This is a genomic window from Actinoplanes sp. NPDC020271 (assembly GCF_044388125.1).
Classification (GTDB): domain Bacteria; phylum Actinomycetota; class Actinomycetes; order Mycobacteriales; family Micromonosporaceae; genus Actinoplanes.
The window spans coordinates 1-57671 of the sequence record NZ_JBIRWQ010000006.1; the positions used below are offsets into that span (position 1 = coordinate 1).

46 protein-coding genes (1 of these 46 running past the window's edge) are annotated in these 57671 nt (G+C 70.5%); 22 read left to right on the plus strand and 24 right to left on the minus strand.

Annotated features, from left to right (window positions below):
- Positions 1 to 482: 482 nt before the first annotated feature.
- Genes fahA through ACH442_RS15195 form a run of 3 tightly spaced genes read right to left on the minus strand, consistent with a single transcriptional unit; the run spans position 483 to position 3723 of the window.
- Positions 483 to 1688, minus strand: a complete 1206-nt coding sequence (gene fahA / locus ACH442_RS15185; protein WP_396338606.1) for a fumarylacetoacetase — start codon at positions 1686 to 1688, stop codon at positions 483 to 485.
- Positions 1685 to 2551, minus strand: a complete 867-nt coding sequence (locus ACH442_RS15190; protein ID WP_396338607.1) for a hypothetical protein — start codon at positions 2549 to 2551, stop codon at positions 1685 to 1687. Before ACH442_RS15190 ends, fahA begins: the two co-directional genes overlap by 4 nt.
- Positions 2548 to 3723, minus strand: coding sequence for a homogentisate 1,2-dioxygenase (locus ACH442_RS15195; protein WP_396338608.1), 1176 nt, complete (start codon positions 3721 to 3723; stop codon positions 2548 to 2550). Before ACH442_RS15195 ends, ACH442_RS15190 begins: the two co-directional genes overlap by 4 nt.
- 201 nt (positions 3724 to 3924) lie before the next feature.
- Between ACH442_RS15195 and ACH442_RS15200 the strand changes: the two genes are divergently transcribed.
- Entirely contained in the window at positions 3925 to 4512 is a 588-nt protein-coding gene (locus ACH442_RS15200) for a TetR/AcrR family transcriptional regulator (protein ID WP_396338609.1), read from the plus strand.
- A gap of 132 nt (positions 4513 to 4644) precedes the next feature.
- Here the strand turns inward: ACH442_RS15200 and ACH442_RS15205 are convergent, their stop codons facing one another.
- The gene (locus tag ACH442_RS15205) at positions 4645 to 5538 is read right to left on the minus strand and encodes a S41 family peptidase (protein WP_396338610.1); all 894 of its coding nucleotides are present in this window, start codon (positions 5536 to 5538) and stop codon (positions 4645 to 4647) included.
- 129 nt (positions 5539 to 5667) lie between these two features.
- On the opposite strand from ACH442_RS15205, the gene ACH442_RS15210 reads away from it, so the two are divergent.
- Both ACH442_RS15210 and ACH442_RS15215 read left to right on the plus strand, forming a co-directional pair.
- A complete protein-coding gene (locus tag ACH442_RS15210) occupies positions 5668 to 6795 on the plus strand; it encodes an AI-2E family transporter (protein ID WP_396338611.1) in 1128 nt (375 codons plus the stop codon).
- Positions 6792 to 7970, plus strand: coding sequence for an aminotransferase class I/II-fold pyridoxal phosphate-dependent enzyme (locus ACH442_RS15215; RefSeq protein WP_396338612.1), 1179 nt, complete (start codon positions 6792 to 6794; stop codon positions 7968 to 7970). The genes ACH442_RS15210 and ACH442_RS15215 overlap by 4 nt, the downstream gene beginning before the upstream one ends.
- On the opposite strand, the gene ACH442_RS15220 is transcribed toward ACH442_RS15215, so the two are convergent.
- Entirely contained in the window at positions 7967 to 8209 is a 243-nt protein-coding gene (locus ACH442_RS15220) for a hypothetical protein (RefSeq protein WP_396338613.1), read from the minus strand. The two genes, ACH442_RS15215 and ACH442_RS15220, sit on opposite strands and share 4 nt — an antisense overlap.
- 217 nt (positions 8210 to 8426) lie before the next feature.
- Here ACH442_RS15220 and ACH442_RS15225 point away from each other — a divergent pair, with 217 nt between their 5' ends.
- Together ACH442_RS15225 and ACH442_RS15230 are read left to right on the plus strand one after the other, a co-directional pair.
- Entirely contained in the window at positions 8427 to 9572 is a 1146-nt protein-coding gene (locus ACH442_RS15225; RefSeq protein WP_396338614.1) for an ATP-binding protein, read from the plus strand.
- Between the two features lie 77 nt (positions 9573 to 9649).
- Entirely contained in the window at positions 9650 to 11200 is a 1551-nt protein-coding gene (locus tag ACH442_RS15230; RefSeq protein ID WP_396338615.1) for a M1 family metallopeptidase, read from the plus strand.
- A 45-nt stretch (positions 11201 to 11245) separates the two neighbouring features.
- Here ACH442_RS15230 and ACH442_RS15235 read toward each other — a convergent pair whose 3' ends face one another.
- Positions 11246 to 13261 carry a methyl-accepting chemotaxis protein gene (locus ACH442_RS15235; RefSeq protein WP_396338616.1) on the minus strand — a complete coding sequence of 672 codons (2016 nt, stop codon included), beginning with the start codon at positions 13259 to 13261 and terminating at the stop codon, positions 11246 to 11248.
- A 197-nt stretch (positions 13262 to 13458) separates the two neighbouring features.
- On the opposite strand from ACH442_RS15235, the gene ACH442_RS15240 reads away from it, so the two are divergent.
- Positions 13459 to 14019 carry an SDR family NAD(P)-dependent oxidoreductase gene (locus tag ACH442_RS15240; RefSeq protein WP_396338617.1) on the plus strand — a complete coding sequence of 187 codons (561 nt, stop codon included), beginning with the start codon at positions 13459 to 13461 and terminating at the stop codon, positions 14017 to 14019.
- Between the two features lie 25 nt (positions 14020 to 14044).
- Here the strand turns inward: ACH442_RS15240 and ACH442_RS15245 are convergent, their stop codons facing one another.
- The gene (locus tag ACH442_RS15245; RefSeq protein ID WP_396338618.1) at positions 14045 to 14533 is read right to left on the minus strand and encodes a DUF1707 and DUF4190 domain-containing protein; all 489 of its coding nucleotides are present in this window, start codon (positions 14531 to 14533) and stop codon (positions 14045 to 14047) included.
- A 67-nt stretch (positions 14534 to 14600) separates the two neighbouring features.
- Positions 14601 to 15146 carry a GNAT family N-acetyltransferase gene (locus ACH442_RS15250; RefSeq protein ID WP_396338619.1) on the minus strand — a complete coding sequence of 182 codons (546 nt, stop codon included), beginning with the start codon at positions 15144 to 15146 and terminating at the stop codon, positions 14601 to 14603.
- 153 nt (positions 15147 to 15299) lie between these two features.
- On the opposite strand from ACH442_RS15250, the gene ACH442_RS15255 reads away from it, so the two are divergent.
- Positions 15300 to 16103: a polysaccharide deacetylase family protein gene (locus tag ACH442_RS15255; RefSeq protein WP_396338620.1), complete on the plus strand. Its 804-nt coding sequence runs from the start codon at positions 15300 to 15302 to the stop codon at positions 16101 to 16103.
- A gap of 181 nt (positions 16104 to 16284) precedes the next feature.
- Here ACH442_RS15255 and ACH442_RS15260 read toward each other — a convergent pair whose 3' ends face one another.
- The 3 genes from ACH442_RS15260 to ACH442_RS15270 all read right to left on the minus strand — a co-directional run bounded on the left by ACH442_RS15260 (position 16285) and on the right by ACH442_RS15270 (position 18953).
- Complete coding sequence (locus ACH442_RS15260) at positions 16285 to 16761, minus strand: NUDIX domain-containing protein (RefSeq protein ID WP_396338621.1); 477 nt, start codon at positions 16759 to 16761, stop codon at positions 16285 to 16287.
- Positions 16762 to 16836: 75 nt separating this feature from the next.
- Positions 16837 to 17730, minus strand: coding sequence for a Midasin (locus ACH442_RS15265; RefSeq protein ID WP_396338622.1), 894 nt, complete (start codon positions 17728 to 17730; stop codon positions 16837 to 16839).
- A 323-nt stretch (positions 17731 to 18053) separates the two neighbouring features.
- Positions 18054 to 18953 (minus strand): alpha/beta hydrolase fold domain-containing protein, encoded by a 900-nt coding sequence (locus ACH442_RS15270; protein ID WP_396338623.1) that lies wholly within the window; start codon positions 18951 to 18953, stop codon positions 18054 to 18056.
- Positions 18954 to 19071: 118 nt separating this feature from the next.
- Between ACH442_RS15270 and ACH442_RS15275 the strand changes: the two genes are divergently transcribed.
- The 5 genes from ACH442_RS15275 (at position 19072) to ACH442_RS15295 (ending at position 24475) form a co-directional block, all read left to right on the plus strand.
- Positions 19072 to 19662 carry a TetR/AcrR family transcriptional regulator gene (locus tag ACH442_RS15275; protein ID WP_396338624.1) on the plus strand — a complete coding sequence of 197 codons (591 nt, stop codon included), beginning with the start codon at positions 19072 to 19074 and terminating at the stop codon, positions 19660 to 19662.
- A 259-nt stretch (positions 19663 to 19921) separates the two neighbouring features.
- Positions 19922 to 20863, plus strand: coding sequence for a sulfotransferase (locus tag ACH442_RS15280; RefSeq protein WP_396338625.1), 942 nt, complete (start codon positions 19922 to 19924; stop codon positions 20861 to 20863).
- 142 nt (positions 20864 to 21005) lie between these two features.
- The gene (locus tag ACH442_RS15285; RefSeq protein ID WP_396338626.1) at positions 21006 to 22370 is read left to right on the plus strand and encodes a hypothetical protein; all 1365 of its coding nucleotides are present in this window, start codon (positions 21006 to 21008) and stop codon (positions 22368 to 22370) included.
- Between the two features lie 138 nt (positions 22371 to 22508).
- Positions 22509 to 23681 carry an MFS transporter gene (locus ACH442_RS15290; protein WP_396338627.1) on the plus strand — a complete coding sequence of 391 codons (1173 nt, stop codon included), beginning with the start codon at positions 22509 to 22511 and terminating at the stop codon, positions 23679 to 23681.
- Positions 23682 to 23713: 32 nt separating this feature from the next.
- Complete coding sequence (locus ACH442_RS15295) at positions 23714 to 24475, plus strand: SGNH/GDSL hydrolase family protein (protein WP_396338628.1); 762 nt, start codon at positions 23714 to 23716, stop codon at positions 24473 to 24475.
- A 161-nt stretch (positions 24476 to 24636) separates the two neighbouring features.
- Here the strand turns inward: ACH442_RS15295 and purU are convergent, their stop codons facing one another.
- The gene (purU, locus tag ACH442_RS15300) at positions 24637 to 25542 is read right to left on the minus strand and encodes a formyltetrahydrofolate deformylase (RefSeq protein WP_396338629.1); all 906 of its coding nucleotides are present in this window, start codon (positions 25540 to 25542) and stop codon (positions 24637 to 24639) included.
- 45 nt (positions 25543 to 25587) lie between these two features.
- On the minus strand, positions 25588 to 26661 hold the full coding sequence (locus ACH442_RS15305; RefSeq protein WP_396338630.1) for a TDT family transporter: 1074 nt from the start codon (positions 26659 to 26661) through the stop codon (positions 25588 to 25590).
- A gap of 93 nt (positions 26662 to 26754) precedes the next feature.
- On the opposite strand from ACH442_RS15305, the gene ACH442_RS15310 reads away from it, so the two are divergent.
- A complete protein-coding gene (locus ACH442_RS15310; RefSeq protein WP_396338631.1) occupies positions 26755 to 27717 on the plus strand; it encodes a LysR family transcriptional regulator in 963 nt (320 codons plus the stop codon).
- Here ACH442_RS15310 and ACH442_RS15315 read toward each other — a convergent pair.
- The 4 genes from ACH442_RS15315 to ACH442_RS15330 form a co-directional block, all read right to left on the minus strand.
- The gene (locus tag ACH442_RS15315; protein ID WP_396338632.1) at positions 27666 to 27986 is read right to left on the minus strand and encodes a DUF3349 domain-containing protein; all 321 of its coding nucleotides are present in this window, start codon (positions 27984 to 27986) and stop codon (positions 27666 to 27668) included. The two genes, ACH442_RS15310 and ACH442_RS15315, sit on opposite strands and share 52 nt — an antisense overlap.
- Positions 27987 to 27998: 12 nt before the next feature.
- A complete protein-coding gene (locus tag ACH442_RS15320; RefSeq protein ID WP_396338633.1) occupies positions 27999 to 28313 on the minus strand; it encodes a hypothetical protein in 315 nt (104 codons plus the stop codon).
- A 17-nt stretch (positions 28314 to 28330) separates the two neighbouring features.
- Entirely contained in the window at positions 28331 to 29551 is a 1221-nt protein-coding gene (locus ACH442_RS15325; protein ID WP_396338634.1) for an anion permease, read from the minus strand.
- A 76-nt stretch (positions 29552 to 29627) separates the two neighbouring features.
- Complete coding sequence (locus ACH442_RS15330; protein WP_396338635.1) at positions 29628 to 30428, minus strand: rhamnogalacturonan acetylesterase; 801 nt, start codon at positions 30426 to 30428, stop codon at positions 29628 to 29630.
- A gap of 121 nt (positions 30429 to 30549) precedes the next feature.
- Between ACH442_RS15330 and ACH442_RS15335 the strand changes: the two genes are divergently transcribed.
- From ACH442_RS15335 to ACH442_RS15365, 7 genes are all read left to right on the plus strand, one after another.
- The gene (locus tag ACH442_RS15335; RefSeq protein ID WP_396338636.1) at positions 30550 to 31761 is read left to right on the plus strand and encodes a low temperature requirement protein A; all 1212 of its coding nucleotides are present in this window, start codon (positions 30550 to 30552) and stop codon (positions 31759 to 31761) included.
- 107 nt (positions 31762 to 31868) lie between these two features.
- The gene (locus tag ACH442_RS15340; RefSeq protein WP_396338637.1) at positions 31869 to 32096 is read left to right on the plus strand and encodes a hypothetical protein; all 228 of its coding nucleotides are present in this window, start codon (positions 31869 to 31871) and stop codon (positions 32094 to 32096) included.
- A 193-nt stretch (positions 32097 to 32289) separates the two neighbouring features.
- Complete coding sequence (locus ACH442_RS15345; RefSeq protein ID WP_396338638.1) at positions 32290 to 32979, plus strand: DivIVA domain-containing protein; 690 nt, start codon at positions 32290 to 32292, stop codon at positions 32977 to 32979.
- Positions 32980 to 33127: 148 nt separating this feature from the next.
- Positions 33128 to 33487, plus strand: coding sequence for a YbaB/EbfC family nucleoid-associated protein (locus ACH442_RS15350; RefSeq protein WP_396338639.1), 360 nt, complete (start codon positions 33128 to 33130; stop codon positions 33485 to 33487).
- A complete protein-coding gene (locus tag ACH442_RS15355; RefSeq protein WP_396338640.1) occupies positions 33484 to 33915 on the plus strand; it encodes a hypothetical protein in 432 nt (143 codons plus the stop codon). Before ACH442_RS15350 ends, ACH442_RS15355 begins: the two co-directional genes overlap by 4 nt.
- 6 nt (positions 33916 to 33921) lie before the next feature.
- Positions 33922 to 34902, plus strand: a complete 981-nt coding sequence (locus ACH442_RS15360) for a hypothetical protein (protein WP_396338641.1) — start codon at positions 33922 to 33924, stop codon at positions 34900 to 34902.
- Between the two features lie 11 nt (positions 34903 to 34913).
- Positions 34914 to 35216, plus strand: coding sequence for a hypothetical protein (locus ACH442_RS15365; protein WP_396338642.1), 303 nt, complete (start codon positions 34914 to 34916; stop codon positions 35214 to 35216).
- Between the two features lie 42 nt (positions 35217 to 35258).
- On the opposite strand, the gene ACH442_RS15370 is transcribed toward ACH442_RS15365, so the two are convergent.
- From ACH442_RS15370 to ACH442_RS15400, 7 genes are all read right to left on the minus strand, one after another.
- Positions 35259 to 35864, minus strand: a complete 606-nt coding sequence (locus ACH442_RS15370; RefSeq protein ID WP_396338643.1) for a DUF3455 domain-containing protein — start codon at positions 35862 to 35864, stop codon at positions 35259 to 35261.
- Between the two features lie 461 nt (positions 35865 to 36325).
- The gene (locus tag ACH442_RS15375) at positions 36326 to 38314 is read right to left on the minus strand and encodes a purple acid phosphatase family protein (protein WP_396338644.1); all 1989 of its coding nucleotides are present in this window, start codon (positions 38312 to 38314) and stop codon (positions 36326 to 36328) included.
- 135 nt (positions 38315 to 38449) lie between these two features.
- Positions 38450 to 39421: a radical SAM protein gene (locus ACH442_RS15380; protein ID WP_396338645.1), complete on the minus strand. Its 972-nt coding sequence runs from the start codon at positions 39419 to 39421 to the stop codon at positions 38450 to 38452.
- 207 nt (positions 39422 to 39628) lie between these two features.
- Positions 39629 to 42592, minus strand: a complete 2964-nt coding sequence (locus ACH442_RS15385; protein WP_396338646.1) for an RICIN domain-containing protein — start codon at positions 42590 to 42592, stop codon at positions 39629 to 39631.
- Positions 42593 to 42659: 67 nt separating this feature from the next.
- On the minus strand, positions 42660 to 45389 hold the full coding sequence (locus tag ACH442_RS15390; RefSeq protein WP_396338647.1) for a hypothetical protein: 2730 nt from the start codon (positions 45387 to 45389) through the stop codon (positions 42660 to 42662).
- 777 nt (positions 45390 to 46166) lie between these two features.
- The gene (locus ACH442_RS15395; protein WP_396338648.1) at positions 46167 to 51053 is read right to left on the minus strand and encodes a family 43 glycosylhydrolase; all 4887 of its coding nucleotides are present in this window, start codon (positions 51051 to 51053) and stop codon (positions 46167 to 46169) included.
- A gap of 126 nt (positions 51054 to 51179) precedes the next feature.
- Complete coding sequence (locus ACH442_RS15400; RefSeq protein WP_396338649.1) at positions 51180 to 53138, minus strand: ATP-binding protein; 1959 nt, start codon at positions 53136 to 53138, stop codon at positions 51180 to 51182.
- 134 nt (positions 53139 to 53272) lie between these two features.
- Between ACH442_RS15400 and ACH442_RS15405 the strand changes: the two genes are divergently transcribed.
- Entirely contained in the window at positions 53273 to 55219 is a 1947-nt protein-coding gene (locus ACH442_RS15405) for an endo-1,4-beta-xylanase (RefSeq protein ID WP_396338650.1), read from the plus strand.
- Between the two features lie 152 nt (positions 55220 to 55371).
- Positions 55372 to 57671: the 5' portion of a glycosyl hydrolase 115 family protein gene (locus tag ACH442_RS15410; protein WP_396338651.1), read on the plus strand. It continues 649 nt past the right edge of the window; only the first 2300 of its 2949 coding nucleotides appear in the window; its start codon is at positions 55372 to 55374; its stop codon lies off the right edge, out of view.

Here is a 57671-nt window from a genome sequence, read left to right on the forward strand (position 1 = left end):
GTGATCTCATCCGCCGTCTTCGGCTCCACAGAGGCCGATCACGATGCGAATCCCCAGTTCAGAGCCCTGCCGTCCGACAACGCAATGGCCCTGCCCCCGCGACTTTGACGAGTTCCCCGAGTATCGACTCGGTTTGGTGAGATTTCTGGTCGAGGTTTTATCGGGACGATTGAGAGTAGAAGCTTTCGCCCTTGATTTCCCTGATGACTCACCCACGTTCGTGCCGGAGGACGACTGACGAGCGGTGGGCGAGTCTCAGTGGGATCGTCGGGACAGCCGCGGATGGAATATAGGTGATGCGGGCATTCCCGCATGCTGAGCCCATGGCGGATCGTGGGGAACTTGGGTTTTGTGGTGTCCGGCGACGGTGAAGTCACCGGGGGAGGCCGGAGACGGCTTACGAGCTCGTCCACGGTGAAACTCCGCGGCGGGCTCGATGAAGCCGGTGGATCCGGAGGCGAGGATGAGTCTCCAGGTTCGGGTCAGTCGCTGACAGGGGCACCCGGGGCGGGGTGAATGCGGCCGGTGACGTGGCCGAAGGACAGGGTGGAGCCGTCGGGGGCCGGGGCGGTGGCGGTGATGGTGACCTCGTCGCCGTCGTGGAGGAACGTGCGGGTTGAGCCGTCGGGGAGGGTCAACGGTTCGGCGCCGTTCCAGGACAGTTCGATGAGGGAGCCGCGTTCGTCGGGTGCTGGGCCGCTGACGGTGCCGGAGGCGTAGAGGTCGCCGGTTCGCAGGGACGCGCCGTTGACGGTCATGTGGGCGAGTTGCTGGGCTGCGGTCCAGTACATGCCGCGGAACGGTGGCCGGCTGACGATCGAGCCGTTCAGGCGGACTTCCATCGACAGGTCCAGGCCCCATGCGGCGTCGGTGTCGTCCAGGTAGGGGAGCAGGGGTTCGTCACGGGCGGGCGGCTTGACCACGGCGGCGGACAGGGCGGCGAGCGGGACCACCCACGGCGAGACCGAGGTCAGGAACGACTTGCCCAGGAACGGGCCGAGCGGCACGTACTCCCAGGCTTGCAGGTCGCGGGCGGACCAGTCGTTGACGAGGCAGACTCCGAAGACGTACGAGGGGAAGTCGTGCAACGGCACGGGCGTCCCGAGTTCGGAGGGTACGCCGACGACGAAACCGACCTCGGCTTCGATGTCGAGTCGGCGGGACGGGCCGAACGCAGGGGTGCCGTCGGTGAGGTACTGGCCCTGTGGGCGGGTGACCGGTGTGCCGGACAACTGGACCGTCCCGGCTCGGCCGTGGTAGCCGATCGGCAGGTGCTTCCAGTTCGGGGTGAGGGCCGGCGAGCCGGGGCGGAACATCCGGCCCAGGTTCTCCGCGTGGTCCCGGGAACTGTAGAAGTCGACGTAGTCCGCCACCTCGAACGGCATCCGCAGCGTCACCGAGTCGATCGGCAGCAGGTGCGGCGTGACCCGCTGCTGATGGGCCGGATCGGTCAGCCACTCGGTGATCATCGACCGCGTCGAGGCCCACGACTCCGGGCCTTCGGCCATGAAGGCGTTCAGGGACCCGGTCGCGTGGACCGGATCGCCGGTGACGCCGGCCAGGTCGAGCACGTGGTCGCCGATGGCCACGCCGGTGCGCGGGGTGCCGGAGGGTTCGGTGACGAAGATGCCGTACGGCAGGTTCGTGATCCCGAACCCCGTGGATTCGGGCAGGTCGAGCCAGGTCATGGGATGATTCTCTCCGGGAGCAGGCCGAGGTGGGCGAGATCGTGGACGGGCTCGGCCACGTCGCACGTGCCGAACGAGGTGAAGATCGAGCGGACGCGGGCGGCGTCCGACGGGGTCCAGGCGCGCAGTTCCGCGGCCATGGTGGCGGCGTCGGTGCGGTGCAGCTGAGCTTCGGCGTCGGCGGGATCAGCCGCGGCGAGCAGCACGTTGAGGAAGCCGTGGTGTTCGAAACCGGTCGCGGGGTCGGTGTGCCGGATCGCGTGGTGGAGGCCGGCCGTGCACTTGAAGGCGATGTCGCGTTCCGCGCACGCGCGGATCGTCGCGGCCAGTTCGTCGACCGTGGGGAACAGGTCGGCGCGGAGTCCACCGGTACGCAGTTTCGCGCGCACGCCCGTGCCGGCGAGCGCGTCGAGCACCTCGTCGCGCGCGGAGGTGCGGGGGAGCTCGATCGCGCGGGTTACCTCGGGGGCCAGGGTCGCGGCCATGGTCCGTACGGCAAATCGGGTTTGATCTTTGTCGGCCGCGACCGGGGTCTCGACCGCGACCACCCGCGGGCCCGGATTGTCCGGGAGCTCGTCCAGGGAAGCCGGCGCGATGATCAGCGCGATGTCCAGCGGTGGCCCGTCGAGCGAGGCCAGCCGCGCGGCCGGGATGACGAACGGCCCGAGCAGATCCCCGTGCGGCCCGGCCAGCGCACGCCGATGAGCGGGCACGGCGTCGGCCATCGGCGCGTTCCCGGGCGGGAACAGCGCGGCGTCGTCGAAGAACCGCGCGAACAAGGTGTCGAGAAGCGCGGCGTCCAGATCGAGCCGCGCCGCTGCCTCGGGTCGCGCCGGGGAGCCGGGCGGCGTGGATCCGGTCATGCGGACGGGCCGCGACCGGACCAGGACCAGGCATAACGCCCGTCGTCCGAGGCCAGCCCGGCCTCCCCGAGATCCAGCGGCCGGAAGGTATCCACCATCACCGCGGTCTCGTCGAAGAACTCCACCCCCAGCGACCGCTCGACGGCTCCCGGCTGCGGCCCGTGCGAATGCCCGCCCGGGTGCAGCGAGATCGACCCCTTGCCGATCCCGGAACCCTTCCGCGCCTCGTAGTCGCCATCGACGTAGAACATCACCTCGTCGGAGTCGACGTTGGAGTGGTAGTACGGCACCGGCACGGCGAGAGGGTGATAGTCGACCTTCCGCGGCACGAAGTTGCAGATCACGAAGTTCTGCCCGGCGAAGACCTGGTGCACCGGCGGGGGCTGGTGGACGCGGCCGGTGATCGGCTCGAAGTCGGCGATGTTGAACGCGTACGGGTAGAGGCAACCGTCCCATCCGACCACGTCGAACGGGTGCTCGGGCACGACGTGGATCGTCCCGCCGCCGCGGTGCTTGACGTAGATCTCGACGTCCGTCCCCTCGGCCAGCAGCGGCTCGGCCGGCGCGCGAAGGTCACGTTCGCAGTAGGGGGCGTGTTCGAGGAACTGGCCGTAGCGCGACAGGTACCGCGCCGGGGGAGCGATGTGCGAACTGGCCTCGATCGCATAGGTTCGCAGCGGCTCGGAGCCGGTCGGGATCCACCGGTGCGCGGTCATCCGCGGGATGATCACGTAGTCGCCCTGGCCGACGGTGAGCGCGCCGAACACCGTCTCCACGGTCGCGGCGCCCCGCTCGACGTAGACGCACTCGTCGCCGATCGCGTTCCGGTAGTACGGCGAGATCTCCGTCGACGCCGCGTAGGAGATCCGCACGTCCGCGTTCCCCAGGACCAGTCGCCGCCCGGTGACCGGGTCGGCCTCCTTGAAGTCGAGGTCGTGCAGGCGCAGGTGGCGCGGAACGAGCGGCGCGTTCGGGGTCAGGCTCTGGTCGGGCAGTTGCCACGGGCGCGCGTCCACGATCGCCGACGGGATGCCACGGTGGTAGAGCAACGACGAGTCCGAGGAGAAACCCTCCTCGCCGACCAGTTCCTCGGCGTAGAGCCCGCCGTCCGGGCGGCGGTGCTGGGTGTGCCGTTTCGGCGGGATGCTGCCCACCTGCCGGTAGAACGTCACGCGTCTGACCTCCCGGTCCGCTGCGGACCACTCCGGCGGATCGCGCCGCAGTGGTCCCTGGACAAGTAGCCGCCACCAGGGGTGGTGGTGACGACTCCGTGCGCTACGGAATTTACGAGGCGGTAACAGACCGCACAAGTGGTCCGCAGGTTCGCACCGTGAACAAATGCCGGTAGCCTCATCGAGCGGGAAGGGGATCACGTGCCGAAGATCGTCGATCACGACCAGCGACGTTCCGAGATCATCGAGGCGTACCTGAAGGTTGTCGCCCGCGACGGGCTGTCGGCCGCCACCAGCCGGGCCATCGCCGCCGAGCTCAAGATCGGCACCGGCGCGCTCTGGCACTACTTCGACGGGTTCGACGAGGTCGCCGCGGGCGCCTACGCGCGGATCACCGACCGCACCAACGCCCGCATCGCCGCCGCGACCGCCGGGCTGCGCGGGCTCGCCGCGTTCTACGCGATGATCGGCGAGATCCTCCCGCTCACCAAGGAGACCCTGGACGAGGCGTTCGTGGTCGTCGGCTTCTGGGGTCGCCTCGCCGCCAACTCCAAGATCGAGAAGACGCCCGACCTCGGCGAGTTCTGGGGCGGCCAGATGGCCGACCGCTTCCGCGAGGCCATCGCCGACGGTGAGCTCCTCCCGACGATCCCGATCACCGACGTCGTCGACGCGCTGCTCACCATCTGCCTCGGCGAGCAGGTCAACGCCGTGATGTCCGCCCCCATGGTCAACCCCACCCGTCAGCTCGCCCTGGTCGACCACTGCCTCGTCCCGTGGCGTCCCTGAAAACCCTGTTCAACCCCGCTTTCTCCGTACGCGCGTGAGCCGCCCGCCGGAGAGGGCGGGTCACGCGGCTGGGGTGAGTGGGCGGGCGGGACGGCGGGCGGGCGGCTCACGGGCGTACGCGCAAGAGGAGTGTCAGCCGAGAGCGGCGAGCAAGTGCTTGGTGGCCCGGGGCAGCGCATCGGTCGCGGGGGTGGGGATGTCGGGGCGGACGCCCACGCCCTCCCAGTTGGTGCCGCTGAGCGGGCTGACCGAGCGCGCGATCGGGATCGTGACCTCGAGGTGGGGGTGGACGGCGAAGGCTTCGCGCGGGTGGGCGCCGCCCCGGGTGGTCTCGCCGATGACGGTGGCCCGCCCGCGTTCCTGGAGCGTGAACGCCAGGTCTTCGCCGCCGGAGAAGGTGGTGGCGCTGGTCAGGACGGCGATCGGGCGGTCGGGGCCGAAGCGGGGACCGGCCAGGTGCGGCACGGTCCAGAACTGCCGGACGCGGTCCTCGGCGCGGAAGTAGAGGCCGCCGAGCTCCAGCGGCTGCGGGCCGAACAGGTAGCTGCAGAACAGGGCGACCGTCTCGGGAACACCGCCCCGGCAGCGGCGCACGTCCAGGATCAGCGCCGACGCGCCCGCGACCAGGGTCATCGCGGCGGCGATCGGGTCGCCGGCCGCGGTCGGCGGGAAGAACAGCGGGGTGATCTCGATGAGGGCGATGTTGTCGTCGAGGCGTTCGACCCGGCCGATGCCACCGCCGGTGCGCGCGGCCCACGCGGTCAGCTCGGCCAGGTCGGCCTCGTCGTCGCCGTGATCGTCGCGCAGCGGCTCCTCGCTGTGCAGCAGACGCAGGTGCTTGTCGCCGTTGATCGATTGGAGGTCCTCGGTGACGCGGGTGGCCAGCTCGGCGGCGTCGATGCCCTCCGGGTACCGGTCGGGCCGGAGGGCGGCGGCGATCCGGTCGCTGACCTCGGGGAAAACGTAGTGCTCGGTGACCCGGTCCGCGACCCGGGTCACCACCTGGGTGATCTCGTCCTCACGCATGCGGGGAGTCAATCATGTCGATCTCGGGTTTGTCCGGAGCGCTGAGCGGGGTACGCCGCCACGATTGCGCCGCGAATCGCCGTTCACCCTGGCTGAGCCGGGTCACCCCGGTTCCGTAGGGTGATCGTCATGGGGCCCCTTTTGAGCACGGCGAAGACCCGCTCGGCGATGCGTGACGCCGCCCGGGTCTCCGCGCAGACCCTGCTGATCCTGCTGCTCCTCTACGTGTTCCTGGAACTGCTGGGAATCGCCTGGTCGGTGCTCTGGCCCCTGGTCGTGGCGCTGCTGCTGACCACGCTGACCTGGCCGCCGGTCCGTTTCCTGCGCCGCCACGGCTGGCCGCCGGCACTGGCCGCCTCCCTGGTCACGGTCCTGTTCCTGGCCCTGATCGTGGGCATCGTCGTGCTGATCGCGGTGCCGGTCTCGGAGCAGGCCGGCGAGCTCGGCCAGGGCGTGGTGGACGGCATCCAGAAGGTCCGCGACTGGGCCTCCGGCCCGCCCCTGAACATCAGCGACGCCCAGGTCAACAACGGTCTGAACACCGCGATCGACAAGCTGCAGGCCAGCGTCGGCAGCATCGCCAACGCCACCCTGACCGGTGTCAGCACGATCGTCAACGGCGTGGTCACCACGATCCTGGCGCTGTTCCTGATGTTCTTCTTCCTCAAGGACGGGCCGCGCTTCCTGCCCTGGCTCAGCCGCCAACTGCCCGGCCGGCTCGCCACCGACCTGCCGGAGATCGCCGGCCGCAGCTGGAACACGCTCGGCTCGTTCGTCCGCTCGCAGGCGTTCGTCGGCCTGCTCGACGCGGTCTTCATCGGCCTCGGCCTGTGGATCACCGGCGTCAAGCTGGTGCTGCCGCTGGCCGTGCTGACGTTCGTCACCGCGTTCATCCCGATCGTCGGCGCGGTCTTCGCCGGCCTGGTCGCGGTGCTGATCGCGCTGGTCTTCAGCGGCTGGGTCAAGGCGCTGATCGTGCTCGGCATCATCCTGCTCGTCCAGCAGCTGGAGGGGAACGTCTTCCAGCCGATGATCCAGAGCCGGGGCCTGGGCCTGCACGCCGCCGTCGTGCTGCTCGCCGTCACCCTGGGCGGCAACCTCGCCGGCATCGTCGGCAGCCTGCTCGCCGTGCCGGTCGCCGCGCTGATCGCGGTCGTCTGGGGTTACCTGCGCGAGCAGCTCAGCAACCCGGTCCCGGCGCCGGAGGAGGAGGAACCGGCGACCGATCCGCTTCCGGCCGAGGGCGTCACCCCGTGAGACTGTCGCAGCGGGCCCAGGCGGTCGAGCCGTTCCACGCCATGGCGTTCGGGCGGCGCGCGGGGGAGCTGGAGGCCGCCGGGCACCACATCGTCCGGCTCGGGCTGGGCGAACCCGACTTCGGGGCGCCCCCCGCGGTCCGCGACGCGATGCGGGACGTGATGGACGGGCGGGCACTGCCGTACACCCCGGCCTTCGGGCTGCCCGCGCTGCGCGAGGCGATCGCGGGCTTCTACCGCGACCGGCACGGCGTCACCGTCGACCCGGCGCGGATCGCGGTCACACCCGGTGCCTCGGGTGCGTTGCTGCTGGTCACGGCGGCCACCACGGATCCCGGCGACGAGGTGATCGTCGCCGACCCGTCCTACCCGTGCAACCGGGCGCTGGTCGAGACGTTCGGCGGCACGGTCGTCACCGCGGCCACCACGCCGGCGTCCCGCTACCAGCTGGGCACCACGGCGGTCGAGCAGGTGTGGAGTGAACGGACCAGCGCGGTGATGATCGCGAGCCCGTCGAACCCGACAGGCACTTCCATCCCGTACGCCGAAATGGTCTCGGTCTGTGATCTCGCCCGTGCCCGGGGCGTCTGGCGGATCGTCGACGAGATCTACCTGGACCTGGCCGACCCTGCCGCCGACGGCACCCCGCCGCGCAGCATCCTCGCCGCGGACCCGGACGCCATCGTGATCAACAGCTTCTCCAAGTACTTCGGCATGACGGGGTGGCGTCTGGGCTGGTGCGTGCTGCCGCCCGCCCTGGTCGAGGCAGCCGAGCGGCTGGCCATGAACTACTTCCTGTGCGCCTCCGCGCCGGCCCAGATCGCCGCGCTGGAATGCTTCACGCCCCGGTCGCTGGCCGTCTGCGAGGAACGCCGCGCCGAACTGCTCGCGCGCCGGGCCATCGCGCTGGACGGGCTCGCGCGCATCGGGCTGCCGGTGCCGGTGCCGCCGGACGGCGCGTTCTACGTGTACTTCGACGTCAGCTCGACCGGGCTGGGGGCGTGGGAGTTCTGCCGGCGGGCACTGGAGGAGGCGCACGTGTCGGTCACTCCAGGGCGTGATTTCGGGGCGGTGACCGCTGACACGCATGTCCGCCTCTCCTACGCCGCGTCCCGGGAAGCCCTGCGTGAGGGGTTGGAGCGGCTCGGCGCTTTCGTTCGTGGGCTTCGCAGCTAGCGGGCCTTGTCGGCCTCCGCGCCCGGCGCGGTCATCCGGCCGTTGCCCATCGGTGGCTCGCCGACCGTGGGGTCGTCGTCCGGCTCGTCCGGTGCGGCGGCAGGACGGCCTGGCCGGAAGGCGCGGGGGTCGAAGGCGCCGCCGGGATGCTGCTGGACGAATTCGCCCTGGCCGTCGCTGATCAGGCCGTTGGCGCGGTCGGGGTCGTTCTGCTGGTAGCGGTCCTGTGCGTCGCTCATCCCGGCGACATACCCGCTGGACGCGCGACCTACCGCGGAAGGGCCGGCGATCCGCCGTCCGGCCTCGCCCACTTCAGGTAGGCCGGTCGGCTTCCCGTCAACATGCCAGGAGATGCGGCGGGCTCCTCGATGGCAACCCGCGATTCCCGCAAGCCGTGCCCCGCGACGCCGATCCCAGCGGGGCACGCGACCGGGCACCTGATGGAGCGGGAGAACAATGACGATCGATCCGGTGGAGACCCGTCTCGCGGCGGCCGAGCACTACCGCGCGGCCGTGGCCGAGATTCCCGAAGTGCTGGAACTGGCCGCCGAGGCCTGCCGGGCGCCGATGGCCGCGCTCAAGATGATCGGCGGCGGAACCGCGCACTTCGCCGGCACGATCGGCATCCGTACGGTGGTCGGCGTCCCGCAATCGAACTCGGTCTGCGACGTGGTCGCCGCCGTGAACGACACGATGGTCGTCGGCGACGCCAGCCGGGACCCGCGACTGGCCGCGCATCCGTTGGTGAAGGGCGCCGAGCACGTCCGGTTCCTGGGCGCCGCGCCACTGCGCCACGGTGACCGGGTGGTCGGCGCGCTCTGCGTCTTCGACGACCAGCCGCGCCGCCACAACCCGGAGGCGACGGTCCGCATGCTGTCCCGGATCGCCCGCCGGGTCGACGCCGAGACCGGACTGCGACACCTGGCCGCCACTCAGGCGTTCCCGGCCGCCGTGGGCCAGGACGAGGTGGTCACGGCGATCTCCCACGAGATCCGTACGCCGCTGGCCACGATCAGCGGCAACCTGGAACTGCTCACCGAGATGGGGGCGATCGCGCCCGGCTTCGAGCGCCGGGTCGACGCGATCACCCGCAACGCCGACCGGCTCTGCCGCACCGTCGACAACCTGCTGCGCACGGTCAACCAGCAGATGCACGAGCCGATCGGTGACCGCCGCCGGTTCGACCTCGGCATTCTCACCTCGGCCGCGGTGACCGCTCTCCGGTCCGGGCGAGTGCGCGTGATCCGGCCGGACATCCCGGTCTGGGTCACCGCTGACCCGAAGCTGATCGAGGTGGCCCTCGGGCACCTGCTCGGCAACGCGCTCTGCTTCGGCGAGGGCAAGCCGGTCGAGGTCACCGTGACCGCGCACCCGCGGCCGGCCGTCGTCGTCCGGGATCACGGCTCCGGCCTGGACGAGGCGGAACTGACCGCGCTCGGCGTCCCGTTCCTGCGCGGTCGGGAGGCGCGGCTGGCCCAGCTCCCGGGGCTGGGCCTGGGTCTGGCCGTCAGCCGCCGCATCGTCGAGGCCCAGGGCGGCACGCTACGGCTGGAGCGTGCGCCCGGGACCGGCCTGATCGCCCGCATCTCCCTGTCCGGTTAGGTTCTGTCCCGCGGATCACGCGGGACAGAACCTAAGGGGGCTGCGAGTCCACTGTGGCGGGCGTAACGTCGGCGGCCATGAGTGACCTTCATATCGAAAAACGTCTCTCGGGGCTGCTCGCGGCCGGCGCCACCGCGCTGATCGTGGTGGCCGGCCTGAGCGCTCCCGCCTCCGCGGGAACCCATCAGGCGAGCCCGGGCGCCCCGGGCTTCAGTGACCGGCTGTACCCGCTGCTGGGCAACGGCGGATACGACGTGCAGGACTATGACCTGCGGATCCGCTACCCGGAGAAGGACCCGAAGCAGACCGTCACCGGCGACGTGACGATCACCGCGGTCGCCACGCAGAACCTGTCCCGCTTCGACCTCGACTTCGGCGGCCAGTCGGTCGGTGCGGTGTCGGTCAACGGCCGCCCGGCGAGGTTCAGCCGCTCCGGTGACGAGCTGGTCGTCACGCCCAGTCGCCACCTGAGCAAGGGCAAGCGGTTCTGGGTCACGGTCAGCGGCTTCACCGCGACCCCGATCCCGGCGAACGCGGACTCCCCGGCCGGCTTCGTGACCACCGTGGACGGGACCATCATGGCCGGTCAGCCGGACCAGTCGCACCAGCTGTTCCCGAGCAACGACCACCCGCGGGACCTGGCCACCTACACCATCTCGATGACTCGCCCGGCCGGCTGGACCGCGGTGGCTAACGGTGTGCACGTCGGCGACCGGACCCGCGGCGGGGCGGTGACCTCGGTCTACCGTGAGTCGAAGCCGATGGCCAGCGAGCTGATCCAGCTCGCCGTCGGCGACTTCACCGTCCAGCAGCGGCCCTCGGTCGGCGGCGTCCCGATCCGTGACGTGGTGCCCACCCGGCTCGCCGCGGACCTGCTGCCCAAGGCCGAGGTCGAGCGCTCCCAGCTCGCCTGGATGGTCGGCAAGGTCGGCAAGTACCCCTTCGAGAACTACGGTTCCCTGGTCATCGACACCGACCTGGGCTTCGCCCTCGAGACCCAGACCCTTTCCCTGTACGACACGGGGCTGTTCGCCGCGCCGAAGTTCATCCTCGACCCGGTGATGGCCCACGAGCTGGCGCACATGTGGTTCGGTGACAGCGTCGCGCCGTACCAGTGGAGCGACGTCTGGCAGAGCGAGGGCCACGCCACGTGGTACGAGCTGATCTACGCCCAGGAGCACGGGCAGTTCCAGGACTACACCGGTGAGGCCGACCTGGAGGCGTACTTCAAGGCGGCCTACGCCAGGGGCGATCAGTACCGGACGAAGTACGGCCCGGTCGCGCACCCGCTGAAGAGTGACGTGATCTGGGACGTCTTCAACCCCAACGTGTACGACGGTGGCGCGCTCGTCCTCTACGCCCTGCGCCAGACGATCGGCGCCAAGGCGTTCGACGCCCTGGAACGGGCCTGGGTCGCCCAGAACCGTGGCCGGACGGCCTCGACGCAGGACTTCATCGCGCTCGCCTCGAAGGTGTCGCACCGGGACCTGCGGGCGTTCCTGAACGACTGGCTCTACGGCACGAAGACGCCGCCCATGCCGGGCCACCCGGACTGGACGGTGAACGCGCCGGATGCCGCCGCGGCGAAGACGCTGAGCACCCCGGCACGGGCGTTCCCGCGTCGCTGAGCCGGGGTCGGGGCCTCGCCGGCCGCACGGCTCGGCGAGGTCCGGCTATCCGACCATCTGCTCGGCGAAGGCCACCAGACGCTGCGCCATCGCGTCGTCGGTGACCAGGAACTGCAGGCCGAGCTCCTGCTGCCCGGGTGAGTCGACCACGTTGACCACCCGGGCATGCACGGTCATCGCCCCCTCCGCGCCGCTGGTCAGCTCGGCGTCGACGGTGGCGCCCTCGGTGAACTGCCGTTCGCCGGTGACGATGCAGCGCAGGCCGCCCGCGCTGAAGTTGATCAGGGTGGCGTGCGCGCCCGGCCGGCCCGGCCCGTGCAGGGTGACCCGCCCGGCCGCGGCGATCCGGTCGTGCTCCCGCCGTTCCAGCCGGCTGGCCAGGTCGGTCATCTCGTCGACCCGGCCGAGGGTGCCGGCCATCTGCGCGGCGAGCCGTTCCATCAGCGTCCGCTGGTCGGCCGCGACCGTGCGCAGCGACGTGGCGGCGTCACCGACCCCGCCGATGCCCTCGATCATCGTGCTGATCGTGTCCGACATCGCGTTGGTGTCCCGCCGCAGGTCGTCGATGGTCCGCAGGATCTGGTCGGTGGACTCGGCGGTGTGCATGGCCAGCTGTTTGACCTCGTCGGCGACCACGGTGAAGCCGTAGCCGAGCTCACCGGCCCGGGCCGCCTCGATGGTCGCGTTCAGCGCCAGCAGCCGGGTCTGCCGGGCGATCCCGGTGACCAGCTCGGCGGTCGACGCGACCCGGCGCAGGCTGTGCTCCAGCGAGGAGATCACCTGCTCGGCGTCGTGCGCCTGGCCGACGATCGCGTTGGTCGCCGTGTCGGCCACGCTGATCCGGTCGTCGATCACCTCGGCCGCGGTGCGCACCTCGCCGACCTTGTCGGTGACCTGCCGCAGTTCCTCGGCGATCACGGAGGTGGACTCGTCGATGATGTCCTGGGTGCGCCGCCGGAACTGGGTCTCGGCCTGCCGCTGGTGCAGGAACCCGGCTCGCAGCTGCTGCTCCCGGGCCACCTCGGCCTGGGCCAGTGCCTCCTCCTGGTCGGCCAGCCTGGTCCGGGCCACGATCAGCGCCCGGCCGATGTCGCCCATCTCGTCGCGGCCCTCGGGCAGCGGCCGCGGCGCCAGGTCGGAAGCGGCGATCGCGGTCACGGCCTCCACCGTCTGGTGCACGTCGTGGCTGGTCCGCCAGACCACACCGGCCGCGCACCACAGGGCGAGCAGGAACCCGCCCAGCGAGATGCCGACGACCAGGCCGCGTTCCAGCGAGTCCTCCCCGATCCGCCCGTCGAGCAGGTCGTCGAGTGTGGTGTTCAGCGGCCGGACGGTGGCCGTCGCGGCGTCCGCCACCTCGACCGGCTCGGCCGCCGCGGCCGGTGAGCTGAGCGTCGCGGCGATCTGTTTGTCCAGCGAGGAGATCGCGTCGGCCAGGGTCTGCACCGGGGTGAGCCGGTTGGCCAGCCGGGAGTCGTCGGTGTTCTTCGCCGCCGTGGTGACGTCCCGGCGCAGCGCGTCCGCGGCCGCCTCCAGCCGGCCGGCCAGCACCGCCTTGGCCGCGATCGCCTGCTGACCGGTCAGCCCGGTGTCCGGGTGGGCCGTCTGCAGGGCCGCGAGCAGCGCCTGCGGCACCTGCACGACCTGCGCGTCCATCACGTAGAACGAGTCGAGGTCCGGGTCGAGGATCAGGTTCGAGTTGTCGCCGACCGCGGTGATCAGCGTGACCAGCGCGGTCGCCGTCGCGACGCGGGCGTCCCCGGAGCCGTCGCCGACCTCCGGTACCGTGCTCGCGGTGTCGCTCAGTCCGAGGCCGGGGTGCGCGGCGACCACGGACCGGACCGCGTCCAGGTCCGGCTTGCGTCCGGCGGCGGTGTCGGCGAGGGCGGTCAGGATCGGGCCGAGCACCTCGACGCCCTGCCGTTCCCGGGAGCTGAAGCCGAGGTCCTTGCCCTTCTCCACGGCGTACATGCCGGTGGCCAGCGCGCCCGGCACCAGCAGCGCGAGAACCACCAGGCCGAGGCGCATGCCGGTACGCAACCGGTCGGTGATCGACAGCACCGGGCGCAGCAGGGCGGGAGGCAGGTTCGTGGTCAGGGTCGGCCTCCCTCGTCGCGTTTACGCCATCTGCCGGTATTCTCCCGATTTCTACCGTCCGCACGGCACAAAGTCCGAAACCGGCGACCGGCATGTCTGCGTTGCCATTCCGCACTGGATCGCAGTAGCGTGATCACCGTCACTATCCGAGGGGGCGTGGCATGCGAGTGGCGGGTAAAACCCTGGTAGTGACCGGTGCGGGCAGTGAATTCGGCCGCGCGGTCACCCTGGAGGCGATCCGGCGCGGCGCCCGGGTCGCGGCCGTCGACGCCGACCCGGAAGCGCTGACCGAGACCGCACGCCAGGTCGTCGCGCCGCTGCTGCTCTCCACCCACGTCGCCGACGTGACCGAGCCGGCTCAGGTCGAGGCGCTGCCGCCCGCGGTGATCGAGCGCTGGAACGCGATCGACGGGGTGATCCACTGCGCCGGGGCGGGCGAGCCGGTGATCCGGACGTTCCTGCCACTGCTGCGCGCCCGGCAGGAGGCGCACCTGGTCAGCCTCGGCGACGCGGCGACCGCGCCGGACGCTGCACGGGTCGCCGCGCGACGATTCCCGCGCGACGTGCAAGCCGGGGAGAACGTGCACGTGGCCATGGTGTTCCCCGCCTCGACGCCGTACCGGGTGGCGCGGGATCTTCTGGACGGGATGACCCGCGATTCGTACCGGGTTCTGGTGGGCTCGGACGTACGCCTGATGGATCGGATCCTCGGCCGCGCGTAGCAAGCCGCGTCCCGAGAGGTCGTGCCTAGAAGAACGGCACGAATCCGTTGAGCAGGAGCGCGACGAACGTGGCCATCCCGAGCACGGACAGCGTGCCGAGGGCCAGCCCGCCGACGGCCATCGCCCGGCCGTTACGCACGGTGTACGCCGGCCCCTGGAGCGCCCGGACCCCGAGCACGATCGCAGCGATCCCGCTGAGCGGGGCCAGCAACCCGACGCCGCCGCACATCAGCAGCGGCAGTGGAAGGAAGCCGAACATCAGCGACAGCATCGGCAGCTTGCTCTCCCGGGCCGGCGGCAGCGGCTGCCCGAAGACCGCCGGCGCGGCCACGAGGACCGGCAGATCGTGCAGCACCGCGGAGAGCTCGCCCCACGTGCGTGACGCGTAGGCCGCGCGGGACCGCTCGCTGAACTCCTCGATCGTCAACCGGCCCTCGGCGGTCGCGTTGCTCAACTGCGCGACGATCGCCTCGCGGTCGGAATCCGACACCCGGACGTGCGGCGAGGAATACATGACCGGAAGGCTACCCGGGCGCGGCGTCCGGGCGCGTCCTCCGCCCGGGCGTATCCCGCCGCGCTGGTCAGAGGTCCATGGCGTACACCCGGAGCGGCCGGCCGGTGTCCGGCTGAACGGTCTCGCGCTCGAGCCGCATGCCCAGCTTCACCATCACCCGGGCGGACGCCTCGTTGCCGGCGATGTGGATACTGACCAGCCGGTCCAGACCGAATCCGGTGCGCGCACGGTCGACCACCGCCTGGGCCGCCTCGGTGGCGAAACCCTTTCCCCAGTACGGGCGACCCAGCCGCCATCCGATCTCGACCGCGGGCAGGACCTCGGGCAGGAACAGCGGCACCGCGAGCCCGGTGAAGCCGATCAGCTCACCGGTCTCCCGGAGCTCCACCGCGTACAACCCGTAGCCGTGCTCGTCCCAGTGGCGTTGCCAGAGCGCGATCCGCTCGGCGGTCTGCGTACGGTCCAGCGTGCTGCCGTCGTGGATGTAGCGCATCACCTCGGGGTCGGCGGTGAACGCGGCGAAGGGGTCCACGTCGTCGTCGCGCCACTGGCGGAGCAGCAGGCGAGGGGTGGTCAGAACGGTTCCGTCGAGTGATTTCGCTGACTCAGGCACGTCCACTTCGTACCAGGTAGGCGCTATATGTAGCCGGACGGCTGAGGCGCGGACTTGACACGTTCGGACAGAATCCGATGACTCATGCCGGGCTTACGGGGGTTTGACCATGGCGCCAGATACGGAGACGGTCCGTACGCCGAAGTCTTTGCCATGGTGAGCCGCCGGGCGGTCCTGCGCACCGCCCTGGCCGGCGCCGCCGGGATCGCCGCCGGAGCCGTCGGTGCGCGGGAGATCCCGCACTGGCTCGGCCTGGACCGGCCCCCGGTGGCCGGCGGTTACGCCGCCGCGGCTGACGTGCTCGACGCCGTGCACCACGCGGGTGTCGCCGTCCGTTACTACGTGGAGACGACCGAGCCGCTGGTCGCGTTCACCTTCGACGACGGCCCGGCGCCGCACTGGACGCCGATGGTCCTCGACGCGCTGGACGCCGCGGACGTCCCGGCCACGTTCTTCATGGTCGGCAGCCGTCTCGAACGCAACGCCGACCTGGTCCGCGGCCGGATGGACCGGCATGCCATCGGTAACCACTCGTGGAACCACGACGACCTCGCCACCCTCGACCTGAACGGTGTCCTGGAATCGCTGGGCCGCACCGAGGAGCAGATCAAGAAGCAGTTCGGCCGGCCGGTCAGCCTGCTGCGCCCGCCGTTCGGCCACATCGGCGGCTCGACGATGCTGGCCGCCGACAAGATGGGCTACGACGTGGTCCTCTGGTCGAAGGCGATGCGCGAGAAACTGTTCCACGACGACCCGCCGGGCCAGGCCAAGGACATCATCGACTCGGTCCGGCCCGGCTCGATCCTGCTCGCCCACGACGAGGGCGACGACCGCCGGCTGGTCACCGTCCGCGGGCTGGCGACGATGTTCGACGGGCTGCGCAAACGGGGTTTCCGGATGGTCACGGTGCCGGAGCTGATCGAGGCGGGGAAGACGACCCGGCCGGGACCGCCCTGAGCCCCAGCCGAGGCTTGTGGTCCGCCGTGGTCCGGCTTTCCCGATGTGCCGGTACGGCGTAGCAAGCTGATCCGGATCAGTCAGTGAGCCCCGGTCAGGCCACTCCGGCCGTCGCGCCTTCCGTCAGTCAGGCGCCTTCCGTCAGTCAGACGCCTTCCCTTCGTCAGGGGCCTCCGGTTCGTCAAGCGACGAAGTAGCCGTTCTCCAGGTAGTAGGAGGCGCCGTCGGCCCGGGCGCGGATCGCGGCGATCACCCGGCGGGCCAGGATCTCCGGCAGGAGCGTGACCACGTCCTGCTGCGTGCACCACGCCCACTGCCGCAGCTCGGCGACGGGCAACCGGATCCGGGCCGTCCGGTCGGGCGTGACCAGCCCGCCGTCGTAGATCATCATGATCCCCTCGGTGCGGTCCGGCCGGGGCGGCACCCAGTCGGTGACCAGGAGCCGGCCCACCCGGACCAGCACACCGAGCTCTTCCCGGAGCTCACGCATCGTCGCCGCGTGCGGTGACTCGTTCGCCTCCACCGCGCCGCCCGGGAGCTCCCAGTGCGGCGCGTAGGTCGGCTCGACCAGAAGGACACGTCCGAACTGGTCGGAGAGCAGAGCACCGGCGCCCATGCGTTTACGCGGCAGCGTCGCGGTGTAATCGCTCGCGGTCACCGGGTCAGATTAGCCCGCACCCGCACGCATGGGGGGACGGCAAGGTTGCGAGAAGTGATGCGGGAGCTGTGCGTTTCACCGCCAATCGCCGGCCCGGCCCTGGCCCGAACCGCCCGCGGCGACGGTCACCGTCACCGACATCCCGTCGACGCCGGAACCGTCGTCACCCGAACCGGTGCCACCGTTGTCGTCGCCCGGGACGTCGTCGCCCGGCAGGTCACCGTCGTCGGGGGCGTCGCCCTCCAGGGGGTCGGTGCCGTTCGCGAACTCGTCGAGGTCGCTGACCCCGTCCCCGTCGTGGTCCTCGTCCCCGTCCAGGGTCCCGTCGTCGTCGCTGTCCGTGCTCTCCGGGTCGTCGCCGAGCGTGAGTTCCTGCGCGTTGGTCAGCTCGTCGCCGTCCAGGTCCTCGTCGCCGTCGTTCACCCCGTTGTCGTCCGAGTCGGCCGCCTCGGGGTCGTAGCCGAGCTGGTACTCCTGCGCGTTGCTCAGCCCGTCCTCGTCGGCGTCCTCGTCCCCGTCCAGGACGCCGTTGTCGTCACTGTCCTCGTTGCGCGGGCTCAGACCCAGGTCGAACTCCTGCCCGTTGGTCAGCCCGTCGTCGTCCGGGTCGGCGTCGGCGTCGTCCTTGCGCGGGTTGAGGCGGTTGCCGACCTCCCAGCCGTCGGTCATGCCGTCCCGGTCGGTGTCCGCGACCCGGGCGTTGGTCCCGGCCTTGTACTCGGCCAGGTTCGTCAAGCCGTCCCGGTCCTTGTCCGCCCGGGCGTCGGCCTTCTTCGGGTTCAGGCCGTTCGCGCTCTCCCACTTGTCCGGCATACCGTCGCGGTCGGTGTCCTTCGTGGCCGCGTTGGAGGGCCTCGCCTTCTGCGCGTTCTGCGAGCTCGCGGCCTGGGCGGCGCCGGACGTCGAGAGCATGCTCACGGTGGCGGCGGCCGCGGCGACGGCGACGGAAACAGAACGGCGGTAGTTCACGGCGGGGGCCTCTCGGTCGGGGCGGTGCGGGGTGTCACCAAGGTAGGACGCTGAGTGACCCCGTGGCCGTTTCGGACCCGACCTGCCCCACACCCGCTCCCGATCCGCTACTGAGCCCTGCCCGCACACCCACGATCACCGCAGCGGCCCGGCCGCGGGCGACGGCTCGCTCGCAGGGGTCTTTCGAGCGCCCGGAGGCACCGCCAAGGCGCGGCCGCGGGCGACGGCTCGCTCGCAGGGTCTTTCGAGCGCGCGGAGGCGCCGCTGTGGCCCAGCCTCGGGCGATCGGCTGCCGGGGTGCTCTCCGCGCGCGGGCCGACGGGCTAGGAGAGGGTGGCTTCGAAGTGGCGGAGGGCCTCGCTGACCAGCGGATCCAGGTCGGCGCCGACGAAGCAGTGGTCGGCTCCCGGCACCAGCCGCAGACTCACCGGCCCGCTCAGCGCGGCCAGCCGATCGTGCAACTCCTCGCTCTGGCTCGCCGGCACGACCCGGTCGTCGATCCCGTGCACCAGCAGGACCGGCGGCGCATCGGGCGTGACGTAGGTGACCGGACTGGCCACCGCGGCCTCGGTCGGCAGGTCCGGCACCGGCCCGCCGATCAGCTGCGATTCCGGCGAGTCGGGGTCGTTGTGGCTGCCGCGCATGGTGGCGAGGTTGGCCGGGCCGTACCAGACGACCGCGGACTGGACCGCGTCCGAGACGCCGCGCACCCCGTCCCGGCCGGCCAGCACCGGGTCGGGGTCGTCGCCGGTCAGCGCGACCAGTGAGGCGAGGTGACCGCCGGCCGACTCGCCCCAGACCCCGAAGCGGGACGGGTCGAGGCCCAGCTCGGCGGCGTACTTCCGGAGCCAGCGGACCGCGGCCTTGACGTCGTGCAACTGTGCCGGGAACCGGGCTTCGCCGCTGAACCGGTACGTCACCCGGGCCAGCGCGAACCCGGCGTCCAGGATGCGCTCGGCGATCCGGCCGGGGGCCAGTTGCGGTGACTCGTGCTTGTTGCTGCCGAACAGCCAGGCACCACCGTGGACCCAGATGATCAGCGGGCTGGGTCCGGTCGCCCGGGCGGGGCGGGTCAGGTCCAGGGTCAGGGGCCGGAATCCCGGGACCTCGGCGACGACGGCGTTGCGCCAGGACACGACGTCGCCGTCGGTGACGGGCGCCGGCGGACGCTGGTGGCGCGGTTCGGCGGGGTCGGGCGGGAGCGGAGCGGAGGCAACGGTCACGATCACATCTCGTACCAGAAATGACCTTGCCGTCAAGGCCGGACGGCTCACGCCGTACCGGAAAGGTGGGGTTTGCGATAGCGTGTCGGCCACCGCCAACCGTGAGCCTGGCAGGCCGATGTCCGAGACCGCACGGAAACGCGCCGCCTATGCGAACGGTGAGCGCAAGCGCGCCGAGATCGTCGACGCGGCGCTGGCCGTGTTCGCCGCGAAGGGGTTCCGGCGGTTCTCGCTGCGGCAGATCGCGGAGGAGCTGGGCACCACGCACGTCTCGCTGCGCTACCACTTCGGCACCAAGGATGCCCTGCTGGAAGCGGTGCTGGAGGAGCGTGAGGAGCGGGACCGGCCGTGGCGGGAACAGGTGCTGCGGGAGAAAGGCCTGTTCGACGGAGTGCCGGAGGTGATCCGGTGGAACCGGACCCGGCGTGGCGTCGTGCACCTGGATGCGACGTTGCTGGCGGAGGGGATCGCGCCGGACCATCCGGTGCACGAGTTCGTCCGGCGGCGGGAGCAGCGGTTCCACGCCGATCTCCGGGAGCTGGTGGAGTTGGAGCGGGATCGGGGCCGGTTGCGGGCCGGGCTGGATCCGGATGTGGTGACCCGGCAGTTGGTGGCGCTGATCGAGGGGCTGCAGACGCAGTGGCTCTACGACGAGAACGTCGAGGTTTCAGCGCATTTGTCCGCATTCATGAATTACCTGCGCGCGTAGTTTCCGCGCTATTCGCGCGTCCTCGACCGGGGCCGCGCGTTACCCAGTACGTCTCCGGCCGGAAGCGATAAAACGGAAATATCCGTTTAAGGCCTGGCAACGGTGGATACTAAGCCCAAGATCGATCCATTCAGGAGGAAGCCGTGTCCGCGCGTTCTCAGAAAGCACAGGAAGGCATAGACACCTCCGAGGTCCACACCACTCCTCGGCCACCTTCTGTTCACCTTCCGTTAACCCGATCTGTGAACGATTCCGCGACATGTCGTTAAAGGTCATGTATATCGCCGGGTGGGGCCGCAGTGGCACCACCATCGTCGACAACATCCTGAATTCGTACGACGGCGTCTTCTCCACCGGTGAGCTCTTCTATCTGTGGAGCCGCGGTCTCATCGAGGAGCGTAAATGTGGATGTGGTCAGGTCTTCACCCGCTGTGAGCTGTGGGCCACCGTTCTGGACGCGGCGTTCGGTGCGCACCGCCCCGACCCGGAGCGCGTCTCCCGGTTGCAGCGCGAGGCGATCCGCGTCCGCCACACCCCGGGGCTGACCGGCCCGGACACCACGCCCGAGGCGGAGGAGTACCGGCAGCTCACCCACCGGCTCTACCACGCGATCGCCGAGGTCACGGGCGCGCGGCTGATCGTCGACTCGTCGAAGGTCCCGTCCGCGGCCGCGCTGCTGCCCGGCATGCCCGGGATCGAGCCGTACCTGCTGCACATGATCCGTGATCCGCGCGCGGTGACGCATTCGTGGATGCGTGCGAACCAGGCCGACCGCATGAAGTCGGCGGTCACGCACCAGGAGGCCCCGGCTGCCAGCACCATGCACTGGCTGGTCCGCAACGCGCTCGCCGAGCGGCTGGCCGGCGCGTACGAGGGCCGGTACCGCCTGCTGCGCTACGAGGACTTCGTGGCCGCGCCACGGGAGACGATCGAGGGTCTGCTGGCGTTCGCCGGGATGGACACCGCCGGCGGGCCGTTCACCGACGACACCACCGTGCGGCTCGACGCCAACCACACCATCGCCGGGAACCCGGGACGGTTCCGCACCGGCGAGGTCGCGCTGCGCGCCGACGACCGGTGGCGCGACGAGCAAAGTGCGGGACCGCGGCTGACCGCGACGGCGCTGGCGCTGCCGCTGCTGCACCGGTACGGCTATCGCACGCGTACGAGCCGTCCGAACCGCCCGGCCAGGCTTTCCTGAAAGTGGTCGGCCCGAGTGTTTCCGATGAATGGGTGAAACGGTAAGGTCTGGCCGCCGCGATAATCCCCGATTGCGGTTGAAGGACAATTCAAATCCCCCTTAGGAAACGCTTAAGCCGATGCGGAAAACCAGCATGAGGTGGGTGACCGCGGTGACCGCCGTGGCGCTCGCCCTGACCGCCGCCGCCTGCTCGAAATCGGACTCGCCCGACGCCACCACCCCGGTCGCGGCCGATGCGGGCGCCGCGTCCGCCGCGTCGGCGTCCGCCGGCGTCCCGGCCTCCGCCGCCCCGAGCGGATCCGGCACGCCCGGCGCCTCGGTCCCGCCGCCGGCCGCGCCGGCCGCCGCCACCGGCGCCTGCGGCCGGCCCGCGTCGGCGAAGCCGGTCACCACGGTCACCGAGGTGAAGCTGCCGTCGGCGGTCACCGGTTACGGCGCCGAGGGCGACACCGACAAACTCCCGATGGCGATCGCGGCCCGCTCCGACGGCGGGTCCTGGCTCGCCTGGCTCGGCACCGGCGGCAAGGTCTACCTCGGACACCTGGGCTGCGACGACAAGCTGATCGGCACGCCGACCAGCTTCACCGGCATCGACCTGCAGGACGTGCAGGCGGACAAGACCGGCGGCGTGCTGCTGCTCACCCGCAAGGGCAGCTGCGGCGACACCCCGCTCTGCGGCGGCACGTCCAGCCCGTGCAACACCATGCACATGATCCGCTTCGACACCTCCGGCAAGCTGGTCTGGGAGCGCCAGGTCACGAACCTGACGAGCAGCCGGACCGGGTACGACGACGGCGCCCGGTTCATCTGGTGGTACCAGCACCACGGGCGGCTCGCGACCGACGGCAAGACGTTCGCGGCGTACTTCGGGGTCGCGATCACCGTCAGGAACGGCAGCTGCGTCGACATTCACGAGGGTGACCGCATGCAGGTCGTCAGCTCGAGCGGTGCCCTGGTCACCGGGCACAAGGACGCGTTCGAGGTGGGGTGCAGCCACGCCTGGACGTCACGGATCGTGTGGGATCCGCGCACCGGCCACTACGTGACGGTCTGCGCGACCGACAACAGCTGCCGGATCGCGCGGCCGAACCCGTACCGGACCGTGGCCGCCGGCACCTGCGACGGGACGCTCTTCGGCGGTGACCTGGTCCTGGCCGAGTCGAGCGGTTACTGGACGGCGTGGAGCCAGGGCGGCAAGGCGAAGCTGGAGCACTTCACCAGCGGCGAGTCCGACAAGACGGTCAGCACGGGGGCGGCGACGAGCCACCCCCACCTGGTCTCCTACGGCACCGGGCGGATGCTGCTGACCTGGCAGTCCGGCTCGTCGATCGCCGCGCAGGCCTACGACGCCGGCACCGGCAGGACGGCCGGCGCGAAGTTCACCATCAGCGCCGAGGACCACAACTACACCGCGTTCAAGGCCTACGCCGACGGCAGCGTCGCCTACCCGGCCGCCGGCAGCTCCGGCTCGGCCATCAAGATCGCCCGGGTTCTGCCGCTGAGCTGAGCTCCGCACGTTCGACGGCCCGCCGGCTTGCCGGCGGGCCGCTTTTCGCCGGCTCCGATCGACGGCGTACGCCGTGAGCACCCCAGCCCATCGATCCTCGTTAAAGTAAGCCGGAGTCCGATCGCGGAGGGGGCGGCGATGCCGGCTGTCGGTGCGTTGGTGGCCCTGGCCGTCTCCGCGTTCTGCTACGTCGCCACCGAGACCCTCCCGATCGGTCTGTTCTCGCTGATCTCCGGCGACCTGGGCGTCTCCGCGTCGGCAGTCGGCCTGCTCGTCACCGGTTACGCGGTCACGGTCAGCGTCGTCACCTTCCCGCTGACCTGGGCGACCCGCCGGGTGCCGCGGCGCCGGCTGATCGCGACGCTGCTCGCGGTGCTCGTGGTCTCGACGGTCGCCACGGCGGCCGCACCGACGTACCCGGTCCTGCTCGGAGTCCGGCTCGGCGTCGCGTTCTCCCAGGCCCTGTTCTGGGCGGTCGTCGGCCCGATCGTCTCGGCGATGTTCGAGGTGCACGTCCGTGGCCGGGTCAACGCGGTGGTCTTCGCCGGGGCGTCACTCGGACCGATGCTCGGCGTGCCCGCCGGGACGTGGATCGGCCAGCGGCACGGGTGGCGCGTGGCGTTCCTGGCGCTCGCGGGTCTGGCGCTCACGGCGTACGCAATGCTGATCTTCTTGATGCCGAAGATCGAGGTGACGAATTCCCATGCGGCGACCGGCACCAGCCCGGACGCACGGCGCTACGCCGTCGTGGTCGCCGTGACCGCGCTGTCGGTCGCCGGGCTCTACACCGCGTTCACCTACACCGAGCTGTTCCTGACCCTGGCGACCGGGTACGCGGCCGCGGCGCTCGGCCCGCTGCTGCTCGCCCGTGGGGTCGCCGACTTCGCCGGGATCGCCGCGGGCGGCGCCGCCACCGACCGCCGGCAGCGCGCCGCGATGATCGGACCGGTCGTGCTGCTCGCCGCCGCACTGTTCGCGTCCTACCCGGCGGCCACGTCGAAACCGGTCACCGCCGTCCTGCTCGCAACGACCGGATTCGGGCTGGGCGCGCTCACCCCGGCCCTGCAGAACCGGGTCCTGGAAGTCGCGCCGGGCAGCACCGACATGGCCTCCGCCGGGAACTCGGTCGCCTTCAACGTCGGCATCGCCGCCGGCTCGCTGCTCGGCGCCGGAGTCCTCGAGACGTGGGGCGCCCGCGCCACCCCGCTGGCCGGCGGCATCCTGGTCGTCGCCGCGCTGGTGGTGCTGGCCGGCGAGTCCTGGATCACGGGGTCGCCGCAAGCCCACCGGGTCGCCGCGCCCGCTGACTAGTCTGATCCTGATCAACTGGGAGGGGTGCGGGGATGCGGTACGTCGCGATCGGGGACAGCTTCACCGAGGGCATGGGCGACACTCAGCCGGACGGCAGCGAACGCGGCTGGGCCGATCTGGTCGCCGCCGGACTCGCCGCCGGGCTGGGCGAACCCATCCAGTACGCGAACCTGGCCATCCGCGGCCGTCTGCTCCAGCCGATCGTCACCGACCAGCTCGACGCCGCGCTCGCGCTCGACCCGAAACCGACGCTGCTGTCCCTCAACGGCGGCGGCAACGACATGATGCGGCCCGGCAGCGACATGGGCACCCTCGTCGACATGACCGAGAAAGCCATCCGCCGCTGCCTGGACGAGGGAGTGAAGGTGCTGCTGCTGTTCGGTGCCGACCCGTCCAGCCGGTTGCCGTTCGGCAGCTCGATGCGCCGCAAGGGGGACGCGCTGACCGCGGCGGTCGCGCCGTTCACCCGGAAATACGACCTGACCTTCGTCGACATGTGGCACGACGAAGAGATCCGCCGCGCCGGGTACTGGTCGCCCGACCGCCTCCACCTCAACGCCGCCGGTCACCGCCGGGTGGCGAGCACCGTGCTGACCGCTCTCGGCCACCCCACCCCGGCCCACGTGATCGATCCCGGTCCGGCGGCGGGTGGCGGGTTGCTGGCCGAAGCCCGTTACTACCGCGAGCACGTGCTGCCGTGGATCCAGCGACGGCTGCGCGGCCAGTCCTCCGGCGACAACCGCACCGGCAAGTACACCAACTGGATCACCGTCCCCACCCCGCAGCCCGCCTGACCCCGTCCCGCCGCCCGGCCACCGGGACCACCCGCCCACCTCGCGAGACGACCTCGACCAGGCGACAGCCCGGAGGCCGCCGGGCGAGCGACCGCGGCGGGCCGACGGCCCGGCGGCGGCAGAGCGGGGGCCAGGACGCGGCCGGGCGAGGAGAACGGGAATCAGGCGAAGACGATGGTGTGGTTCTCGTGGCGGATGACGCGGTCCTCGCTGTGCCACCGGACGGCCCGGGACAGCACCGCCCGCTCCACGTCCGCCCCGCGCCGCTGCAGGTCCGCGACGGTGTCGGCGTGCGAGACCCGAACGACGTCCTGCTCGATGATCGGCCCTTCGTCGAGGTCCTCGGTCACGTAGTGGGCGGTCGCCCCGACCAGCTTCACCCCGCGTGCCTTGGCTTTGGCGTAAGGCCCGGCGCCGATGAACGACGGCAGGAAGCTGTGGTGGATGTTGATGATCGGCACGCCGACGTGCTCAATGAAGTTCGCGCTGAGGATCTGCATGTAGCGGGCGAGCACGATGAAGTCGACGTTGCCCCGCAGCAGCTGCAGGTGCTGCGCCTCGGCGGCCGATTTGTCCGGCCCAGCCGACGGCACGTGGAAGAACGGCACGCCGAAGAACCGCACCTCGTTGGCGGTGTCCGCGTGGTTCGAGATCACCATGGAGACGTTGATCGGCAGTTCGCCGCGGCGGTGGCGCCAGAGCAGGTCGAGCAGGCAGTGGTCGTCCTTGGAGGCGAAGATCGCCACGCGCTTGGGGACGGACAGGTCACGCAGCGTGTACTCCAGCTCGAAGCCTTCGGCCAGCTTGGCCTGCAGGTCGAGCTCCACCTGGGGGAGCCGGGCCTTGAGGTGGTCGAGCGCGAAGACCGTGCGCTGGAAGAACGCGCCGCCGTGCGGATTGTCCGAGTACTGATCCAGCGACACGATGTTGGCGTCGTGTTTGCCGAGCACCGCGCTGATCGCGGCGACGATTCCGGTCCGGTCCTTGCCGTGCACGATCAGGACGGCCTGGTTGTCGGTGGGCCCGGGCTGGATGTGGACCGCGGGTGCGTTCTGGGTCGCCGTCATGTCGGGTCCTCCTCTCTGTCGCAACGAAGAACGAAAGCGCAAGCATTACAAGATCCGAGCTGCGATTCTTCCGTAACCGAGCGGCTCCCGGGGCCTCGGGTCCACCGTCCGGGACTCCAGGACGGTCCGAACGGCGACAATCGCCCAGGCGATCAGCAGCACACCGTAGAGAACCGTCGCGAGCAGCGCGAACATCGCCGAGCCGAGATGCGCGGCGAGCGCTGAGGTGCCCGTCACACACGTACCGACCGGGAACGTGAACGACCACCAGCCGGGCGTGAAGGGCAGGTGGGCACGCGCCGCCCGGACGGTCACGGCTGCGGCCAGGCCGGCCCACAGCAGAGCAAAACCCCACGTGGGTACGCCGTAAAGCGCTCCGAGGACCCGAAACGCATGTGCGTACGGCGAGGGCAGCACTCCCGCCCCGGCGTCGCCCAGTGCGTTCGCGGCGGTGATCGACTGGCCGAGCGGCCCGAGCCCGATCCACAGCGCCGGGACGGTCGTGGCCGCCCCGACCCGGTGCACGGCCAGCCGCTGCCAGATCATGGTCAGCACCACGAACGACGCCACCAGGCTCAGCCCGAACATCGCCCAGCACCCGAGCACCAGCGCGAGCCGGATCTGCCCGGCCGGGGCGTGTGGCACGAGCAACGCGCCCGTGGTCGCGGAGACCATCGGCGGCACCACCGGGATCAGCCACGCGCCGGTCGCGCCGTCCTCGCCGCCGTGCCGGGTGAACTGGAGGTACGGCACGGCGACGGCCGACACCAGCCCGGCGGCCGTCCCGGCGCTCCAGAGCACCCAGTCCACGGCGACCGCGGCCGTCGTCCCGATCAGGTCGCGCCCCACGAGCAGCGTGCCCGCCCCCACGGTGAGCAGTGCCATCGGCGGCGCGCCGTAGAAGTGCGCGAGTGCCGGGTCGGCGCGGTGACTCAGCGCCGCGCGCGGATTCCGGAGCGCACCGGCGAGCAGGACGAGGAGCAGGACGGTCGCCAGGACCCAGGCGCCCATGGCGAGCGGGTGCAGCCCAGGCGGCTGCCACGGCAGGGTGGTGGCGGCCACGGCGAGGATGCCGGTGCCCATCACGGAGGCGAATCGGTTCGGAGCGGAGGTGCGCATGACTTCACCCTTGTCCGGAACCGCCCATCGCGGTAGCAGGGCGGTTCTTGTGGAGTCACAAGGGGCGCTTGTGAGTCCGTACCATCAGTCGTTGTGACCCTGAGCCTCCGCATGCCGGACCTGACCGCCTTGGAGATCCTGCTGGCCGTCGCCCGGACGGGCACGCTGAGCGCCGCCGGGCGCGAGAGCGGGCTGACGCAGCAGGCCGTTTCCGCACGCCTGGCCGCGCTCGAGACGCGCACCGGCGTGCGGCTGGCCACCCGCACCACCCGTGGCGCCCGCCTCACGCCCGAGGGTGTCGTGGTCGCGCAGTGGGCCGACCGGCTGATCCGGCTCGCCGAGGAGGTCGACGCGGGCCTGGCCGCGCTGCGCGAGGACAGCCGCACCCGGCTGCGCGTCAGTGCCAGCCTGACCGTTGCCGAGCATCTGCTCCCCGGCTGGCTGGTCAGTTGCCGGGCGGACACCGCACGTCGCGGCGGGACACCGCCCGAGGTGGTGCTCACCGCCACCAACAGCGACCAGGTGATCGAGCAGGTGCGGGCCGGAACGGCGGATCTCGGGTTCATCGAGGGGCCGCGCGTGCCGGCCGGGCTGCGCAGCCGCGTGGTCGCGCACGACGAGCTGGTCCTGGTCGTGCCGCCGGAGCATCGGTGGGCCCGCCGGCGCGACGGGGTGACGCCGGCCGAGCTGGCGCGGACCCCGCTGGTGAGCCGGGAGCTGGGCTCGGGGACACGGGAGGTCCTGACGGCGGCGCTGCGCGGAGCCGGGCACGAGCCGGCAGCGGCCGGGCTGGAGTTGTCGACCACGGCGGCGGTGCGGGCGGCGGTGCTGGCCGGGGCCGGGCCGGCGGTGATCAGCCGGCTCGCGGTCGAGGACGACCTGCGTACCGGCCGGTTGGCGCACGTCGTGGTGGCGGGGCTGACGCTGCGGCGGGACCTGCGGGCGATCTGGACGGGAACCCGGACGCCGCCCGCGGGCGCCGTCCGGGTCCTACTCGGTCACATTCACTCGGCGGGCGGGGGATCGGCCAGCGGCCAGCCACCGGCGGCCAGGTGAGCGGAGACCCGGACCACGTCGGCCGGGGTCGCCTCCTGCAGCATCGTGGCGCTGATCATCTCCTCGATCCCGGCGCCGGTGATCGGGCCGTCAGCCGGCTGGGACTGACTCGCCAGCTCCTGCGCGATCTTGCGGACCTCGTCCTCGGTCAGTTTGCGGCGCAGCAGCCCCAGCAGGACCACGTAGTCCCGCCGCGGGACGCCGTCCGGGTAGCCGGCCCGCAGCCACTCGATCGCACGGGTGAGGAAGTTCGACCGTTGTTCGCTCACTGTCGTCTCCGGTCAGTGCTTGTCGACGATGGTCGGGTAGAGGTGCTCGAAGCTGAGCGCCTTCCCGAGGCCGGTCGCCACGATGAACGTGATGCCCAGCGCGATGCCGAGCAACACCAGCGCGAACGCGACGTACCCGCCGATCGTGCCGATCGGGTGCGCTTTCGGCCCGGCGGTGCCGGTCTCGTGCACCTCGGCGTCGCCGCCCGCGCCGTACGCGAGGGAGCGGATGCCGAGGGCGAAGATCGCCGGCAGCCCGGCGCCCAGGATCAGGCTGGCGGCCAGCACCTTCCAGGCGCCTGCGAAGGCCAGGGTCAGGTTGTGCATGTCGTCTCCTCGCCCGCTCAGCTCGCCGCGCCGGCGGTCGCCTTCGGCGCGGTGGCCGGGACGTCCCACTCGTCGTTGACGTTGTTGTGGTCGATCGGCTCGCGGCGCGACCGCAGGTACATGTAGACGGCGAGCGCGACCAGGATCGCGAAGACCACGAGGGCACCGCCGAGGCCACCGACCAGGTCGCCGATCCACCACATCACCGCGCCGACGATCCCGGCGGCCGGCAGCGTGATCAGCCACGCCGCGACCATCCGGCCCGCGACCGCCCAGCGCACCTGCGCGCCCGGCTTGCCGACGCCGCTGCCCAGGATCGAGCCGGTCGCCACGTGCGTGGTGGAGAGCGCGAACCCGAGGTGGCTGGAGGAGAGGATCACCGCCGCCGACGCCGACTCGGCCGCCATGCCCTGCGGTGACGTGATCTCCACCAGGCCCTTGCCCAGCGTCCGGATGATCCGCCAGCCGCCCAGATAGGTGCCGAGCGCGATGGCCAGCGCACACGAGATCTTGACCCACAGCGGGATGTTCTTGGTGTCGGTCCACTCACCGGAGGCGATCAGCGCGAGCGTGATGACACCCATCGTCTTCTGCGCGTCGTTGGTGCCGTGCGCGAGCGAGACCAGCGAGGCCGAGCCGATCTGGCCCCAGCGGAAGCCGTTCTCGGTGAAGCGTTTCGCCACCCCGAGGGTGACCCGGTAGATCACCCAGGTGCCGGCCGCGGCGACCACGCCGGCGATCACCGGTGACATGACGGCCGGCAGCAGCACCTTGCCGACGACGCCGTCGAGCTTGGAACCGTCGCCGTTCCACTTGACGCCGGCCCAGCCCAGGCCGGCGACGGCGGCGCCGATCAGGCCGCCGAACAGCGCGTGCGAGGAGCTCGAGGGGAGGCCGAGCAGCCAGGTCAGCAGGTTCCAGACGATGCCGCCGACCAGGCCGGCCAGCACGATCAGCAACAGGGCCCGGCCGCCGTCGGCGAGGAGTTCCTGTTTCGGTGTTCCGTCACTGTTCTGGATCCTGACCACCGCGTTGGTGACGGTGAGCGCGACCTCCACGGAGAGGAACGCGCCGACCAGGTTGAGCACGGCGGACAGGAGCACAGCCACCTTCGGACGCAGCGCGCCGGTGGCGATCGAGGTCGCCATCGCGTTGGCCGTGTCGTGGAAGCCGTTGGTGAAGTCGAAGCCGAGGGCGGTGATGACCACGAGGATGAGGACCACGGTTGTTTCGGTCACGAAGTCAGCGTCTACCCGCTGCGCGGCGCCGATCCATACGGAAATTATAGATTTCGCCCGGCATTCACGTGCTGTTTCAGCTCTCCGCGGGTCGGGTCGCCGGCCAGGTGAGCACGTCGTCCGGGACGGACGGATCGTGCAGGGCGCGCTGGTCACGGCCGGGGATCGTGCACCCGCCGGCCACCACCAGCCGGGCCACCTCGATCGCGCCGTGCGCCTGGAAGTGCGTGTTGTCCGCGACGCCGTCCGGGTAGTTCGGCGACTCGCCCGCGTCCAGCCAGAGGAAGCAGTCCTTCGTCGGCTCCGGGCCCAGCTCCGACCAGAGCGCGAACGAGAGTGCGGTCAGGTCGATCAGCGGGGTGCGGGTCTGCTCGGCCAGGGCGCGCATCGCGTCCGGGTACTCGCCGTGCGACAGGTAGGGCGTGCCGTCGGCCCGGAACCGGCGCCGCTCGACCGGGGTCACCAGGATCGGATGCGCCTCGGCCGCCCGCGCCCCGTCCAGGTAGAGCCGCAGGTAGTCCTGGAACGTGGTCCACGGGTCGGTGCCGCGCGCCGGGTCCTCGATCTTCTCGTCGTTGTGCCCGAACGAGACCAGCAGCGTGTCGCCGGGGCGGATGGCGTCCAGGATCAGGTCGAGCCGGCCCAGGTCGGCGAAGCTCTTCGAGCTGGCGCCGGAGAGGGCGCCGTTGACCACGGCGACGTCGCGCCGCAGGAACGCGGGCAGGGCCTGGCCCCAGCCGGCCCGGGGGAGGTCGGCGGTCGCGTAGGTCGCGGCGGTGGAGTCGCCGGCCACGAAGACGGTGGTCCGCCGATGCGCCTGCGCTGCGACGGGTGCGCTCAGGACGCCGGCGGCCACGCCACCGAGGGATGCGCGCAAGAGGGTTCTCCGATCAAGCGTCATGCCGGTCATCCAATCAGTGAACGTCAATGCAGGCAAGCGCTTTCCTCATGGTGAAGACGTTGATTCGGATCTCTTCCTGGCGGGTATCAACCAGGCCATGACGGATCGGGAACGGTTGGACCAGGAAGACCAGGAGGGGCGCGAGCTGGTACGGCCACCGGACGTCAACCGCGACTCCAACCGCTCGGCGACCCGCCTGGAGCTCTTCTTCGACCTCGCCTTCGTGCTCTTCGTCGGGCGCTGCGCGGACGTGCTCGCCGAACACGAGACGTTCAGCGGTGGATTCCGGTTCGTGGCGATCCTGGTCGCCGGCTGGTGGGCGTGGGCCAGCGCCACCCTCTACGCCAACCGGTTCGACACCGACGACGCGATCTTCCGGCTGCTCACGCTCGGGGGCATGGCCGGGGTCATCGTCATGGCCGCCTCCGCCGAGGAGGCGATCGGGGACGGGTCGCGCTGGTTCGCGCTCGGCTACGTGCTGCTGCGGATGACGCTGATCATCGGCTACCTGCGGGTGTGGCGGAACCTGCCGGAGGCACGCGCGGGGATCCGGCCGTACCTCTGGGGGCATGTCGCCGGCGCGATGTGCTGGACGATCTCGCTCGGCGTGCCGGGCACCGGCCGCTATGTCCTGTGGGCCGTCGGTGTCGCCCTCGACCTGCTCGGACCCACCATCGCCGCGCGCGTCCCGGACGCGCCGCCGCTGCACATGGAACACCTGCCGGAACGCTTCGGCCTCTTCGTCATCCTGGTGCTCGGCGAGTCGGTGGCGGCCGTCGTGGTCGGCCTGCGCGGCGGGCACTGGGCGGCCGAGGTGCTGCTCGCCGCGACGTTCGGGTTCCTCGCCGCGGCCGGGCTGTGGTGGTCCTACTTCGACCTCTCCGGCGGGGCCGCCAAGCGCCGCCTGGTCCAGGAGGGCGGCGAGCGGACGCGCCAGGGCGTGCACGACTTCTACGTGTACGCCCACCTGCCCGTCGCCGTGAGCCTCGCGGCCGTGGCGGTCGGGCTGGAACACGCGATCCTGCACGGTGCGGAGGACCACCTGTCGCTCGGGACCCGGGCCGTGCTCGGCACGGGGCTGGCCGGTTACCTGCTCAGCGCCGCGACGATCCAGGCCGTCCTGTCCCGGCGGTGGCGCGTCGCCGCGATCTGGCCCGGCCTCGGTGTGCCCCTGGTCCTCGCCGCCACCCTGCTGCCCGGGCTGACGCCGGTCGTCCGGGTCGCGCTCTGCGCCGCGATCATGGTGGCCGGCGTGATCACCGGCGTCGCGCAGCACCGGGCCGGAGAGGTGCGCGTGGCCAAAGTCTGAGACGCGTGCCCGAGTTCGCAGGTGCCGAGTAATTACATTTACTTCGGACAATGCGCGTACGGGGGTGAGTGTCGATGGCCGGATGGTGGCGGAAACGATGGCCGCGAATGGCCGGGCTGGACGCCGGCGTCGTCCCACAGTTGCTCTGCGTGGCGGACGCGACGCCCGCCGCTCTCGCCGGTGGGCTGTGCCTGCTGGTCGTCTCGCTCTTCATCGGCATCGCGTTCTGGCTGTCCCGGACGCCGGGACGAGTGTCGTTCGGCCGGTGGATGTGTCTGGGTGCGGTCGTCGGCTTCGTCGCGCACTGGGCCGTCGCGCTGAGCCGGTTCGCATGATCTGCCCGTGCGCCGCGGCCCCACGGCCGGTACTATCCGTGACCTGCACGCCATGACCCGGGCGTGCGCCTGCTCACATCGAGCCTGGTCAGCGACTTCGGGTAAGCGTGATCATGCCCACGGGCGGTAACGTGCCGTCGTTGCGTAGGATTTCGGGCCGCACCACGTCCGCCGACGGGAACCGAGGAATGCGATGCCGCTCACCCCAGCTGATATCCACAACGTGGCCTTCAAGAAGCCGCCGATCGGCAAGCGGGGGTACGACGAGGAAGAGGTCGACGCCTTCCTCGACGAGGTCGAGCAGGAGCTGATCCGCCTGCTGGAGGAGAACAACTCGCTCCGCAACCAGGCGTCGCGCGGCGGTGGTGGCGGTGGCGGCAACCCGGCCGCGACCATGGTGATCACCAACGAGTTCGCCGACCTGCAGGCCCAGCTCGAGCGCCTCCAGGAGGCCCGCGCCCGCGCCGAGCAGAACGCGCGCAACATGCAGCAGCAGCTGGAGCGAGCCCGCAGCGCCGCCCCGTCCGGCGCGCTGCCGACCGTCGGCGACGACGACCGCAACGCCCGGGTGCTGATGATGGCCCAGCGCACCGCCGACGAGCACATGCGCGACGCGCAACGCGAGGTCGAGGCGCTGATGGAGCAGGCCCGCGGCAAGGCCGACCAGCTCACCGCCGAGGCGCAGATGAAGGCGAGCACGATCGAGAGCGACGCGCGCCGCAACCACGCCGAGGCGATGGACAGCCTGGTGGAGAAGCGGGCCCAGCTGATCGACGAGATCGACAAGCTCGGGCAGCTCGCCTCCGGCTACCAGCAGGCGCTGACCAATCACGTGACGCAGCAGCTCATGGACCTGACGAACGGGCCCGACGGGGCCGAGTAAGCCCTCCGGCAGCAGAAGCCCCGCGGACCTTTTTCGGCCCGCGGGGCTTTTCATTGAACGCGCTCCATCTTCTGGCTGTATTCGGCAGCACAGGGGGTGAGCGCCGCTTCACACGGCGTTCCCGGAACGGCCGATGTGGAGGGGCGCCGTGGGGGACCATCCGAACTTCTCGCACTTCTCGCCGGACCCGTCCGGTTTCGTCTCCGCCGACGCCGCCGCCGGCCGCGTCTGGGTCGAACTGGACGGCAGCGGCCGGCTCACCGACCTCTACCTCGACCCCCGGGTCACCCAGATGCCGGTGGAAGACCTGCGGGCGGCGCTGATCGCGGCCTTCACCACAGCGCAGGACCGGGCGGCCGAGCAGGCGCCGTCGTGGCACGGCGCTCCGGTTGCCCCGGAACGGCTCACCCGGGCGCTCGCCGAGGCGTCGGACACCGCGGAACGGCGGTTCGCCGAGGTTGCCACCGCCCTGAACGACCTGAACCGGCGGGCGGCCCGGCCGTGGTGAGCGGGCAGCTCCGCGTCGACCCGGAGAGCGTGGCCGCGGCCGGGCGCGACCTCGCCGGGATCGCCCAGCGGATGGCCGACGACGTGGCATCGCTGGAAACCGCGGTCGGCGCGGCCTCCGATCCGTGGGGCGCCGACGAGACCGGGAGCACGTTCGCGCTCGCCTACCGGGCCGTCCGGGACCTCGCCCTCGACGCGATGGGCTCCTACACCGAACAGGTCGGCTTCGCGGCGGCGACCCTGATGATGCAGGCGCGATCGGTGGCGGCGGCTGACGCCGCAAATGCCTCTTCGCTGTACGACGTGACGGCCGCTCCCACCGGTGCCCCCGCCCCGGCCGCGGACTTCGCTGCGGGCGGCCCCTTTGCCGTGGGCTCGGCTGCCGTGGGCTCGGCTGCCTCGGGCCCGGCCGCAAGTAGCGGGGGGTAGCCGGCCATGACGATCACGCTGCCGCACGAACTGACCGAGCCGCTCGGCTGGATCGGCCTGGAGTGGCCGGAAGCCGACGAGGACCAGCTCCAAGCCGACGGCCGGGCGTGGATCGACCACGGCACCCGGATGCGCGCCCACGCCGACCAGGCCACCGCCACCGCCCGCGACGTCTGGCTGAACAACGAAGGCGCCACCGTCGAAGCGTTCGAACGCTGGTGGAACGGCGAGGACGGCCCCGGCCGGCACCTGACCGAGGCCGCCACCGCAGCCGAGATCATCGGCGGCGCGCTGATCGCCATGGCCGGCGTGACGATCGGCCTCAAGACGGCGTTCATCGCGCAGCTCACCGCCCTGGCGTTCGAGGTCGGCCAGGCGGTCGCGACGGCGACGGTCACGGCCGGGGCGACGCTCGCGGAGATTCCGGTCTGGATCGGCCTGACCCGGGTGGCGGTCCGCAAGCTTATCCACGAGGCGATGGCGCTCATCGAGCGGGAGATCGCCGCGCTGCTGCGCAAGGCCGCGAAGATGCTGGAGAAGGCGGGCGCCAGGAAAGTCGCCGAGAAGACGATGAACGGCAGCCGGAAGACCGCGTTCAAAGGCCTGATGCACGAGGTCGAGAACGCCGACGTGTGGAGTCCGCGCCACGGCGCGAACTTCTATTCCGGAGTTCAGCCGAACGACGAGAAGATGCGGGCCTACGCGGAGAAGCAGGTCGACGGCGTCAGGTCATTGACACTCGAGATGACCTCGGGGGGCCGGAGATTCGACGACATGCGACTCTTCGAGAAGGGCTCACCGATCAACAACGATCAAGCGTTGGAAGTCTGGAAACGGCTGTCCGAGCGGTATGCCCAGACCGCTTCGGGGGAGGCCACGGCCTGGACGCACAAGGCATGGTCCGGCAGCGTCTGGTACACCAAGGAGAAACCGGCGTTGCAATGGAATCCGAACGTCACGACGATCAAGGAAGTCGATCCGTTCTAAGGGGGCCCGGCATGACGGTGCGAGAGGTGATGTCGCAGATGGCGCTGCACGTCGAGAGTGGTCTGACGCTGGCCGGTGCGGGTCGCGAGGACATGCTTCTCAGCCTCGGTGAGCACTCGTTGATGATTCCCGTGGACCGCGGCGATCATCGGATCCTCTACTACCTGCCCGCGGCGCCGCGCTGGGACGACAACGGTGAGCCGCTGCCTCCCGGGGTGGGCGACAAGCTGCAGGAGATCGTTGCGGAGATCTCGCGATTCTGGGAGCAGGAGCCTGAGTTCAGGATCCGCCACTACGGCCGCGAGAGCGGTTGACGGGCCCGGCGGGGTGGCCGCCGGGCCGGCGTCATCGGTGGGTCAGACGGCCGGGACGGCCGGGTCGTCCCAGAAGACGTAGAGGGCCTGGTAAGGCACCTGCACGGTCTGCCCGGGCGTGCACGGCGTCGTCGGCGCGACCCCGCCCGACGTGTACAGCCGGTTGATCCAGTCGGCCTTGCTCAGCACGCCCTTCCCGGAGTGGCTGGTGACCTCGAGCAGCAGCTCGGCGATCGTTCCGGTGCGCGCCGACTCCTTCGCCTTCTTCGCCGTGACCAGCGAGTTGTCACGGACGGACTGCCAGGTCGGCCCGGCGAAGTGGTGGATCCGGCCGCCGGTGCCGAGCAGTTGCGCCTCGGGTGTCGACGTGGTCGGGTAGGTGCCGGTGGCCGCGCAGGTGTAGTTCTGGGTGCCGGTGGTGACTACGTACGCGCCGACCGGGCGGGAGCCGGCCGGCGGGCGGATGGCCTCCGGGATCGCGTTGACGACGGGCGCGACCGCGTTCGTGTTGGAGGCGGCGGCCGATGTCGCCACTGTCGTCTCGGCGGCCGAGGCGTTGAAGGTGACCGCCCCGACGGTGACGCCCGCGGCGACGAGGCTACCGGTGAGCGCGAGCGCGCGGATGCGAGAACGCTTGGTTGCGAACATGAGAATCCCCCTGCGGATTTCGGGTGGGCCCGGGCCCACCCGTGGACGGTGAGCCCCCTGCCCACCGCCATCAATCACGGAGCCCAGGTCCGAAGTGGATGAAGATCAACATGATTGATGGCCATCCGTCCATCCGGAAGTCATCGATCGTCGACGCCGAGTGATTTTCCGCTGACTCTGCGGCGAAGATCCGGCTAATCCGAACGGTGCTGCTCCCGGCCGGTCCTCATGGTCGCTGTTCGCCCCTGACAACGACCATGAGAACCAGCCGGGCGAGCGAGGCGCGCTGCTTGCGGGACCGGCCGCGGAGCCCGCGTCCGGGGTGACCGCGCCCACCCACGGAGGCCGCCCTTACGGGCTTCGCGTTCCGGGCCGGCCACGGCCCTGCGAAGCCCGTAAGGGTCCCCGCGGGAGCGGCGGCTCGGACCACAGCGGAGCTGGGACAGGAAGAATGTAGGGGGTTAGTGACCGGGAATGATCGTGCGGATGCGGTTGAGGCCGGCTACTCGGGAGAGCGTGATGCGGTCGATTTCGGTGTACGGCTGCCCGCTGCCGGGGAGCGCGTCCGCCAGCGTCCGGATCGTGAGCGTGGTCCGCTGCCCGCGGCGCGCCGGGATGACGTCGACGGCGATGAACGCGTAGTCGTCGTAGCGCACCTGCGACCAGTCCACGGTTTCCGGGACCTTCGTGCCGGCCGGGTAACCGGAGGCGTTGACCGCCGTTCCCGCCGTTGACCAGTAATAGCTGTTGACGATGTTCTCGGTGTTGTTCTCGGTGACGTTGGCGCCGCCGGGCGGGGTGTAGCCGCGGTACCGCTGGCCCTCGGGCAGCAGCTGCGCACCTTCGGGCTCGATCCCGGTGGGTGCGGGGGCGGCGGCGCTCGGCGCCGGACGGAACGGGTAGCGGGGGCGGCCGCCGGAGCCGGCGGTGAGGTAGGTGACGCCGTCGGTGGCCGGATGGATCGTCGAGCCGTCGGGGGCGCCCTTGGTGCGGCGACCGTTCTTGATCGGGTCGGTCCGCTCCAGCAGGTGGTTGTGGCCCTGGACGACGAGGTCCACCTGGTATTTGGTGAACAGCGGGTCGAGGGCCGAGCGGACCGCGCCGTCGGAGGCGTGGTTGTTGGTCGTCGAGTACGCGCAGTGGTGGAAGAACGCGACGATGAAGTCGACCCGCTCGGCGAGTTCGTGGTCGGTCCGCCAGGCCTTCAGTGTCTCGTCCAGCCACGTGAGCTGGGCGCCCTGGGAGTAACCGGTGTTCGTCTGGATCTCCGCGGTCAGGTCGTTGGCGTCGACCGAGATGACGCCGACGTTGCCGTAGATGAAGCGGTAGACCGAGGGGCACGTCCTCGGCCCGTTGGCGGGCAGGTCGAGGCGCTTGACGTGGCCGCCGTAACCGTGCGTCGGGCTGTCGCCGAGGAACGCCGTGTCGCCGTAGAGCGGTTCCATGTCGTGGTTGCCGGTGGCGAACATCCACGGGGTGAAGGCCGCCTGCGACTCGATCTGGTTGAAGAACACATCCCAGACGTACGGGTTGTAGAGGTTCTTCCCCGCGGCCGCGCCCGTGGTGAGCGCGGTGGAGTCGTCGGCCGGCAGCCCGGTGCCGGACGGGTCGGCGTAGCAGATGTCGCCGGCCAGCAGCGTGAAGACCGGGTGCTGGGAGGCCATCAGATTGGTCTGGGTGACGGCCGGGGCCGGGTCGGTGCCGCCGGCACCGGCCACCGGGTCGGTGGCGCTGTAGTAGTTGTTGTCGAACACGCCTTTCGGCCAGGCGCCGTTCGCGGCGGTGACCGTGGGCGGGTCCTGACCCCACGCGTATCTCGGGTCGACCGGTGCGTTGTTCGTGCCGACGTCGCCGAACGCGGTGAACGTGAACGGCTTGGCGACCCGCAGCGAGTGGTGCTCGTCCGGCGCGGTGGTGAAGTGGGCGTCGCCGGAGACCGTGCCGTCGGAGAGCCGGACCCGGTAGTGGTAGATCGTGCCCGAGCGCAGGCCGGTGATCTTCGCCTTGAGGTAGAACTGGCTGCCGATCGGGCCGCCGGGGATCGCGTACTGCCCGACCAGGTGCTGGATGTCGGCCTCGTGCCGGCCGCCGTAGTGCCCGGGCGCGGTCCCGACCTCGACGAACGCACGCAGGCCGCGCGGCAGGCCGCCGGTCTTGCTGACCAGTTGGGCGGTGACCGCCATCGCGGGCTGAGGGATGCCGTCCCGGCCGGGGACGAACGAGATGTGGCGGCCGGAGACCACCACGCCGGCCGTGCCGGCGGTGCCACCACCGGCCGCGAACGCCGCGTCGGCGAGCTTGAACTGTGCCGCGGTGAAGCCGCCGGCACCGGCCATGACCGCCTTCAGCGCCGAGCGGCGGCTGATCGACGACTTGGCGAGCTCCTTGGTGTTCCACTCCGTGTACTCGTCCACGGTGGTCGGACGATTGCTTGAGGAAAGCGTCACCACCGCATCCTGAACCCCCTGCTGGGGCAAGCGCGTGCCAAATAACGGAACAGCGGGCGAAGGGCCGGGATCACGCCGGTCGAGCGGACATGAAATAGACAGCGGACTTTGAGCTTGTGGTGAGCGACAAGTAGAAGTTCAGAAGGTGTGCCGGTAGAGGGAGCAGCCGCGGCACACGTCCGGCGGCTCGCTGCTGTCGAGTCGGCGCCGGAAGTCGCGGTAGGCCGGGCCGTGCCAGATGTCGGTGAAACTGGACTCGTTGAGGTCGCCGAGACTCACCCGGTCGTCGCCCATCACCATGCAGCACGGCTGGACCGTCCCGGCGCTGGTCACGTACGCGGCCTCCCACGGCCAGGTGCAGTTGCCGCCGCCGGCACCGGCCGGGCTGGGCAGTCGCAGCCGCAACCCGGTCTCGCGGGCGGCCTCCGTCGCGACGGCGAACGCGGGCGGCTCGGCGTCCCAGAGCGCCTGTTCGGCGGTGAAGGACCGGATTTCCTCGTACGCCGAGGCCGCGTCGTCGAAACTGTGCGACAGGTTCTGCACGCGCAACTCGTCCACCCCGGTCCGGGCCAGCAGACGGACCAGGGCGGGCAACTCGTCGACGTTGTCCCGCATCGCCACGAACACCACCCGGATCCACGGGGTCGCGCTGCCCGCCTCACGTTTCGCCGCGACCAGCCCGGCCAGGTTGGCGATCACCGTGTCGAACTTGGCGCCCTCCCGGATCGCCTCGTAGACCCGCGGCCCGGCCCCGTCCAGCGACACGTGCAACCAGTCGACCCGGCCGGCGACCAGTTCCTCGGCGCGACGCCGGGTGAGCAGCGTGGCGTTGCTGTTGAACCCGACCCGGATCCCGCGGCCGACCGCCGTGGCGATCATTTCCGGCAGGTACGGCGACAGCAGCGGCTCGCCGAGCCCCTGCAACGTCACCTGCCGCAGGGGCAACTCGTCGACCAGCCGGTGGAAGAGCTCCGGTCGCATCGCCCCGGCCAGCTTGTTCACCGGTGGCCGATAGCGGACCAGGCACATCGTGCAGCGCAGGTTGCACGCCGACGTCACCTCGACCTGCAGGTGACCGGGCAGCGGGGGATCCTCGGTGGTGACCGGCATGGGCGCCGCATTCCCCGATCGTCCCGCACGAAACACCGAGGCGTCCGCTCATCGGCGTGGCCGGCGAACGCGCCGGTAGGCGCCGGCGCCGGGCGCTGATCGGCTGGGAGCCGGCCTCGAGCGGCTGTTTGCGGACAGTCCGGCGCCTGCACCCCGCCTCTCCCGGGCCGGCTCGGAGGCGGCCGGGAGAGGCGGGAGCAACGCGGGCTAGTGGTCTTTGCCGACCAGCTGAATTCGGTACTCGACCTGGGTCACCCCGTCCTCGGCGGTCACCGTCACGACTCGGGTGGTCCCGGTCCGCGTAACGGTTGCGGTCGCGTAGGGGTCCGCCGTGGTCGCGGTGATCACCGCACGGCCGGGATGCTTGCTCGTGATTCGGTACGTCGTGACAGCCGGATCGAATCCACGGATCGCCACCCCGTCGACCGCGATCCCGGCGGCCGTCGCGTCGGTGCCGACCCCGGGTGCCTTGGCCGACACCTGCAGCTCGGACACGGTGAGGTACCCGTTCGGCACGGCGGTCAGCACTACGCACACCGCCCCGGTCACGCCGTCCGGGATCGGCACGTCGACCGCGAGCGGACTGTTCACCCCGACCGCGACGACCGGGCCGGAGACCGCGCAGCTGCCGTTCGCGCCGGGCACTCCGGCCTGCACGCTCTGGGCGAGCCCGCCGCCGGACGAGTTGTCCTGGTAGAAGTGCACGGTCAGGTGCGACGGCGAGGTGCCCGCGGGCAGGGTGGCGGTGAGCGTGTCGGCGGAGTTGCGGCCCGACGACTTCCAGTTCGACCAGGCCTTGCCGGTGGTGTCGCCGTTGGTCAGCCCGGCCGTGGAGTAACCCGGCTCGGTGTAGGACGCGGCGACCGACACGCCGCTGCTGAGCGGGCTGTCGACCGGCGTGGTGACCTGCACCCGTGCCGTCGCGGGCAGGTGCAGGCCGGGAACCGTGCCGCGGACCGTGAGCACGCCGGTCGCCGGGTAGGTGGCCGGCTCCCAGGTCACGGGCACGTCGGCCCGGCCGCCGTACTTGCCGACCGCGACCACCGTCGCGGGCAGCGCGGGCTGACCGCCGGGGAAGGTCTTGGCCCGGCCCGGCTCGGTCGAGGTGAAGACGTCCACGGTCACCTCGGCCGTGGCGCGGTGGGTCCGACCGAGCACGTCGGTGGCGGTGCCGGTCACCTTCACCAGGCCCGGGTGGCGCCAGGCTTTCGCCGGGGGCAGGTTCCAGACCACGGGCAGCGTGTGCGAGCCGTCGGTGACCGTCGCCGGCAGCGTCGGGGCGCGGCCCGGCACGGTGAAGGTGCGGGCCGGCCGCGGCGTGCCGACGCTCTCGTCGATCACGGTCCAGCGCTGGTTGCCGCCGGAGGTGGGCTGGTAGAGCCCGACCGGCGCGCCGTCCGTGGTGGAGCCGCCGTTGACGTCGAGCAGCCGCTTGGCGTCCACGTTGATCAGCGTGTACGTGCCGTCGCCGGTGGTGGAGACCCGCCACAGTGAGTCGAGCGGCTGCCCGGTGCCCGCGTTGGTAACCCGGTAGGCGTCGCCGACCGGCTCGAACGTCCACAGCTGGTCGGCGGCGGTGGCGGACGACGTGGTGATGACCGGGCCCGGCGCGAGCGACTTCCCGCTGGCCACGCCCTGCAGCCGGTACGGGTGCCCGGGCACGAGGGGCCGGCCGGCGCCTCCGGAGACTCCGTCGACCAGGAACGTCGTCACGGACTGGGCCGGCACGGTGAGCGTGGTCCGCTTGCCGCTGACCCGGATCGGCCGGCCCGGTACGAGTTTGCCGTCCGCGCTGGTCACGACGGGCGTGACGGTCGCGCCGCGGCGGATCGAGGCGAACTTCGACAGGTCGAGGGTGACCGACTCGGCCGTGGTCGCCGGGTTGACGTGCACGACCGTCGCGCCGGTCTTGTTGACCGCGGCGAGGCTGCGCGTGTCGGAGACCTTCACGAAGTGGTCACCGGGTTTCACGTAGTGGGTGAAGTTCCGGATCGTGTCGTACTTCGTGTTGGTCTTGATCGGGCACGTCGTCAGCGTGTCGGCGGCGGTGCAGTCGAACGGGACGTGGATCTCGCCCCACTGGAGGTCGCCCTCGGCCCGCATGTTCTTCGCGTCCTCGATGGGCTGCCACAACACCCACGCCGACGGTTCCAGCTCGCGGATGTCGTCGACGATGCGCTGGGCCATGCCGAGCCCCGAGTCCATGCTGGTGTAGTCGTGCCCCCAGCTGCCCTCGACCTCGCTCATCCACAGCGGTTTCTGTTCCGCCTTGGCGATGTCCCGGACGCTGGTGCGCTGGCCGGTCCCGTACGTGTGGACGTTCAACCGGTCGACGGCCGCCCGGGCCTCGGGCGTCCAGCCGTAGAAGCCGGTGACCATCGTGCCCGGGTTCGTCTCGTCCGGTGCGGCGATGTTCCCGTTCCATGCCTTGGCCAGGGCCGAGATGACGGCGGCCTGCGAGGCGGGGCCGGCGTGCGCGCCCTCCTGCCGGCCACCGGTCGGCTGCCCACCGGCGCCCAGGGTCGTACCCCAATAGTTGGTGTTGGGTTCGTTGAGCGGCTCGATGGAGTCGAAGGTGATGTCGTGCGCCTGCTCCAGGTGTTTGGTCACCCGGGTCAGGTATCGCGCGAAGTCGTCGACCTTGTCGGCGCGGATCTGGTCGGTGGTCGAGCTGAAGCCGCCGCTGACGTAACCGCTCACGGTCTGGAAATAGGGCGGCGAGTTGCTGAACGCCTCCCAGTGCGTGACCTTGTCCTTGATCTGGTCGACCCACCAGCGCTGGTTCGGGTCGGCGTCCCAGTTCCAGTCCGCGTCGTCCGCCGGGTTCCACCATTCCTTGTCGGCCGGGGTGTACTGCTGGTCGGCCTTCCAGAAGCCGGGGACCGCGCCGCCCGGCCGCAGGTAGTCCTTGACGGTCGGCGCGTTCCCGCCGCCGATGTTGAACCGGGCGATGTTGAGGTTCAGCCCGTCGGCGCCGAAGACGAGGTCGACGAGCCGGTTGCGGATCTCGTCGGGATAACCGCCGGTGGCCTCGGCCATCCAGGCCAGGCTGGTGCCCCAGCCCTGCCACGCGGCGCCCTGGTAGGAGGGGTCGGGGGTGATCGTGGTGGTTGCTGTCGGCGGAACAGCCAAGGAGGTTGCGCTCAGGAGCGTGGCGAGCAGGATCCTCATGCGTGACCCTTCGTGTTTACGTAAACATCGGTGGTCGTAACAGTGTGGAAATGCGTGCTCGCCAATGTCAAGCCTTCAGGCGATCACCGATCAGAGCCAGGTTCTGCATCGCCGCGAGCCCGTACAGAGCGGTGGTGTTCGTGTCCACCCAGGATGCTTCGTCGACCGGATTCAGCACGTCGGGGCCCTCCCGCCGGACGGTCCGCCACGGCGAGGCGTCGGTGTAACCGTCGGTGCCGGTGAACTCGGACCACGCGCGGGCGGCCAGCGTGTCGTCGTTCAGGCGGACCGCGGCGTACGCGGAAAGCCGGGAATGCCCCTGCTTGAGGATCAGGTTGCCGAAGTCGGCACCGGTCTCCGCCGCCTGCTCCGCCTTGGTCGCGTTGAACAGCCGGCAGTACTGCAACCAGGCCTGCTCGAAGCCGGGCACGTCGACCAGCCCGATCAGCTCGGCACAGACCTCCACCTGGCCGAACATCGCGCTCAGGTGCGACACGCTGACGGTCTTGGCGGCCTCGGCGAACTCGCCGGTGTCGATGTCGTAGAGGCCGCTGCCGGTGACGAAACCGTTCGGCATCCGGGCGATCGTGCGCATCGTCGCCAGCAGCTTCTTCTGCGCTGTGCCGGCGGACGGGCCCTGTCGCTCCCACTCGGTCAGCCAGGCCGCGGCCAGGCCGGACCAGTCGGTGCCGAGGCCGATCGAGAGCGCGTGCGGGTCCGGCGTGTACGGCTCGGTCCGGATCTTGCGCAGCGGGTCGAGCGCCAGGAAGGTCCTGTCCGAGTCGACCAGTTCGCGCATGAGGTCGCCGCAGCGCTCGTCCGCGGTCAGGTAGTAGTAGAAGCGGCGGTAGACGGCCGTGCTGATCCGCTGCTGCTTGGCGCTGTCGGCCCAGTGCAGCACGCCGTGCCGCGTGCCCAGCCCGGCCCATTTCCCCAGGTGGTAGACGTCGACCTCGCCCGTGTGCCGGGTCATCGCCTCGGCGAAGCGGAAGATGTCGGCGCGACCCGACCGCAGGTAGGCGAACCACAGCCACAGATCCGGCGAGAGCTCCGAATTGTCCCAGGCGTAACCGCCGACGTCGTACCGCCACACGTGCCGATCCGCGTCGGGCGTGTGCATGATGTCGCCGTAGTTCCAGAAGCCGTACCAGTGTCGCTGTTCCCGCTGGTCCCGGTAGTAGGCGAAGAGGAAGTCGAGCCGGTCCTCGATCTTCGCGCGGGCCGGGGTGGACCGGTCGGCCGGCGCGAACAGGCCGCCGAACACGCCGGTCGACGCCAGGTGCTGGGGCGGTGCGACGATCTGCGGCGGCGTGGCGACGAGGCGCGCGAGCGCGGCCAGCGTGGCGGCCGGGGGAGTCGCGGGCAACGCCCAGAACATCAGCTCGGTGGTGCGGGCGATGCCGTAGGGAGTCCCGAATCCCGGCTCGTAGTCCTCGTAGGTGATCTCCAAACCCTGCAACTGCTCCGCGTACGTGTCCTGCCCCATCCCGTCGTGATAGAAGCGCGTGTCCATCGGCCCGGCCTCGGGCGACCACATCCACACGGTCACCTCCGCCTCGTCCGTGGCCGCGTTCCGGATGTCCAGCTGCGACGGATGCCGCTGCCAGAAGTCGCGCATCCCGAAACCGAGCCCGCCGGAGACGCCACCCACGTACCCGAAACCGGGGGCGCGCCGACCGGCGTCGGCGGTGATCCACCCGTACCCCGGCCTGGTTCTCTTCTTGATCGTGAAGCCTTCACTGGTCGGCTGGCTGAGCGTGTAGTCGCCCCACGAGGGGATCAGCTCCAGCCGGGTGGTGACGCGCTGGTCCCAGGTCGCCGGGTCGGCCAGTTTCTCGCCGGCGATCTGCGCCGCCCGCACGGTCGCGCCCGGGTCCCGTCGCAGCCCGGTGATCCCGCGGACCGCCTCGCGCAACAGCCCGTCACCGTCCCCGCTGAGCCGCACGTGCCGGTCGTGGAGCGCGTCCCGCATCGGCACCCCGGCGCGCACGCCCAGCCCGGCGATGAACTCGCTGCTCCCGTCGGTGTCCAGCACGAACGTGTGCACCATCCGGACGTGCTCGGCGCCGGAGTAGAAGTAGAGCCGCACGCTGAACGGCAGCCACGACCGCCCGCGCCGCTGATGTTTCCCGTCGACCCGGATCACCGCGCGTACCGGCCCGCGCTGCTCCACCTTCACCGACGTGATCGTGCTGGTCAGCGGCTCGCTGCTGGACCGGTACGCCTCGATCTTGGTCTGCCGCAGGCTGATCAGCCGCAGGTTCCGCGCGATCTCGACGCCGTCCCGCGTGATCGAGCTGATCAGTGCGGATCCACGCCGCTCGACCGCCACCTTGATCACCCCGGTGTTGACGGTGATCCGTTCCCGCGAATCGACCACCAGCACCGGCGGCGTCTTCCCGGCACTCGGCGTGCCCCGCGTCAGCGTGTACGTCTCGGTCAGCGGCGCATCGGCCGGGATCGCGTGCGCACTCCACTTCAGCGTGCCGTCCGGCCAGAAGGCCAGGGGCCACGTCTGCACCGGCACCTCCGCACCGTCCGCCGCCGCCAGCGCAAAACTCTCGGTCGCCGGCAGCGCACCCTTCGGCCACGGCACGCCCCAGGTGTTCCCGGCGCCTGCCGCGGGCCTCCCCTCCAACCACCGCAGGCTGACCTGCCGCGGCGCCGCCTCACCCGCGGTTTCCCGATTGAGGGGTACGGCGTCAGCAGACGGCGTGCGTCCGGGGATCATCCCGAGCGCGGGGGCGGCAGCGACGCCCCGGACGAACGTGCGGCGCGACAGGTGCGGCAGTTCCATCTCAACTCCCAGTTGGTAGGACGGTCACGCTTCCGGCCGATCCGCCGGGGTTGCTCCGGGCGGCTCGGTCGCGCTTCTCGGCCGGTCCTCGTGGCTGTGTCTCGAGCGCTCCGGGGCCTCAGCCCTTGAGGCCCGAGGTGGCGAAGCCCGCGACGAGCAGCCGCTGGAACGTGGCGAAGAACAGCGGGATCGGCGCCAGGGCGAGGGCCGAGAGGGCGAGCATCGGCCCGTACGGGTTCTGGTCCGTCGTGTCGACGAACAGGCCTTATCCATCAGCAATTCTCGATGCGTCGAGGCAGCATCGCACGGCGGTCAATCGATAGTCAACGATGCAATGAAACGTTTCCAGCACAGGGAATGCGGTTTCCCGTCAGCTGATGGGACGCTGCCGACACCCGCCCCGGTTCCGCCGCCCAGTCACTTCCGCCGCTGCTCGGGCCGGCGCCGGCCGGTCGTCCGGGCTGCGTGGTTGCGGTTGGTGCGCCGGCCATCGTGCGTCGCTGCTTGCGCTGGTTGCAGCCGGCCGCGCGGACAACACCGGCCACCCTCGGCCGCGGGCGGCGGCACTGCCGCGACCAGCGGCGCACGACCGCCGGCCGGCAAACCGCAACCATCGGCGGACCGCAGTCATCGGCGGACCGCAGTCATCGGCGGACCGCAGTCATCGGTGGACCGCAGTCATCGGTGGACCGCAACCATCGGCGGACCGCGAGCAGCGGCGGGCCAGGCCGGATGGGGCCGCCGTGGTGGGGGCCCGGACGCGGGCCCCCACCGGGATCAGTGGTGCTTCTTGGCGGCGATCACGATGCCGCCGCTGGCCACGCGCGGGGCGCCGATGGCCGGGAGGTTGAGGACGGTCCTGCCGGTGCGGGCGTTCCAGATGCGGACGGCCAGCCGGTCGGTGCCGTCGACGGCGGTGATCAGGAAGCGGTAGGAGCCGTCGCCGTTGATCGTGCCGGTTCCTGAGTACGTCGCCGTGTTGCCGAGGATCAGCGGCGCGCTCCGGGATGTGGACCGGAAGTCCAGGTCTCCGGCCGCGAAGTGGATCCACGTCGACGAGTTGGTGGTGAACGCGAACTCCACTGTCCCGCCCGCGCGGATCCCGTCGAGGCATCCGGCCGGTGCGGTCAGCGTTCCGTTGCCGGCCACCTGACCGCTGCCCGGGACGTACGTGACGACCCGCGCCACGGTCACCGTGGAGGCGGCCTCGTCGTCGTCGCGGACGGTCACGGACGGCTGGAAGACGCCGCCGGCCGTGTAGGCGTGCGTGGCCGTGCACACGCCCCCGGCGACCGTGCCGGTGGTGACGGCCCGGTCGCCCCACGAGGCGGTGCAGGTCAGGGAGTCGTGGGCGCCGGAATCCCGTACCGGGATGGTGATCTTGGCCGTTGTTCCGGTGGCGATCGGCGCGATCGGCGTGGAGGGTGTTCCCGCCGCGGGGCTGACGTTGTCCACGGCGAGGGCCGCGGAGTCGTGACTGCTCCCGGCGGTCAGCGTGATCGTGTAGGTGCCGTCGTCGGTGCAGGTCACCGTCGTCGCCACGGCGTGCGGGTCGGCGAAGACGCAGGTGGCTCCGGCGTCGACGTCGTCGCCCGCGGCCCATGACCAGGTCGGTGTGTTCGCATTGCCGGACACCGATCCGCTGACCGGAACGGCACTGCCTTCAGCCCCGGAGACGTCCGGACCGGCGTGGGCCACGGTCACCGGGTCGACGCTCTCCAGCGTCGGCACCACCGGGTTGATCTTCCCGTTGGCGTCGAACGTGAGCCGGTCGATCGTGGTTTCGCGGTGTGTTCCGTCCCCGCCGGGCATCGCGAACCGGTGGTACGCGATGTACCACTCGTCGCTGCCCGGCAGCCGCACCACCGAATGGTGCCCGGTCCCGAGAATGCCCAGCGAAGCGTCCTTGGAAAGGATCACTCCGACCCGGTCGCTCCACGGCCCGACGGGTGAATTGCCGGTGGCGTAAGCGACGCGATAATCCGCGCTGCGCGTGTCGTTCTCCGACCACATGAAATAGTAGGTCCCGTTCCGTTTGATCACGAACGAGCCCTCGTTGTAGTTCGCCGGGTGGTACGTCTTCACCTGCGCCGGGTCGAACGAGACCATGTCGTCGTTCAACGGCACCTGGTACGAGTTGCCGTTGCCCCAGTAAAGGTAGGACTTCCCGTCGTCGTCGGTGAACACCGCCGAGTCGATCATCTGCCCGCTGTAACTGCCGGCCGCGACGAGCGGTTTCCCGAGCGCGTCCTTGAACGGCCCGGCCGGGTTGTCGGCCACCGCCACGCCCAGTTGTTTGGCCGTGTTCCCGTCGGCCGGACCGCCGGAGAAGTAGAAGTAGTACTTTCCGTCGCGGAACGCGATCGTCGGCGCCCACGCGCTGTTGTCGGCCCAGGTCACGTCCGGCCCGAGGTCGAGGATCACGCCGTGGTCGGTCCAGTGCACGAGATCGGTCGACGAGAATGCGTGGAATTGTGTTCCGGACCAGCCCGCGAATCCGTCGGTCGTCGGATACATCCAGAACGTGTCGCCGAAAACGGTGATGTTCGGATCGGCGTAAAGGCCCGGCAACACCGGGCTCTTCATCACCGAGGCGGAAACGGTCCAGGTCCGCTTCGCACCATCGGCGCCGATCAGCTGGTACGTCGTCGGAGCGCTGAAGTCCCGGACCGTCCCGGAGGCGGGGCTGATCGTCGCGCCCTCGGCGAGCGTGAACTGCGGCGCGAGCGCGGTCACGTCGGTGCCCTCGGCGACCGGCAGTTTCACCGTCCCCGCCGCGTCGTCGATGATCGCGTCGACTTTGAGTTGCGGTAACGTCACCCCGCCGATCGAGGCGCCTTTCCCGGCCAGGTTCATGATCTGCGCCGCGGACAGCGCCGTGTTGTAGATGCGGAAGTCGTCGACTGCCCCGTTGTAGTACGGATCCGCTGAGTAGAGCGATTTACCGACGTACCCCGAATAGGTTTTCGATGCGTCGTAGAGGTCGCCGGGTTTGACGGTGACTCCGGTGGCCGAGGCGATCTTGCGTCCGTTGAGGTACATCACGGCGTCGGTGCCGTCGACGGTCACCGCGATGTGCTGCCAGCTGCCGCCCGGCAGTTGTCCGTTGCCGGCCAGCTTGGACTCCGCGGACCAGCTGCCGCTGGTGATCGCCGAGTAGAGCAGCGACGATCCGTTGGACGGGCTGGTGAACAGGTACTTGTTGCTGTCCGGCCCCAGCCCGTAGATCCATTGGTTGACCGTCGTCGACGCGTTCCACTTGGCCCGGAGCGAGACGGTCGCGCTGGTCGCGCCCTTGAGCACGCCGTTGGGGATGGTCACGTAGGAGCCGCCGCCGAGCGTGACGGCGTTCCCGTCGAGCCCCGGGCCGTTGACGTACGTCCCGTTGAAGCCGTTGCCCGACGAGTCCGCCGCGACCGTGCCGCTCGTCTCGTCGAACTTGTACTGCAGTCGCAGGCCGGGCGCCGGCACCGGTTCCTCGTACTTGGCGGAGATCCGGTCGTATTCGGCCTGGGTGACAGGGAGAACCGTGCCGTGCCGGGGCCGGGACGGCAGCGTGTACTTGGTCTCCGGGGTCCATTTCCCGGAGTCGAGGTCGGTGGTCGAGAACGGCACGTAGCCACGGCCGCCGTACTCGTCGATGAAGAGGTACCACTTGTCCTCGGTGTTCGACTTGAAGACCAGGGGACCTTCGCCGCGGCTGAGGCCGGGCGAGCCGATGCACTCGGAGACGAAGTCGTAGTCCAGGTCGAGGACCGACGTCGACTTCTCCTCGATGATGTACTTGCTGCACGGCGACGAGGAGCTGTTGTTGCGTTCGTCCTTGGTGAACCGGTAGTACTGCCCGTCGTGCTCGACCATCGTCGAGTCGATCACCGAGTAACCCGGGTCCTTCCACACCTTCGGCTCGCTGAACGTGTAGAAGTCCCTGGTCGTCGCGTACATCATCTTGTTGTAGGTCGTCCCGGTGTGTCCCGGGTCGGCCTCGTCGTAGATCTTCGAGGCCCAGAACACGACGTACGCGCCGAGCTCGCGCGAGTAGAAGGCCTCCGGCGCCCAGGTGTTGCCGGCGGTGTCGGGGGAGACCTTCACGAGGCGCTGGTTCGTCCAGTTGACCAGGTCGGTCGACTCCCACACCATGATCGACTTGCTGCCGGAGCGCTGTGACGCGTCCCAGTCGCCGTTGCCGTAGATCTTGAGGTCGGTGGCGATCTGGTAGAACTTGTCGCCCTCGGGGGAGCGGATGATGAACGGGTCGCGCAGGCCCTGCGTGCCCAGGGTCGAGGTGAGCACCGGCTGCCCGTTGTTGATCTCGCGCCAGCTCAGCGGGTCGTTGCCGTTGCTGAGCGCGTTGTAGATCTGCTCGCCGTTCGAGTACCCCTCGCCGGTGAAGTAGCTGAACAGGTACCCCTTGTAGGGCTCCTGAGCAGGCAGTTCGGGCACCTTCGCGGTGAATTCCCGGGTCGCCGTCGCGCTGCCCCGGCGCACGGTCGCGGTCAGGGTCACGGTGGTCGCGCCGGTGCCGTGCGCGGGACGGTGCACCTCGCCGGACGCGGTGATCACGGCCGGGTCGGCGCTGCTCCAGGACACCGTCGTGCCACCGGGCGCACTGCTCGGAAGAGCCAGATTCCCGCGTACGTCGTCCAGGTTGTTGATCTTGATAGTCGTGGCCGCGGCCTCGGCGGTGGCCGCGTCGTCGAGGTCGGCCCGCACGGTGATCGCGAAGGTTTTCGTCGCCTGGATCGTCCCGCGCCTGATCGTGGCGGTGAGCGTGGCCCGCCCGTCCGGCTGCCCGGCCGTCGGGCGAGTGACCTTGCCGGCCGCGGTGATCACCGTGCTGTCGCTGGTCGACCAGGTGAGCTTCGAGCCGTTCGCGGCGGTCGCCGGCAGGCTCAGGTCCGCGGTCAACGCGGTGGTGTCACCGAGGTCGAGCGCCTGCCGGTCGGCGTCGACCGCCGTCTCGTTCACCGGCGTGGCCAGTGTGTTCACCTCGTCGGCAGCGAGCGCCCGGTCGTAGACGCGCACGTCGCGCATCCCGCCCTTGAGGTACTTGTCGCCGGTGTAGAGCGACCGGCCGAAGTAATTCGCGCTGGTCGTGCCGCCCCCGATCGCGCCCGGGAGAATGCTGACGGCGGTGTTGGTGGCCACCGCGACGCCGTCCTCGTAGAGCGTCCCGGTCGTCCCGGTCTGCGTGTAGGCGACGTGCTTCCAGGCGTTACGGGCCAGGTTGTAGCCGGTGGCGGGCCGGGTGTTCTGCTCGCCGGACCAGTTGCTCAGCGAGATCGCGTTGCGGAAACTGTCGCCGGTCGCGAAGAGGTATCCGTTGCCGTATCCGGTCGACGTATCGGTGTTGCCGAATCCGTAGAGGAAGTACGGAGTCGCCTGTGCACTGTCGATCCTCACGTCGAACGCGACGGTGACCGCGTCCAGATCGGCCAGAACGTTGTCCGGAGCCGTCACGTATGTGCTGGTGCCGTCGAAGGCCAGGCCCTGCGTGCCGGTCCAGGTCGCACCGGTGACAGCGCCGTCGCGGCCGTGGCCGGAGGCGTCGGTGGCGACCGTGCCGGACTTCTCGTCCAGCTTGTACCAGAGCAGGAGGCCGTCGTCGGCGGCCGCGGCGGCGGGGGAGGTGATGGTCAGCGTGCCGGTGAGGAGAGTGGCCATTGTCAGGAGCGTTAACAATTTTGACCGAGGCATGATCATCCTTGCTGACGTGTCGTCGGTGTTGCCTGAGTGTTAACGCTCACATCGAACGAGTCAAGATCCATCGATGGACGGAATGCGAAGTGGTCAGGCGGCCGGGGTGCGGCTGCCGGTGGCGGCCAGCTTGTGCAGCAGGTCGGCGGCGGTGAACGGCTTCTCCAGGAACGCGATGTCGCCGGCCAGCACGTGGGTGGTGCCGAGCAGCCCGTTGCTGTAGCCGGACATGTAGATCACCGGCAGGCCGGGCCGCCGCTCGGTGAGCATCTCGGCCAGGCGCGGGCCGGAGATCTCCGGCATGATCACGTCGGTCAGGAGCACGTCGCAGCCGTGCTGGTCGTAGGCGGCCAGCGCCTCCCGGCCGTTGTTGGCGATGACCGCGCGGTAGCCGTTGTCGGTCAGGATCCGGGTGATGATGCGGGCCAGCGCCACCTCGTCCTCGACGACCAGCACGGTCCGGTCGTCACCGCGGGGCGGGTCGGCCCGGCGCTCCTCCGGAACCACCTCGCCGGCCGAGGCGTCGACCAGCGGCAGGTAGACGCGGAAGGTGGTGCCGACGCCCGGCTCCGAGTAGAGGTTCACGCTGCCGCCGGCCTCGGTGACGATGCCGTACACCGTGGCCAGGCCCAGCCCGGTGCCCTTGCCACGCGGCTTGGTGGTGAAGAACGGTTCGAAGATGCGCTCGGCGACCTCGGGCGGCATGCCCTCGCCGGTGTCGCTGATCTCCAGCCGGGCATAGCGGCCGGCCGGTAGCGGCGGCTGCATGTTGAGCTCGTCGCCGTCCAGGTCGGCCTGGTTCGCCTCGAGGACCAGCGTGCCACCGTCCGGCATCGCGTCGCGGGCGTTGATCGCCAGGTTCAGCAGCACCTGCTGGAGCTGGCCGGGGTCGGCGTGCACGGTCAGCGGCGTCGCCGACGGCACCACGACCAGGTGGATGTGCTCGCCGATGGTCCGTTCCAGCATCGCCTCGATCTCGGCCAGGGCGGTGTTGAGCCCGACGTCACGCGGCTGGATGGCGTCGCCGCGGGTGAACGTGAGCAGCTGCCGGGTGAGGTTGGTGGCCCGCTCGACGGCGGTGCGCACCTGGATCAGGTCGGCCTGCACCCCGGGCCGGTCGGCGGTCTCCTCGATCGCGAAGTCGGTGTAGTTCGCGATGATCGCCAGGATGTTGTTGAAGTCGTGCGCGACCCCGCCGGCCAGGTTGCCCAGGCTCTCCATCCGCTGCGCCTGCTGGGTCCGTTCGGCCACCGCCCGCTGGCGCTCGGCGTGCTCCTTGGCCGCGGTGATGTCCCGGGCGACCGCGGAGATGCCGGTGAGCGCGCCGGCGTGGTTGCGGATCGGCGTCACCGCCACCGAGACGTCGATCGGGGTGCCGTCACGGCGGGTGCGCCGGGCCTCGTATCGGATGCTGCGGGCGCCGTTGCGGAGCCGCTCCAGCGTGGTGGACTGCTCGCCGGCGCCGAGACGGCCGGCCAGCATCGTGGCCGGCCGGCCGAGCGCCTCGGTGGCCCGGTAGCCGAACACCCGCTCGGCGCCGCCGTTCCAGGCGGTGATGATGCCGTCCGGGGTGAGGCCGATGATCGCGTCGTCGCTGTGCTCGACCACGGTGGCCAGGGTCGCCTGCTGCATCTCGGCCACGTCTCGCGCGGCCCGTTCCCGCGCGTCGGCCTCGTCCAGCCGGTGTCGGCTCCACGGGTCGTCGTAGATCGCGCCCTTGCCCAGCAGCACCCCGTACCCGCGGCGCAATGACCAGTAGTAGCAGGCCACGGTGGCGGTGAAGGCGTCCCAGAGGGCCGAGACCCAGAACCAGCCGTCCGTCCCGGCGTGCTCGGTCAGGTGCTTCGGGCCGTGGACGGCCAGCAGCAGCGCGGCGAGTGCGTGCAGTCCGTGCCCGATCGAGCAGCTGAAGAAGATCAGCGCGGTGGCGGTGGCCAGTTTGTTGCTGCGCAGCTGCCCGGCCCGGCTCACGGGCACCACGATGGCGACCGTGATCGCGGCGTAAGCAGCCGCGATCACCAGGTTGGCCAGCAGAAACACCTGGTCCGCCACGATGGTCTGATCGGCCGCGGCCCGGGATCCCTAAGGGCCGGGCAACATATTGGTCACAGCATTGTAATGGGAGCGCTCCCATGTAACGATGACGGTCACTTCCTTCGCTCCCGCATCCCCCGAAGGGAACGCAGATGCGCGCACTCGCGCGGCTGGCTCTCGCGACCGTCGTGGTCGCTGCCCCGCTCGCCGCCGTCGTCGCCGCTCAGGCCGCCGACGACCCCACCCCGGTCACGATTCTGGCCAGTGACTTCGAGGACAACACGGTGCAGGGCTGGACCGGTCGCTCGGCTGAGACTCTTGCTGTCAGCACCACCGTCGCGCACGGCGGCGCGCACAGTCTCGCGGTCACCGGCCGTACCGCCACCTGGAACGGCCCGTCGCTGAACGTGCTGGGTACGTTCGAGAAGGGCACCGCGTACACGATCTCCGCCTGGGTGCGCCTGGCCGACGGCTCGGACAACGCCCGGCTCAGCGTCGAGCGCCGCACGGACGGGACCGCCACCTACGAGACCGTGGTCGGCAACACCGCGGTGACCTCCACCGGCTGGGTCCAGCTGACCGGGCACTACACGCTCTCGGCCGACGTCGACTTCCTCACCGTGTACGTCGAGACGGCCTCCACCACCGCCTCGCTCTACCTCGACGACGTCACCGCGAGTTACGTGCCGGCGCTGCCGGTCCAGACCGGCATCCCCGCGGTCAAGGACGTGGTGACCGAGTTCCCGGTCGGCGCCGCGATCACCGGCGCGGAGATCACCACGCTGCACGGCGACCTGCTCGCCCGGCACTTCAGCTCGATCACGCCCGGCAACGCGCTGAAGTGGGACGCGACCGAGCCGACCGAGAACGCGTTCAGCTACACCCAGGCCGACCCGCTGATCGCGTTCGCCAAGGCGCACGCCATGAAGGTGCGCGGGCACACCCTGGTCTGGCACAACCAGACGCCGGCCTGGGTCTTCCAGGATGCGGCCGGCGCGACGATGACGGCGACCGCGGAGAACAAGGCGCTGCTGCTCGCGCGGCTGGAGAACCACATCCGGAACGTGGCCGCGCACTACGGCGACACGATCGGCACCTGGGACGTGGTCAACGAGGTGATCGACGAGTCGCAGTCCGACGGGATGCGCCGCAGCGACTGGTACACCATCACCGGGCTGGACTACATCCGGACCGCGTTCAAGGTCGCCCGCGAGGTCGCGCCGAGCGCCAAGCTCTGCATCAACGACTACAACACCAACGTGGCGGCCAAGCGCGACGCGCTCTACCGCCTGGTCGTCGAGCTCAAGGGCGAGGGTGTGCCGATCGACTGCGTCGGCCACCAGATGCACGTCAACGTGAGCTGGCCGTCGATCGCGGACACCGAGGCGATGCTGAGGAAGTTCGAGGGCATCGGCGTCGAGCAGCAGATCACCGAGATGGACGTCAGTATCTACACCAGCAGCGGGGAGTCGTTCCCGGCCCCGCCGGCCGATCGGCTGCTGTCCCAGGCCTACCTGTACCGCGACATGTTCGCGCTGTTCCGCAAGTACAGGACGGACCTCACCTCGGTGACACTGTGGGGGCTCGCCGACGACAACACCTGGTTGGACACGTACCCGGTGGCCCGCAAGGATGCTCCGTTGCTCTTCGACACCCGGTTGCAGGCAAAATCGGCGTATTGGGGAGTGGTTGATCCTTCGAAGATCGGCGGCACCTCGTCACCCTCGGCGAGCGCCTCACCGAGCGTGTCACCCAGCGTGTCGGCCTCGGCCGGCGCGGGCGGGTGCGCGGTCACCTATCGCGTCACCGGGAGCTGGGCCGGCGGTTTCCAGGGCGAGGTCACGATCAGCAATTCCGGGACGGCGGTGGTCAGCGGCTGGAAGCTCGGCTGGCAGTTCACCGCCGGCCAGACGGTCGCGCAGCTCTGGAATGGCTCGGTGACCCAGTCGGGCAGCGCGGTGACGGTCACGAACGCGGCCTGGAACGGCACGATCGCGCCCGGCGGCTCGGCCTCGGCCGGGTTCCTCGGCTCGTGGACCGGCAGTAATCCGGCCCCGACCGCCTTCACCGTGAACGGCGCCGCCTGCACGGTCCTCTGAGGGGAACGACGCCGCCCGAAAGTTTCGGACAATACGAGAAGTTGGTCGCCTGTTCACCCGTTGACGTGTATAGATGTGAAGCTATACGTTACCGGCACGCGATCAGCATGTTTCCGAGACTTTCGGAGCGCTTCGTCCACCGGAGGCGTCCCATGCGCCATCTCCTCGCGGGCGCGCTAGCCGCGCTCGTCCTCCTCAACCCCGTCCCCGCCCAAGCCGCGCACGCCGAGCAGAAGGCGACCGGCTACATCTCCACCCAGGCCGGTCCCGGCCGCTTCCCCCTCGTCGCGCGCGGCACCGCCGCGCCCATCGTGACCAGCGCCGGCGACTACCCGGGCGTCCTCCGGGTGGCCGGTGACCTGCGGTCCGACCTCGGTGCCGCCACCGGTGTCTCCCCGGTCGCCGCGCAGGACACCGTCCCCGCCGGCCGCGACCCGATCATCGTCGGGACGATCGGCCGCTCCACCCTCGTCGACCGGATGATCGCCGCCGGCAAGCTCGACACCAGCGGCATCGCCGGCAAGTGGGAGACCTCGATCCAGCAGGTCGTCGACCACCCGCTGCCGGGCGTGCGCCGGGCGTTCGTGATCGCCGGCAGCGACCAGCGCGGCACCATCTACGGCGTCTACGACGTGTCCCGCCTGATCGGCGTCTCGCCCTGGCACTTCTGGGACGACGTGCCGGTCCCGCACGCGGACGCGCTCTACGCCCTGCCCGGGCGGCACAGCCAGGGCACTCCGAAGGTCAAGTACCGCGGGTTCTTCGTCAACGACGAGAACCCGGACACCGGCACCTGGGCGCCGGCGTTCTTCGGGCCCGGCAAGGCCCCCGGTTACCCGGGCGGGCTCAACGCCAACTACTACGCCAAGGTCTTCGAGACGATGCTGCGGCTCAAGGCCAACTACCTGTGGCCGGCCGTCTGGGGCCGCGCGTTCGCCGAGGACGACCCGGCCAACCACGCCACCGCCAGCTACTACGGCGTGGTCATGGGCACCTCGCACGAGGCGCCGATGATGCGCGGCATCGAGGAGTGGAACCGCCACCCCGCCGGCACCGGTGAGTGGAGTTACCGCCGCAACCCGGACGCGATCAAGGACTACTGGCGGGCCGGCATCGAGCGGATGCGCGACCAGAACATCGAGGGCGTGGTCACGCTCGGCATGCGGGGAAACGGCGACGTGAGCCTGCCCGACGGCGACGGCATCGACCTGATGGACTCGATCATCTCGTCGCAGCGCCAGATCCTCGCCGAGGAAGGCATGCTCGGCGCGCCCCAGGTGCAGACCCTCTACAAGGAGGTGCAGCGTTACTGGGACCAGGGTTACCGGCCGCCGGACGACGTGACCGTGGTCTTCTGCGACGACAACTGGGGCAACATGCGCAAGCTGCCCGACCCGTCGCTCCCGCCCCGCAGCGGCGGCTACGGGATGTACTACCACTTCGACTACGTCGGCGACGGGCGCAACTACAAGTGGGCCGACACCGCGAACCTGGTCAACACGTGGGAGCAGCTTCACCGTGCGTACGCCTCAGGGGTTGATCGTCTCTGGGTCGCGAACGTGGGCGACCTCAAGAACGAGGAGGAGCCCACGCAGTTCTTCCTGGACTATGCGTGGAATCCGGATGCGATCCCGCTGAACGGCATCGCCGCCTGGGAACGCGGTTACGCCGCGCAAAGCTTCGGCACGTCACTCTCCGCTCCGATCGGGGAGATCCTTTCCCGGTACGGCGTCCTGCAGTCCCGCCGCAAGCCGGAACTGCTCAACCGTCGCATCACCGTGGACCCGGCCAAGGACCCGCGGACCGACCCGAGCGCGGTGATCTACGACGACCAGGGGAATCCGTTCAGTCTCACCGACTACGCCGAGATGGATCGCGTGGTCGCCGAGTGGCAGGCGCTCGCCGAGCAGGCCACCCGGGTGCGCGCCCGCGTGCCCGAGGCCTGGCAGGACGTGTACTTCCAACTGGTGTATTACCAGGTGAAGGCGACCGCGAACCTGTACGAGCTGCGACGGGCCGAATTCACCAACATCCTGTACGCCGCGCAGGGCCGCGCCGCGACCAACGCCCTGGCCGACGAGGCCGAGGCGCGGTTCGCCGAGGACCAGGCGCTGAACGCGCACTACAACACCGCGCTGGCCGGCGGGAAGTGGAAGGACTGGCAGCTCCAGCCCAAGATCGGGTACGGCAACGTGGCCCGTTACGGCCCCAACGCCCCATGGCAGCAGCCGGAACTGAACAACGTGGCCCTGCCGGACGAGATCTATCCCTACCTCAAGCGGATCGAGGTGCCCGCGGAGGCGGCGCTCGGGGTCGCGCTCGACGGCGGCGACGCCACCACGCTGCCCGAGTTCAGCCCGTGGCAGGCGCAGTCCCGGCAGTACGTCGACGTCTACAACAAGGGGACGACGCCGTTCACCTACCGGATCACGGCCGGGCAGCCGTGGGTCCA

Bases quoted from the DNA above. Each gene is read 5' to 3' on its own strand.
- fahA (WP_396338606.1), bottom strand. From the start codon at position 1,688: ATGACCTGGCTCGACCTGCCCGAATCCACGGGGTTCGGGATCACGAAC.
- ACH442_RS15320 (WP_396338633.1), bottom strand. From the start codon at position 28,313: ATGCACAACCTGACCCTGGCCTTCGCAGGCGCCTGGAAGGTGCTGGCC.
- ACH442_RS15390 (WP_396338647.1), bottom strand. From the start codon at position 45,389: ATGGAACTGCCGCACCTGTCGCGCCGCACGTTCGTCCGGGGCGTCGCT.
- ACH442_RS15405 (WP_396338650.1), top strand. From the start codon at position 53,273: ATGCGCGCACTCGCGCGGCTGGCTCTCGCGACCGTCGTGGTCGCTGCC.
- ACH442_RS15230 (WP_396338615.1), top strand. From the start codon at position 9,650: ATGAGTGACCTTCATATCGAAAAACGTCTCTCGGGGCTGCTCGCGGCC.
- ACH442_RS15190 (WP_396338607.1), bottom strand. From the start codon at position 2,551: ATGACCGGATCCACGCCGCCCGGCTCCCCGGCGCGACCCGAGGCAGCG.
- ACH442_RS15345 (WP_396338638.1), top strand. From the start codon at position 32,290: ATGCCGCTCACCCCAGCTGATATCCACAACGTGGCCTTCAAGAAGCCG.
- ACH442_RS15280 (WP_396338625.1), top strand. From the start codon at position 19,922: ATGTCGTTAAAGGTCATGTATATCGCCGGGTGGGGCCGCAGTGGCACC.
- ACH442_RS15295 (WP_396338628.1), top strand. From the start codon at position 23,714: ATGCGGTACGTCGCGATCGGGGACAGCTTCACCGAGGGCATGGGCGAC.
- ACH442_RS15205 (WP_396338610.1), bottom strand. From the start codon at position 5,538: ATGCGTGAGGACGAGATCACCCAGGTGGTGACCCGGGTCGCGGACCGG.
- ACH442_RS15340 (WP_396338637.1), top strand. From the start codon at position 31,869: ATGGCCGGGCTGGACGCCGGCGTCGTCCCACAGTTGCTCTGCGTGGCG.
- ACH442_RS15290 (WP_396338627.1), top strand. From the start codon at position 22,509: ATGCCGGCTGTCGGTGCGTTGGTGGCCCTGGCCGTCTCCGCGTTCTGC.
- ACH442_RS15275 (WP_396338624.1), top strand. From the start codon at position 19,072: ATGTCCGAGACCGCACGGAAACGCGCCGCCTATGCGAACGGTGAGCGC.
- ACH442_RS15335 (WP_396338636.1), top strand. From the start codon at position 30,550: ATGACGGATCGGGAACGGTTGGACCAGGAAGACCAGGAGGGGCGCGAG.
- ACH442_RS15370 (WP_396338643.1), bottom strand. From the start codon at position 35,864: ATGTTCGCAACCAAGCGTTCTCGCATCCGCGCGCTCGCGCTCACCGGT.
- ACH442_RS15305 (WP_396338630.1), bottom strand. From the start codon at position 26,661: ATGCGCACCTCCGCTCCGAACCGATTCGCCTCCGTGATGGGCACCGGC.
- ACH442_RS15380 (WP_396338645.1), bottom strand. From the start codon at position 39,421: ATGCCGGTCACCACCGAGGATCCCCCGCTGCCCGGTCACCTGCAGGTC.
- purU (WP_396338629.1), bottom strand. From the start codon at position 25,542: ATGACGGCGACCCAGAACGCACCCGCGGTCCACATCCAGCCCGGGCCC.
- ACH442_RS15360 (WP_396338641.1), top strand. From the start codon at position 33,922: ATGACGATCACGCTGCCGCACGAACTGACCGAGCCGCTCGGCTGGATC.
- ACH442_RS15240 (WP_396338617.1), top strand. From the start codon at position 13,459: ATGCGAGTGGCGGGTAAAACCCTGGTAGTGACCGGTGCGGGCAGTGAA.
- ACH442_RS15385 (WP_396338646.1), bottom strand. From the start codon at position 42,592: ATGAGGATCCTGCTCGCCACGCTCCTGAGCGCAACCTCCTTGGCTGTT.
- ACH442_RS15220 (WP_396338613.1), bottom strand. From the start codon at position 8,209: ATGAGCGACGCACAGGACCGCTACCAGCAGAACGACCCCGACCGCGCC.
- ACH442_RS15395 (WP_396338648.1), bottom strand. From the start codon at position 51,053: ATGGCCACTCTCCTCACCGGCACGCTGACCATCACCTCCCCCGCCGCC.
- ACH442_RS15210 (WP_396338611.1), top strand. From the start codon at position 5,668: ATGGGGCCCCTTTTGAGCACGGCGAAGACCCGCTCGGCGATGCGTGAC.
- ACH442_RS15225 (WP_396338614.1), top strand. From the start codon at position 8,427: ATGACGATCGATCCGGTGGAGACCCGTCTCGCGGCGGCCGAGCACTAC.
- ACH442_RS15365 (WP_396338642.1), top strand. From the start codon at position 34,914: ATGACGGTGCGAGAGGTGATGTCGCAGATGGCGCTGCACGTCGAGAGT.
- ACH442_RS15255 (WP_396338620.1), top strand. From the start codon at position 15,300: ATGGTGAGCCGCCGGGCGGTCCTGCGCACCGCCCTGGCCGGCGCCGCC.
- ACH442_RS15245 (WP_396338618.1), bottom strand. From the start codon at position 14,533: ATGTATTCCTCGCCGCACGTCCGGGTGTCGGATTCCGACCGCGAGGCG.